52 protein-coding genes (1 of these 52 running past the window's edge) are annotated in these 56,590 nt (G+C 66.5%); 21 read left to right on the top strand and 31 right to left on the bottom strand.

Going from position 1 to position 56,590, the window contains the following annotated elements; translation table 11 throughout:
• The first annotated feature begins 273 nt into the window (after window positions 1-273).
• On the top strand, window positions 274-807 hold the full coding sequence (locus FBY30_RS05975; RefSeq protein WP_142131919.1) for a MarR family winged helix-turn-helix transcriptional regulator: 534 nt from the start codon (window positions 274-276) through the stop codon (window positions 805-807).
• Between the two features lie 68 nt (window positions 808-875).
• Here FBY30_RS05975 and FBY30_RS05970 read toward each other — a convergent pair whose 3' ends face one another.
• The 13 genes from FBY30_RS05970 to FBY30_RS05910 all read right to left on the bottom strand — a co-directional run bounded on the left by FBY30_RS05970 (window position 876) and on the right by FBY30_RS05910 (window position 13,197).
• Window positions 876-1,163: a hypothetical protein gene (locus FBY30_RS05970; protein ID WP_142131917.1), complete on the bottom strand. Its 288-nt coding sequence runs from the start codon at window positions 1,161-1,163 to the stop codon at window positions 876-878.
• A 45-nt stretch (window positions 1,164-1,208) separates the two neighbouring features.
• Window positions 1,209-2,345, bottom strand: a complete 1,137-nt coding sequence (locus FBY30_RS05965; protein WP_142131915.1) for a baeRF2 domain-containing protein — start codon at window positions 2,343-2,345, stop codon at window positions 1,209-1,211.
• Entirely contained in the window at window positions 2,342-2,557 is a 216-nt protein-coding gene (locus FBY30_RS05960) for a hypothetical protein (protein WP_142131913.1), read from the bottom strand. The genes FBY30_RS05965 and FBY30_RS05960 overlap by 4 nt, the downstream gene beginning before the upstream one ends.
• A 105-nt stretch (window positions 2,558-2,662) precedes the next feature.
• Window positions 2,663-3,007 (bottom strand): hypothetical protein, encoded by a 345-nt coding sequence (locus tag FBY30_RS05955; protein ID WP_142131912.1) that lies wholly within the window; start codon window positions 3,005-3,007, stop codon window positions 2,663-2,665.
• A 61-nt stretch (window positions 3,008-3,068) separates the two neighbouring features.
• Window positions 3,069-4,319 (bottom strand): D-arabinono-1,4-lactone oxidase, encoded by a 1,251-nt coding sequence (locus tag FBY30_RS05950; protein WP_142134958.1) that lies wholly within the window; start codon window positions 4,317-4,319, stop codon window positions 3,069-3,071.
• A gap of 143 nt (window positions 4,320-4,462) precedes the next feature.
• Window positions 4,463-5,296 carry a pentapeptide repeat-containing protein gene (locus FBY30_RS05945; protein WP_142131910.1) on the bottom strand — a complete coding sequence of 278 codons (834 nt, stop codon included), beginning with the start codon at window positions 5,294-5,296 and terminating at the stop codon, window positions 4,463-4,465.
• 27 nt (window positions 5,297-5,323) lie between these two features.
• Window positions 5,324-7,099, bottom strand: coding sequence for an amidase (locus FBY30_RS05940; protein ID WP_200830640.1), 1,776 nt, complete (start codon window positions 7,097-7,099; stop codon window positions 5,324-5,326).
• Window positions 7,096-8,199, bottom strand: a complete 1,104-nt coding sequence (locus tag FBY30_RS05935) for an agmatine deiminase family protein (RefSeq protein ID WP_142131908.1) — start codon at window positions 8,197-8,199, stop codon at window positions 7,096-7,098. The genes FBY30_RS05940 and FBY30_RS05935 overlap by 4 nt, the downstream gene beginning before the upstream one ends.
• A 42-nt stretch (window positions 8,200-8,241) precedes the next feature.
• Window positions 8,242-8,958 carry an alpha/beta fold hydrolase gene (locus tag FBY30_RS05930; protein WP_142131906.1) on the bottom strand — a complete coding sequence of 239 codons (717 nt, stop codon included), beginning with the start codon at window positions 8,956-8,958 and terminating at the stop codon, window positions 8,242-8,244.
• A 43-nt stretch (window positions 8,959-9,001) separates the two neighbouring features.
• Window positions 9,002-10,147, bottom strand: a complete 1,146-nt coding sequence (rsgA, locus tag FBY30_RS05925; RefSeq protein WP_442858270.1) for a ribosome small subunit-dependent GTPase A — start codon at window positions 10,145-10,147, stop codon at window positions 9,002-9,004.
• A gap of 290 nt (window positions 10,148-10,437) precedes the next feature.
• Window positions 10,438-11,478 carry a hemolysin family protein gene (locus FBY30_RS05920; RefSeq protein WP_142131903.1) on the bottom strand — a complete coding sequence of 347 codons (1,041 nt, stop codon included), beginning with the start codon at window positions 11,476-11,478 and terminating at the stop codon, window positions 10,438-10,440.
• Window positions 11,471-12,832, bottom strand: coding sequence for a hemolysin family protein (locus tag FBY30_RS05915; protein WP_142131901.1), 1,362 nt, complete (start codon window positions 12,830-12,832; stop codon window positions 11,471-11,473). The genes FBY30_RS05920 and FBY30_RS05915 overlap by 8 nt, the downstream gene beginning before the upstream one ends.
• A 128-nt stretch (window positions 12,833-12,960) precedes the next feature.
• Complete coding sequence (locus tag FBY30_RS05910; protein ID WP_142131899.1) at window positions 12,961-13,197, bottom strand: zinc-ribbon domain-containing protein; 237 nt, start codon at window positions 13,195-13,197, stop codon at window positions 12,961-12,963.
• 146 nt (window positions 13,198-13,343) lie between these two features.
• On the opposite strand from FBY30_RS05910, the gene FBY30_RS05905 reads away from it, so the two are divergent.
• Window positions 13,344-14,495: a GGDEF domain-containing protein gene (locus tag FBY30_RS05905; protein ID WP_142131897.1), complete on the top strand. Its 1,152-nt coding sequence runs from the start codon at window positions 13,344-13,346 to the stop codon at window positions 14,493-14,495.
• 33 nt (window positions 14,496-14,528) lie between these two features.
• Here FBY30_RS05905 and FBY30_RS05900 read toward each other — a convergent pair whose 3' ends face one another.
• The 7 genes from FBY30_RS05900 to FBY30_RS05870 are packed head-to-tail and all read right to left on the bottom strand — an operon-like array spanning window position 14,529 to window position 21,803.
• Window positions 14,529-15,644, bottom strand: coding sequence for a Gfo/Idh/MocA family protein (locus tag FBY30_RS05900; protein ID WP_142131895.1), 1,116 nt, complete (start codon window positions 15,642-15,644; stop codon window positions 14,529-14,531).
• On the bottom strand, window positions 15,629-16,327 hold the full coding sequence (locus FBY30_RS05895) for a ThuA domain-containing protein (protein ID WP_142131894.1): 699 nt from the start codon (window positions 16,325-16,327) through the stop codon (window positions 15,629-15,631). Before FBY30_RS05895 ends, FBY30_RS05900 begins: the two co-directional genes overlap by 16 nt.
• A gap of 48 nt (window positions 16,328-16,375) precedes the next feature.
• Entirely contained in the window at window positions 16,376-17,380 is a 1,005-nt protein-coding gene (locus FBY30_RS05890; RefSeq protein ID WP_142131893.1) for a sugar phosphate isomerase/epimerase family protein, read from the bottom strand.
• Window positions 17,381-17,414: 34 nt separating this feature from the next.
• The gene (locus FBY30_RS05885) at window positions 17,415-18,605 is read right to left on the bottom strand and encodes a Gfo/Idh/MocA family protein (RefSeq protein ID WP_142131891.1); all 1,191 of its coding nucleotides are present in this window, start codon (window positions 18,603-18,605) and stop codon (window positions 17,415-17,417) included.
• A gap of 30 nt (window positions 18,606-18,635) precedes the next feature.
• Window positions 18,636-19,541, bottom strand: coding sequence for a carbohydrate ABC transporter permease (locus FBY30_RS05880; protein ID WP_142131889.1), 906 nt, complete (start codon window positions 19,539-19,541; stop codon window positions 18,636-18,638).
• Between the two features lies 1 nt (window position 19,542).
• Window positions 19,543-20,478 (bottom strand): carbohydrate ABC transporter permease, encoded by a 936-nt coding sequence (locus FBY30_RS05875; RefSeq protein ID WP_142131887.1) that lies wholly within the window; start codon window positions 20,476-20,478, stop codon window positions 19,543-19,545.
• Entirely contained in the window at window positions 20,475-21,803 is a 1,329-nt protein-coding gene (locus FBY30_RS05870) for an extracellular solute-binding protein (protein WP_142131885.1), read from the bottom strand. The genes FBY30_RS05875 and FBY30_RS05870 overlap by 4 nt, the downstream gene beginning before the upstream one ends.
• A 236-nt stretch (window positions 21,804-22,039) precedes the next feature.
• Between FBY30_RS05870 and FBY30_RS05865 the strand changes: the two genes are divergently transcribed.
• A complete protein-coding gene (locus tag FBY30_RS05865) occupies window positions 22,040-23,083 on the top strand; it encodes a LacI family DNA-binding transcriptional regulator (protein WP_142131883.1) in 1,044 nt (347 codons plus the stop codon).
• A gap of 49 nt (window positions 23,084-23,132) precedes the next feature.
• On the top strand, window positions 23,133-24,320 hold the full coding sequence (locus FBY30_RS05860) for a mandelate racemase/muconate lactonizing enzyme family protein (protein WP_142131881.1): 1,188 nt from the start codon (window positions 23,133-23,135) through the stop codon (window positions 24,318-24,320).
• Here the strand turns inward: FBY30_RS05860 and FBY30_RS05855 are convergent.
• Complete coding sequence (locus FBY30_RS05855) at window positions 24,313-25,419, bottom strand: LacI family DNA-binding transcriptional regulator (protein WP_142131879.1); 1,107 nt, start codon at window positions 25,417-25,419, stop codon at window positions 24,313-24,315. The genes FBY30_RS05860 and FBY30_RS05855 overlap by 8 nt on opposite strands.
• A 173-nt stretch (window positions 25,420-25,592) precedes the next feature.
• On the opposite strand from FBY30_RS05855, the gene FBY30_RS05850 reads away from it, so the two are divergent.
• From FBY30_RS05850 to FBY30_RS05830, 5 genes are all read left to right on the top strand, one after another.
• Window positions 25,593-26,456 carry an ABC transporter substrate-binding protein gene (locus FBY30_RS05850; protein WP_142131877.1) on the top strand — a complete coding sequence of 288 codons (864 nt, stop codon included), beginning with the start codon at window positions 25,593-25,595 and terminating at the stop codon, window positions 26,454-26,456.
• Between the two features lie 100 nt (window positions 26,457-26,556).
• Complete coding sequence (locus tag FBY30_RS05845) at window positions 26,557-27,345, top strand: amino acid ABC transporter permease (protein ID WP_142131875.1); 789 nt, start codon at window positions 26,557-26,559, stop codon at window positions 27,343-27,345.
• Window positions 27,342-28,121, top strand: a complete 780-nt coding sequence (locus FBY30_RS05840; protein ID WP_142131873.1) for an amino acid ABC transporter ATP-binding protein — start codon at window positions 27,342-27,344, stop codon at window positions 28,119-28,121. Before FBY30_RS05845 ends, FBY30_RS05840 begins: the two co-directional genes overlap by 4 nt.
• On the top strand, window positions 28,121-29,164 hold the full coding sequence (locus tag FBY30_RS05835; protein WP_142131870.1) for a Gfo/Idh/MocA family protein: 1,044 nt from the start codon (window positions 28,121-28,123) through the stop codon (window positions 29,162-29,164). The genes FBY30_RS05840 and FBY30_RS05835 overlap by 1 nt, the downstream gene beginning before the upstream one ends.
• 79 nt (window positions 29,165-29,243) lie before the next feature.
• Entirely contained in the window at window positions 29,244-30,365 is a 1,122-nt protein-coding gene (locus FBY30_RS05830) for an NAD(P)/FAD-dependent oxidoreductase (RefSeq protein ID WP_142131868.1), read from the top strand.
• Between the two features lie 74 nt (window positions 30,366-30,439).
• On the opposite strand, the gene FBY30_RS05825 is transcribed toward FBY30_RS05830, so the two are convergent.
• On the bottom strand, window positions 30,440-31,939 hold the full coding sequence (locus tag FBY30_RS05825) for a SulP family inorganic anion transporter (RefSeq protein WP_142131866.1): 1,500 nt from the start codon (window positions 31,937-31,939) through the stop codon (window positions 30,440-30,442).
• A 186-nt stretch (window positions 31,940-32,125) separates the two neighbouring features.
• Here FBY30_RS05825 and FBY30_RS05820 point away from each other — a divergent pair, with 186 nt between their 5' ends.
• Together FBY30_RS05820 and mptB are read left to right on the top strand one after the other, a co-directional pair.
• Window positions 32,126-32,527: a MerR family transcriptional regulator gene (locus FBY30_RS05820; protein WP_142134951.1), complete on the top strand. Its 402-nt coding sequence runs from the start codon at window positions 32,126-32,128 to the stop codon at window positions 32,525-32,527.
• Between the two features lie 150 nt (window positions 32,528-32,677).
• Window positions 32,678-34,309 (top strand): polyprenol phosphomannose-dependent alpha 1,6 mannosyltransferase MptB, encoded by a 1,632-nt coding sequence (gene mptB, locus FBY30_RS05815; protein ID WP_142131864.1) that lies wholly within the window; start codon window positions 32,678-32,680, stop codon window positions 34,307-34,309.
• Here mptB and FBY30_RS05810 read toward each other — a convergent pair.
• On the bottom strand, window positions 34,306-35,562 hold the full coding sequence (locus FBY30_RS05810) for a DUF2029 domain-containing protein (protein ID WP_142131861.1): 1,257 nt from the start codon (window positions 35,560-35,562) through the stop codon (window positions 34,306-34,308). The genes mptB and FBY30_RS05810 overlap by 4 nt on opposite strands.
• A 28-nt stretch (window positions 35,563-35,590) precedes the next feature.
• On the bottom strand, window positions 35,591-36,934 hold the full coding sequence (locus tag FBY30_RS05805) for a glycosyltransferase 87 family protein (protein WP_442858269.1): 1,344 nt from the start codon (window positions 36,932-36,934) through the stop codon (window positions 35,591-35,593).
• A gap of 303 nt (window positions 36,935-37,237) precedes the next feature.
• On the opposite strand from FBY30_RS05805, the gene FBY30_RS05800 reads away from it, so the two are divergent.
• Complete coding sequence (locus FBY30_RS05800) at window positions 37,238-37,441, top strand: hypothetical protein (protein ID WP_142131859.1); 204 nt, start codon at window positions 37,238-37,240, stop codon at window positions 37,439-37,441.
• A 128-nt stretch (window positions 37,442-37,569) separates the two neighbouring features.
• Here FBY30_RS05800 and FBY30_RS05795 read toward each other — a convergent pair whose 3' ends face one another.
• A complete protein-coding gene (locus tag FBY30_RS05795; protein WP_142131857.1) occupies window positions 37,570-37,830 on the bottom strand; it encodes a DUF3072 domain-containing protein in 261 nt (86 codons plus the stop codon).
• Between the two features lie 119 nt (window positions 37,831-37,949).
• Between FBY30_RS05795 and FBY30_RS05790 the strand changes: the two genes are divergently transcribed.
• The 4 genes from FBY30_RS05790 (at window position 37,950) to FBY30_RS05775 (ending at window position 42,409) form a co-directional block, all read left to right on the top strand.
• Complete coding sequence (locus tag FBY30_RS05790; protein WP_142131855.1) at window positions 37,950-38,822, top strand: NAD(P)-dependent oxidoreductase; 873 nt, start codon at window positions 37,950-37,952, stop codon at window positions 38,820-38,822.
• Between the two features lie 220 nt (window positions 38,823-39,042).
• Window positions 39,043-40,422, top strand: coding sequence for an MFS transporter (locus FBY30_RS05785; RefSeq protein WP_142131853.1), 1,380 nt, complete (start codon window positions 39,043-39,045; stop codon window positions 40,420-40,422).
• Window positions 40,423-40,574: 152 nt separating this feature from the next.
• Window positions 40,575-41,240 (top strand): GntR family transcriptional regulator, encoded by a 666-nt coding sequence (locus FBY30_RS05780; RefSeq protein ID WP_142131851.1) that lies wholly within the window; start codon window positions 40,575-40,577, stop codon window positions 41,238-41,240.
• The gene (locus FBY30_RS05775; RefSeq protein ID WP_142131849.1) at window positions 41,237-42,409 is read left to right on the top strand and encodes an MFS transporter; all 1,173 of its coding nucleotides are present in this window, start codon (window positions 41,237-41,239) and stop codon (window positions 42,407-42,409) included. The genes FBY30_RS05780 and FBY30_RS05775 overlap by 4 nt, the downstream gene beginning before the upstream one ends.
• Before the next feature lie 139 nt (window positions 42,410-42,548).
• On the opposite strand, the gene FBY30_RS05770 is transcribed toward FBY30_RS05775, so the two are convergent.
• A complete protein-coding gene (locus FBY30_RS05770; protein ID WP_142131847.1) occupies window positions 42,549-43,121 on the bottom strand; it encodes an MOSC domain-containing protein in 573 nt (190 codons plus the stop codon).
• 62 nt (window positions 43,122-43,183) lie between these two features.
• Here FBY30_RS05770 and FBY30_RS05765 point away from each other — a divergent pair, with 62 nt between their 5' ends.
• Window positions 43,184-44,146: an alpha/beta hydrolase gene (locus tag FBY30_RS05765; protein WP_142131845.1), complete on the top strand. Its 963-nt coding sequence runs from the start codon at window positions 43,184-43,186 to the stop codon at window positions 44,144-44,146.
• Here FBY30_RS05765 and FBY30_RS05760 read toward each other — a convergent pair.
• The 3 genes from FBY30_RS05760 to FBY30_RS05750 all read right to left on the bottom strand — a co-directional run bounded on the left by FBY30_RS05760 (window position 44,143) and on the right by FBY30_RS05750 (window position 47,490).
• Complete coding sequence (locus tag FBY30_RS05760; RefSeq protein ID WP_142134947.1) at window positions 44,143-46,512, bottom strand: ATP-binding cassette domain-containing protein; 2,370 nt, start codon at window positions 46,510-46,512, stop codon at window positions 44,143-44,145. The genes FBY30_RS05765 and FBY30_RS05760 overlap by 4 nt on opposite strands.
• Before the next feature lie 112 nt (window positions 46,513-46,624).
• Window positions 46,625-47,044 (bottom strand): VOC family protein, encoded by a 420-nt coding sequence (locus tag FBY30_RS05755; RefSeq protein WP_142131843.1) that lies wholly within the window; start codon window positions 47,042-47,044, stop codon window positions 46,625-46,627.
• On the bottom strand, window positions 47,041-47,490 hold the full coding sequence (locus tag FBY30_RS05750) for a helix-turn-helix transcriptional regulator (RefSeq protein ID WP_142131840.1): 450 nt from the start codon (window positions 47,488-47,490) through the stop codon (window positions 47,041-47,043). The genes FBY30_RS05755 and FBY30_RS05750 overlap by 4 nt, the downstream gene beginning before the upstream one ends.
• Before the next feature lie 221 nt (window positions 47,491-47,711).
• Here FBY30_RS05750 and FBY30_RS05745 point away from each other — a divergent pair, with 221 nt between their 5' ends.
• On the top strand, window positions 47,712-48,101 hold the full coding sequence (locus FBY30_RS05745) for a CBU_0592 family membrane protein (RefSeq protein WP_142131839.1): 390 nt from the start codon (window positions 47,712-47,714) through the stop codon (window positions 48,099-48,101).
• On the opposite strand, the gene FBY30_RS05740 is transcribed toward FBY30_RS05745, so the two are convergent.
• Entirely contained in the window at window positions 48,098-49,207 is a 1,110-nt protein-coding gene (locus tag FBY30_RS05740) for a zinc-binding dehydrogenase (protein ID WP_235009351.1), read from the bottom strand. The two genes, FBY30_RS05745 and FBY30_RS05740, sit on opposite strands and share 4 nt — an antisense overlap.
• A gap of 112 nt (window positions 49,208-49,319) precedes the next feature.
• Window positions 49,320-50,096: an IclR family transcriptional regulator gene (locus FBY30_RS05735; RefSeq protein ID WP_160141448.1), complete on the bottom strand. Its 777-nt coding sequence runs from the start codon at window positions 50,094-50,096 to the stop codon at window positions 49,320-49,322.
• 140 nt (window positions 50,097-50,236) lie between these two features.
• Between FBY30_RS05735 and FBY30_RS05730 the strand changes: the two genes are divergently transcribed.
• The 3 genes in view from FBY30_RS05730 to FBY30_RS05720 are tightly spaced (at most 13 nt apart) and all read left to right on the top strand, a layout consistent with a single transcriptional unit that may run on beyond the window.
• Entirely contained in the window at window positions 50,237-53,566 is a 3,330-nt protein-coding gene (locus FBY30_RS05730) for a DUF5107 domain-containing protein (RefSeq protein ID WP_142131835.1), read from the top strand.
• Window positions 53,563-54,882 (top strand): cellulase-like family protein, encoded by a 1,320-nt coding sequence (locus FBY30_RS05725; RefSeq protein WP_142131832.1) that lies wholly within the window; start codon window positions 53,563-53,565, stop codon window positions 54,880-54,882. The genes FBY30_RS05730 and FBY30_RS05725 overlap by 4 nt, the downstream gene beginning before the upstream one ends.
• A gap of 13 nt (window positions 54,883-54,895) precedes the next feature.
• Window positions 54,896-56,590 carry the 5' portion of a beta-galactosidase gene (locus FBY30_RS05720; protein ID WP_142131830.1) on the top strand. 645 nt of this gene lie beyond the right edge of the window, so the window shows 1,695 of its 2,340 coding nt (coding positions 1-1,695); its start codon is at window positions 54,896-54,898; its stop codon lies off the right edge, out of view.

The following is a 56,590-nucleotide window of genomic DNA, read 5'->3' as shown; positions in this document are numbered from 1 at the left end:
TTCGCTCTCTTTCAGAAAGGGTTAGCTGGCGATCAAGAACCAGCAGTGCTGGCGACTTAGTAAGCAAGGTTACTAATTAGATACTAAGCACACTTCCCATTTCGATTGCAAGGGGTAGTGCATGCGTTTTCGGGTTCGGAGAGGCGGGTGCAGGTGCTGCCGGGTTGCCGGATAGTAAGCCTACTTGCGAATATGTTGCTAAGCATGCTTATTGTAGGGGTGTAGCGACGCAGGGTGACCAGCACTTCGCCACCTACAGGAAGGCCGCGGCCGATGACCAGCAATCTCGATCCGGACGCCCGGAGCAGCTACCGCCTGATCACTTTGGCGGCCCGGCTGATCCAGCGGCGGCAGGACGATGCACTGGCCCCCCTTGGCCTCACCCGTGCGGCAGTTATTGCATTGGAAGGCCTGACGGGGGGCCCACTGAACCAGGAACAGCTCGCAGATGCGATCAGGGTCCAAAGCCAGACGCTGGGGCGGGTCCTTACCCGGCTCGAAACTACGGGACTCATTACCAGGACCCGCCATGCCTCGGACCGCCGGCAGCTGAAAGTTGAGCTGACGGATGCCGGGGTTGCGGCTGTTGAAGCGGCGCGGCAGGCCGAGATCAATGCCTACCCGGATGATCCGGACATCGAGTGGAAGGTGCTCCGGGATGAACTGACGAAGTTCGTCCGTGCGGTGCCGCTCAGCCGCGATGCCGGCGTTGTCCCTTTTGCTCCACCGGAACACAGGGCCGGACATCGTCCCCAGACCGGGCGGGCAGCGGGCATGCGGGGCTGGGAACAGCCCCGCCAGAACTGAGCTGTCCCGAAGTTCCTGACTGAGGGAAAAGCAGTGGCCGGCCCTAATGGGCCGGCCACTGCTTTTCTTTAACCTCTGTCCTCCGGTTCCTCCTCCAGCAGGCCGCGCTGTGCAAGGTCAGCCGCATCGGCCGCCTCCGGCGGCAATGGATCCGTAGCCGGCGGAACGTCGCTGGGGGCATAATCAGCCAGCCCCGCCGCCACCCGCTCCTGCTCCGCGGCCCTCTGGTAATCGTCGTCGTCCACGTCTTCCGGCATCTTGCCGTGGCCCGTGCGGGTGGGAGCGGGAAGTGCGTCCTCCTCAGGGACCATTACGCTGTCGAGGACATCATCCGGGTTTTCATCTGCAGTGCTCATGGTGCACCTTCCAATCGATGGTTCGGCGAAAAGATCAGCAGGGATTTACGACGACGGGACGTGCGGTCCCGAGGACCAGCGCAGCAGTGCCGCGACGTGGACGCCCTCCGGCAGTACCGGCCCCGGGACCAGGAGGACGCGGGCGTCGGTCAGCGCTGCGGCCCGAAGCAGCGCCGCCGGGGCGGGAACTTCGCCAAGGACTTCCGCACCCAGGGCCTGCTCCTTGGCCGTGGCGATCCATGGTTCAGCGGCCAGGGCCAGCATGGTCCGTTCGGACAGGGCTGCGTCATCCAGGATCAGGGTGTCCACCTGCGCCTGCTGCAGGGCATGCACCACTGCTCCCACCCCATGGGCCGCCTCCGGGTTGGCCTGGCCTTCCTGGACCGCCAGCCTGTCCATCACGGTCTGCTGTTCCTCAGCCCACAATTCGGCGACGCGCTGGTTGACCTGGTCCTCCAGGTTGGCGCTGTCCGCACCGCCGGTATGGGTGTGGGAATCCACCTCGGACACGAGGGCCTGGCTCGCCTCGGAGAGGTTGTCCTTGACCAGGCCGCGGGCCCGGATATCGCCGGCGAGGACGATGAGCCGTGCACCGCTGGCGCGGGCCACCCTGTCAATCTCGCCCGCCACCTCATCCGCATTGCGGCGCCAGACGTCCTCGGTGTGGTGCTGGAACCGCAGTTCCGACCATCCTCCGCCGTGGAACTTGTGGATGTTTTCGGACTCGCCTTCCACTTCCCGCACGCTGCTGGGAGCCCCGGCACCGGCCCGGTACAACCGGATCTCGCCGTGTTCCCGGCTGACTTCCGCCACAACATACGGGAGTTCTTCCGGCCGGTGCTTGACCAAGGGCAGCAGGTCAGGGACAGGCTCCATGGCCACCCGTTCGGGAAGGACCAGGTCACCGGGGAGTACCTCGTTGACCTCAGCTTTACCGCTGTGGACCAGGACAAACCTCGAGACGGGGCCGGGCAGCCCTGTTGCCGGCTGGAGTGCCTGCTCCATTGCCTCAATGTCAGCGGCGGCCGCCCCCTGTGCCTCCAGTTGGGCCTGCGCGTTCCCAGGCCTGACGTCGCCGGCTTCCAGGGAGTCCACCGTTCCGGTTCCGGCTGGAACATAGGCGGTGCACCAAGGGCCGGGGCGACGGTACAGGTCGGCATATTTCTGCAGGCTGGTGGTCACTGTTCCCCCTCCTCGGTGGCGAGGGGATTCGGCGAGGCGACCGGATTCAGTGCCTCCCGTACCTCTGCAGGGTCCGTGTCATCCGGAAAAGGCTCTGTTTCGCGCCATTCCTCGGCATGGGCGGGCTGGTTTCCGTGCACCACCCCCTGCGCTTCATGCTTCATCTGGTCGTCCAGATTCTGGCCGTGGGTGGTGTTGCCGCGTTCTGCCATGACGATCTCCTTCGCGAGCGATTTAGTATCACAGGCTTACTAGTTCGTCACTTCACCGTAGCACCAACGGGCAGGCGGCTAAAGGGGTTCGGCGGGCCTTCCCGCTCAGGCGTGGCAGGCGTCCTTCAAGGCCCGGACGGAGTCTTCCGGCACCTGGTCTCCGGCCTCGGCGATCCGGTTCAACGGCGTCGTTATTTCCACTGGGACTCCTGCCGTCCGAGCTGCCGATGCCAGGCCGGCCAAAGCCTGCCGGTCCGAAGGGCTGACCAGGCCGTTATCCACCACGGCGCAAATTTGCCGTGTGACTTCCTGGGCGGCGCTGGAGGCGGCTTTGGACGCGGCTTCGCTGACGGCGGTGCCGGCAGCCTCCCCGACAGTGCCGCAGCCGGTCAGCAGCAACAAGGCGGTGGACAAGGCAGCGGCGCTGGCGACGGCGGGACGAAAGGTCATGCCTCCAGCCTACCGGCGGGCGTATTCGCTCCCGCCGGCGGCTTCCGGAAAGCGGCAGCGGCTACCGGCGGGCCGGGACGCCCAGGATGCCGTCCAGCAGCGCGTTCCGGAACTTGCCCTCAGGATCGTGCCCTGCGGCGAAGGAGCGGAAGTCGGCGAAGCGCGGGTACAGGCTTTCCCAGTCGTGCCCGCCGGGGGTGAACAGCTTGCCCCAGTGCGGTCGGGCCCCGAAAGGCCGCAGGGCGTCCTCCAGGACCGGGAGGAACGCCTCAACCTCCGGCTGCAGCGGCTTCCAGGTGAAGTGCAGCGCCACGCTCTGCTGCCGGTAGAACGGGCTGAGCCAGAACTCGTCAGCGGCGCCGGTGCGTACTTCGGAGACGAAAAGCAGGGGTGACAGCTGTCCGGCCAGCCCGCGGACTGCCTGGAGGGCGGCGGGGGCGTGCTCCAGGGGAAGAATGAACTCGCTCTGGAGCTCATCTCCGTTGCTGGGCGTGAATTCGTGCCGGAAGTGCGGCAGCCGGTCCAGCCACAACCCGGGTTCGTCCAGCTGTGCCGTGCAGTTCTCCGCGGACATGTCGGGCAGGGGATGCCGCGGCCGCAGGGCTGCGGTTGCCCCAAACAGGCTGGGAAGCGCCGGCTCCTCATCCAGGGCCTTGAGCCAGACCTGGTTGACGGTGTCGCCTGCGTAGTCGGTAAACAGGCTCACGCTGTAGGCGGACGAGACGATGTGGTTGAAGTCCGCAAGGGCATTGTCCCAAGGGAGGTCCTCCAGGACGCGCTGCCGCATCCGGAAAGAGGGGCGCACTGCAAGCTCCAGGCCGGTGACAATGCCGAGGGCCCCGATACCCACCACGCTGGCCAGGAACTCATCCCCGTCCGCCCTGGTCAGCGTGACCTGCTCGCCGGAGGCGCGGACCAGGTCGATGGACTCCACGGCGCCGGCGAGTGAAGGGTTGTTCACCCCTGAGCCGTGCGTTCCGGTCTGCACCGCCCCTGCCACCGAGATGTGCGGCAGCGAGGCGAGGTTATGGATGGCAACGCCGGATTCCTCCAGGGTCCGGCAGAGGGCCCCGTAGCTCACCCCGCCGCTTACGCGCACCGTGCCACGGCTGGAATCCAGCTCCACCTGCTGCGGAAGGGCATCGAGGAGTACGTGGACGCCGTCCGTGTCGCCCACCCGGTTGAACGAGTGCCGGGACCCCAGGGCCTTGACGCGCGGCGACTCAGCCACGATGGCGGCCAGCTCCGCTACGGATTCCGGCCGTCGGACATCCGCGGAGGAGTATTCGAGGTTTCCTGCCCAGTTCTTCATCGAGTGGCTTTCACTTGGCATCGGTTTCCTCCCACTGTCAGCGCTAACAATCACGGCTGTCAAGGCGCTTCCGCTGAGTGGGCTGAACATGGTGGGCGGAACTGGGTTGGGCCTGGTGCCGGCGCGCCGGGGCCGGGCGGTGCCTAAGCGATCCAGTGGGTGGGCGGTTCAAGCCCGCCGGGGAGGCGTGTTGACCCGCTGCCGCGGGCTGCGGCGATTTGTGCCTGGGTGAGGAAGAGGGAATGGCTGAGGTCGGCGTCGTCGAGCCTTGCATCGCGCAGGTCTGAGCCCAGGAGGTCCACCGCCGCCAGGTCCGCGCCGCGGAGGTCGGCGGCGATCAGGCATGCGCCGCGAAGATCGGCACCGCACAGCACGGACCCGCGCAGGTCCGCGCCGGCCAGGTCGGCCCCCGCCGCCAGGTCGTCGCGTTGCGGGCCATCGGCGAAGTACCCGGCGCGGACCTCCTCGCTGACCCACCGCAGCGCTTCGCCCACCTGCAGGTGGAGGCTCCCGACGTCGGCAGTGAGGACCTGCCCAAGGTTGCCGTCCGCCACCTCCCGGACCTTCGCCTGCAGGTGGCGCACCTCGTCCGCGGCGTCCGGGCTGTACGCCGCTGCCTCCGCCTGCGCCAGGTGCCACAGCATTTCGTGCAGCTGGCGCAGGACCCTGAAGGCGGCGAACATGTCCGGCGCTGAACCCGGGTTGTCCCGCCAGCTGCTGCCGTGGAACAGCCCCTGGCTGACGGCCTGTCCGGCGCCGAAGCAGTCGAACGCCGTGCAACCGGCAAAGCCCCGCGGCCGGAGCCTGTCATGGATGGTGCAGGAAAAGTCCCCGGCCAGGTTGGGGCAGGGGCTGGCCGGCGGCTTGTCGATGGCGAAGTCCGCCGAACGGGTGAACCCAAACGCCGTGCAGCACAGGGCAAAGCACCGTGAGCAGTCAGGCCGCAGGGCGGCCGGGGTGGCAAGGGGCCGTGCCATGCGTCCAGACTACCCACTACGGGCCGCTCAGTCAGTCGATTTTTCAGCTCCCGGCGGCGTGGTGCGCGGCGGCGGAACGCGCCGCCGGCCCGTTGCTTCGAATGCCGCTGCCAATCGGAGCAGCTCCGTATCGCTGTACGCCTTGCCCGCAATGGTGAGGCCCACCGGCATCGCGATGTCCGCCGCGAGGCCCATGGGAACGGTGACCGTAGGAATGCCCAGATGCCGGGGGACCAGATTCCCGTTGGCCACCCACACGCCGTTGCGCCAGGCGATGTCCGCCGATCGTTCATTGGTGTCCGCGTCTGCCGGGCCGATGTCGGCTGCCGCCGGGAACACCACGGCGTCCAGTCCCAGCCGCTCCATCCACTCCTCCAGGTCCACGCGGCGGGTTTCCTCGAGTCCCGCCAGGCCCTCGGCCAGGTGCGGGATGTCGGTGAGGGCCGGAACGCCGTGCTCCCGGATCCAGGCGGGATAGTCCGCGATGTCGTCGTCGAATCCGTCGTAGCGGTCCGGCAGCGCGCCTTCCGGAGCGGGGAAGATGGCGGAACCGTTGACGTCGGCGAGGTTGTTCAGCTGTGGGTCGCCGTTGGCAGCCAGGAAGTCATTCCAGGCCCAGACCGACAGGTCCACAATCTCGTGCCGCAGATACTCCGGGGACACCAGGCCGCGGGTGGCAAGGGTGGGCGCACCGGGACGGTCGCCTTCGTAGTTGGACACCACCGGGAAGTCCACCTCCACCACCTCGGCGCCGGCCGCCTCCAGGTCACGGCGGGCCGCAGCCCACAGCTCCAGGATGGAGGCGCGCGTTTCGATCCGTTGGCCGGTGGGGCCGCCGATGCCTGGAGCCTCAGCTGTTCCGGCGTCGGGGTCGGCATTGATGTACATCCGGGGAATGCCCAGCCGTTTGCCCGCGAGGACGGCCGCAGCCTCGGTCGGGTCCGGCACGGCCAGGTCAAGGTACGACGGCGGGCGGACGGCAGATGCCTTGGGCACGGGGATCCAGGGCTGGACACGCCAGAAGTCACCGCGGGTTTGGGGGTCGTCCGCCACGACGGCGTCCAGGACTTCCAGCAGGTCCGCCATGGTCCGCGTGTGCGGAACCACCACGTCCATGGTGGGGACCAGGGGCCAGTTGCCCCGGACCGAGATGATGCCGCGCGATGGCGTGTAGGCGCACAGTGCATTGTTCGACGCCGGGGCACGTCCCGAGGACCAGGTCTCCTCCGCCAGGCCAAAGGCAGCGAAGCTGGCCGCGGTTGCGGTTCCCGAGCCGTTGGACGAACCCGAGGCGAACGCGGCGGTGAGGAAATCGGCATTGTAGGGGCTTTCCGCGCGACCGTATACCCCGCGCTGCATACCTCCATTTGCCATGGGCGGCATGTTGGTCAATCCGATCAGGACCGCACCGCCGGCCCGCAGGCGCTCGATGGTGAAGGCGTCCCGCTGCGCCACCAGGTCCTTGAAGGCCGGCGAGCCGGCAGCAACGGTAAGGCCTTTGACCTGATAGCTGTCCTTTGCCGTGTAGGGGATGCCATCCAGCGGACCAAGTGTGAACCCGGCCGCGCGCCGCCGGTCCGAGGCCCGCGCCTCCGCAATGGCGTCCGGGTTCATCACCACCAGTGCATTAAGGCATATGCCTGATGAGTCATACTTCTCGATGCGCTCGAGGTAGAGGCGCACCAACTCCTCGCTGGTGACTTCACCCGCCTGCAGGGCTGCCCGGAGCCGGCTGATGCCGGCTTCAACTACGTCGAACGTTTCCACCACCTCCGGCTTCCGCGCCTGCTCTACGAGCTTCATGCCGCACCGCCTTCCCGCGGGGCCGGCTGCTGCTGCGTGATGCAGTGGATGCCGCCGCCAAAGGCGAAGATGTCCCGGGCATCCACCAGTTCCACGGTGCGGCCGGGGTAGGCGCGTTCCAGGATGCCGGCCGCGATGGTGTCGTTGGGATCATCGAAACTGCAGAGCACCACCACGTTGTTGGCCACGTAGTGGTTGATGTAGGACCAGTCCACCCAGCCCTCATCATCCTTGAGCGTGGTGGGTGCGGGGACGTCGATGATGCGCAGCGGCCGCCCCTTGGCGTCCAGTTGCCCGGCAAGGACCGTCTTCAGTTGGAGGTAGACCGCGTGGTCCGGGTGCGCGGGGTTGTCCTGGCGGTGCAGCAGGATGGTGCCCGGTCCGGCAAAGGCCGCAACAATGTCCACGTGGCCGCGGGTTCCGAATTCGTCGTAGTCCCGGGTGAGTCCGCGCGGCAGCCAGATTGCCTTGGTGGTGCCCAAGGCTGCGTGGATTTCCGCCTCGACTGATTCTTTGGTGGCGCCGGGGTTGCGCCCCGTGTCGAGCTGCACCGTTTCGGTCAGCAGCACGGTCCCTTCGCCGTCCACATGGAAGCCGCCACCCTCATTGACCAGGGCTGACGGACGGACCGGTGCGTCCACTCCTGCCGCTACTGCGCGTGCCACCGTCTGGTCCTTGCCCCAGGCCGCCCAGTGCTGGGCGCCCCAACCGTTGAAGATCCAGTGCACCGCCGCCAGCGTCCCGTCCGGGGCGTGAACGAACGTGGGGCCGCTGTCCCGCAGCCAGGCGTCGTCAAGCGGCACCTCCACCACGTCGATGCCGCTGCCGAGCCATTCCCTTGCAGCGGTGGCGTCCCGGGGGTCTGCGATGACGGTAACGGGTTCGTAGCGGGCAACGGTGCGGGCCACCTTGGTCCAGGCTGCCCGTGCCCTGTCCAGGGTGGAGCTTCCAACGGCGCCAAAGGTGTCATTGGGCGGCGGGAAGGCCATCCAGGTGCGCTGGTGCGCCTCCCACTCTGCGGGCATGTGGGTTGCGGTATCGGTTACAGCGCGGTCAGGGGCGGCGTTGCCTGGGACCACGGTCGAATAAATGAATGCCATTCATTTATTATGGGGACGGCTTTGGCCGCACGCAAGAGTGTTTCAGGCTTCGCCCGTCCCCGTTCGGCCAACAGCCGCCAGGATGGCCCTGGCCAGTTCCTTCGGCTTGGTGAACTGCGGCCAGTGCCCCGTGGGCAGGTCGATGTACTCCACGTCCCGGACCCGGGCCAGCTCTGCGACGAAGGGATGGCCGGCGGCGATCCACTCCCGGAGCATGGCGGACGGGAATTCGCAGGTGATCACGGTGGCGGCCACGTCGAAGCGCCGCTCGTCATGCAAATGCTGCTTGCCGTAGGCCACGCCTCGGGGCTCCGCGACTGCCCGGGCCCGGAATGCCTGGCGGATCCCATCGTCGAGGTCCACCAGGTCGGCGTTGTCAAAATCCTCCCAGGGCGGCAAGGGCACGTCGTCCCCGACAGCCTGCAACTCGTCATTGATCACGCCGCCTTCACCCAGGGGTCCGCTGTCCACATAGATGGCGCGCTCCACCTTCTGCGGCCTGGCGTCCACGGCTCCATGGATGATGGCTCCGCCGCCGGAGTGCCCCACCAGGACCATCTTGCCGGGCAGGCCGTCCATGACCTCCACCACCGCATCGATGTGGTCCTGCAGGTTGATGCCCGACCGGCTGGCGTCCACTGACTCCTTGCCGGGAAGGGTAAGGGGGTGGGTCCGGTGTCCCGCCGCTTCCAGGGCCGGCACCACCTCCTCCCACGACGAAGCGTCCAGCCAAAAACCGGGAACCAGGATGATGTCCATGACCGAACCCTACTCCCCACCCCCGACGCGGAATAAGGCATTCCTACCGCTTCCGCTTCCGGTCCTTCCCTCCGTTCCGGCTCCCGCGTTCAGAGGCCTCCCGCTCCGCCCAGCGCTGCGACTTTCCCGCCGTCACCACTTTCTGGCGCCACTCGCGGTGGTACGCGCGCTGGGCCGCGACATCGGAGCGCCGCGCCAGCGCTGCCAGCTCCCGCTGCATCTTCAGGTAGGAGTTCCAGCGGCGCTCGGGCAGGGCTCCACTGTCGATCGCCTCCCGGACCGCGCAGCCCGGCTCACTCCCGTGGGCACAGTCGGCGAACCGGCAGCCGGCGGCCAGTTCCTCCACATCGCCGAACATCCCGCCCAGGCCTTCCCCGGCGTCGAACAACCCGAAGCCACGCACCCCGGGAGTGTCCATCAGCACGGTGCCGTTGGACAGCGGCACCAGCTCGCGGGAGGTGGTGGTGTGCTTGCCTTTGAAGTCGCCGGACCGCACCTCCCCGGTCTGCTGCACCTTCCTGCCCACCAGCGCGTTGATCAGGGTGGATTTGCCGGCGCCGGACGGGCCCAGGAGCACAATGGTGCCGCCGGGCGGGATGCGGGACATCAGTTCGTCGATCCCGTCGCCGCTTTCTGCGGACGTGGTGACCACCTCCACGCCCGCCGCCTGCAGGATGACTTTCCCGACGACGTCGTCCGCCACCTGTGCCAGGTCCGCCTTGGTGATGATCACCAAGGGGGTGGCACCGGAGTCCCACGCGGCAACGAGGGTGCGTTCGAGCCTGTTGTGCGTGAGCGGCCGGTCCACGGGCACCACGACGCCGACGGTGTCCATGTTCGCGGCCAGGACCTGCTCCCCGGAGGAGTCCTCGAACGCGCGCTTGCGGCTGAGCTCGGAACGCCGGGGGAGCACTGCCAGGATCTGGCGTTCTCCGGCGCGGTTGGGACCGGTCCAGACCCAGTCCCCGGTGACGGCCGGCTCGCCGGACAAGGGGTAGGGAAGGTGGAGCAGCCCGTCATCGACGGCAACCAGCAGGAGGGTGCGGTCGACGCGGACCACGCGTCCGCGTCCCGTGGCCCCGGGGCAGGGGTGCTGATCGAAGTGGCGGGCGACGGCGGGGGTGCAGCCGTACGCGGTGAGGGTGCCGGTCAGTTGGGTGGTGCTTGAGGCGTTGCCTGAATTGTGCACGATGGTTTCCTTGCGGGGGTCCCCGGTGCGGCGACGCGACGGCGGGCAGCGGTCAGGCGCGTGCAGCCGGGAGGATGGTTGATGGAGTGGGTGCGGGGCGCTCACGGCGCGCGGCAACAGCAGTCATCAAAACCACCTCCCTTCCCTCGTGCGGGTGGTCCTCCTGCCGGGGACGGCAGGGTGGAACCGGTCCCCACTTTAGTTCCCGCCGCCGTCGGGGGCCAGGGTGCCCGCGCAAAAAAAGGTGCGGCCCCCCAAAGGTAACCGCACCCAATTCCACGAAGCACCGGCTACGCGCTGGTGGCGTCCTGCACCTCGCCCACCAGTTCCTCGATGATGTCCTCGAGGAAGAGCATCCCGGTGGTCCTGCCATGGGCATCGAACACGCGGGCCACGTGGGCCCCGGTTCGCCGCATCGACGCCAGTGCATCCTCAAGGTCGGCTCCCGCAAATGCCGACGCCAGGCGCCGGACCCGCTTGGCCGGCACCGGCCGGTGGAATTTCTCAGCCGCGGTGAGGTCCATGACGTCCTTGAGGTGCAGGTAGCCGCCGGGCTCCCCGGCACCGTTGGTCAGGATGTAGCGGGAGTAGCCGTGCCCTGCCACGGCCTGCTGGATGTCGGCAGGCGTGGCGGCTTCCGGCAGCAGCACCATGTCCGCCATGGGCACCTGGACGTCCGCCACGGTCTTGGCGGTGAATTCGAACGCGTTGGTCAGGGTGCCCGTGGTGTCCGTCAGCATGCCGTCGCGGGTGGACTGTTCCACGATGGTGGCCACTTCATCCAGCGTGTACGCACTGGTGGCCTCGTCCTTGGGCTCCACCCGGAAGAGCCGCAGGATGGAGTTGGCAATCCCGTTCAGGGTCCAGATCACCGGCTTGAACACCTTGGCCACCATGACCAACGGCGGGGCGAGCAGGAGGGCTGCACGGGTGGGGACCGAGAAGGAGATGTTCTTGGGCACCATCTCGCCCACCACTACGTGGAGGAAGGTCACCAGCAGCAGCGCCACGATGAACGCGATGATGCTGATCGCCTCGTAGGACAAGGACGTCAGGCCCAGCGGGATCTCCAGAAGGTGGTGGATGGCCGGTTCGGAGACGTTCAGGATGACCAGTGAGCAGACCGTGATGCCCAACTGGCTGGTGGCCAGCATGAGCGTGGCGTGTTCCATGGCCCAGAGCGTGGTTTTTGCCGCCTTGCTGCCGGCCTCGGCCCGGGGCTCGATCTGGGAGCGGCGGGCGGAGATGACGGCGAATTCGGCGCCCACGAAGAAGCCGTTGACCACCAGGAGCACCGCCAGCCAGATGATGCCGGGAAGGTATTCACTCATGGGTCAGCTCCTGGGTCAGGCTGTCGATGATCCGGTCGTGCGGGCTCCGCGGCGGCTCGCCGGATGCGGCGGGCGTGAAGCGCAGCCGCTCCACGTGCATGCCTGCCACGCGCTCCACGCGGAGGGTGCCGCCGTCGACCTCCACCTCGTCGCCCAGTTCGGGCAGGCGGTCCAGCCGATCAGTGACGAAACCGCCAACGGTGTCGTACTCGTCCCCGTCAGGCACTTCGATCCCGGTGCGGTCCAGCAGCTCGTCCGGCCGGAGTGCGGCGTCGAACGTGATGGACCGGCCCACGCGGACAACGCCGGCACGCGCCCGGTCGTGTTCGTCCTCCAGTTCGCCCACGATCTCTTCCACCAGGTCCTCCAGGGTGACGATCCCGGCGGTGCCGCCATGCTCGTCGGAAACGATGGCCACCTGGAGCCCCTGGCGCCGCAGCAGGCCCAGGAGGGTGTCCACGCCCATGGATTCGGGCACCCGCAGCGGCTCGATCATGAGCTCCGCCGCTGTGGTGCCGGCCCGCTGGTCCAGGGCGACGGCGAACGCCTGCTTCACGTGCAGGAGGCCAAGGACATCGTCCCGGTCGCGTCCGATCACGGGAAACCGGGAGTAGCCGGTGGCGGTGGCCAGGGAAACGATGTCCGCGGCGGTGTCGGAGAGGCCGACGGCGGCCATCCTGACGCGGGGCGTCATGACGTCAGCGGCGCTGTACTCGGAGAAGCGGAGCGTGCGGTGCAGCAGGGTGGCGTGGTCCAGGTCCAGGACGCCTTCGACGGCGGAGCGGCGCACCAGGGAGCTCAGTTCCTCCGCGCTGCGGGCACCGGAAAGCTCCTCCTTGGGCTCGATGCCGAAGCCCCGGATGATCTTGTTGGCAGTGTTGTTAAAGAGCAGGATCACGGGCTTGAACACGGCCGTGAAGAGGGCCTGGAACGGCACCACCACCTTGGCCGTGGCCAGCGGCAGGGCCAGGGCGAAGTTCTTTGGGACAAGCTCGCCCACCACCATCGAAAAGATCGTGGCCAGGAATATGCCGGCAACGGAGCCGACGGCAGGCACCAAGGCCTCCGGGACGCCGACGGACTGCAGCGGGCCGCTCAGCATGCGGCTGATGGCGGGTTCAAAGGTGTAGCCGGTCAGCAACGTGGTCAGGGTGATGCCCAGTTGGGCACCCGAGAGGTGGGTGGAGGTGATGCGAAGGGCTTTGATGGTGGGGCCCAGGCGTTTCTCGCCGCGGGCTTGGCGTGCTTCGAGATCGTGCCGGTCCAGGTTCACCAGCGCGAACTCCGAGGCGACGAAGAAGCCGGTGCCGACGGTCAGGACCAGGCCGATGCCCAGCATGATCCATTCATACATTGGGGCGCCCCTCTCCTGTGGTGGCCGGTGTTCCGGTCAGGTGGCAGAGGGGCCAGGGCATGTGTGAAGGAGGGTCGTCCATGTCCGGTTCAACTCCCCGGCCGGGGGAGAAGTTCCGGAAGCGCCGCTTACCGGCGCAACTCCAGGGCCCGTTTCTGCCGTCCGCTGATGGACGAAACGTAGCCGCAATTGGTGCAGGTGATCCGGAACTTCCGGGACACCGTGAGCACCGGGATGAAGAACAGGGTGAACTTGGTGGCCTGTTCCTCAAGTAGGTGGTGGATGAACGCGCCGCAGTGCGGGCACGTTGCCGTCCTGCCCGGCAGCGCCTTGAGCACGGTCTTGAACCCGAAGAGGAGAAGCATTGCCGGCCTTCCTTGTTTGAACGGTTAACCTCCCACCCTAGGCGAGTTTGGCTGGCACCCATCCGGGGTAGGGATACTTTGCGTCATGTGGGTGGATGCGATACTGGCGTGGGCAGCATTCGGGCTTTTGGGGGGACTCCTGGCACATGGTTCTGGATACGGTGACCCTGCGCATCGCTTTTGGCCTGATGGCCCTGGTGCTGGTGGTCCTCTTCTACTTTTCCGCCTTCCGGGTGACGCGCTCGCCGTACAGTGCGTGGTGGTGCGGGGCCTTGCTGTTCTTCCTTTCCGGATCCGGCTGCTTCCTGCTGGACGGCACGCCGCACCAGTGGTGGGCCAACCCGCTGGGCAATACGCTACTGGTGCACGGCGGGGTTGCTGTGTGGGCGGGAGCGCGCTCGCTGCGGACCGTGCAACCACCCAAGTGGGCCTTTACCGGAATCCCCCTTGCCACCCTGGTGGCGTCCCTGCTGGACCACCCGGCGACCAACACCTGGTCCGGCGGTCCCGTTTTCCTCGCCGCGATGAGCCTGACCGTCGGGCTCGCGTCGCGTGAGCTGTGGCGGCTTGAACCTGGCTATTCGCGGGTGCGCATCCCCATGGCGGTGGCTGCAGGCGGGCTGTCCGCTTACTATTTCTTCCGCTGGCTGGCGTTCCTGGTAGAGGGCCCGGACAGTCCGGTTTTCGTTACCGTTTTTGGATCGGCCGTAACCACCATGGTGACCATGGTGCTGTTGGTGGTGGTGTCATTCAGCATGGCCGGGTTGAGCACCGAACAGCAGACCCGGGCCCTGCGGGTGGTTGCCAGCCGGGACGACCTCACCGGACTGCTGAACCGCAAGGCCTTCCTGGACCTCGCTGCCGAACAGCTGGCTGACCGGACCATCACCGGGGGCTCCGGCGCGCTGATCCTGGCCGACCTTGACCATTTCAAAGTGGTCAACGATACCCACGGCCACGCCGCCGGCGACCTGGCGCTTCAAGCCTTCGCCGATGCCTGCGTTGCCACCGTCCGCTCCACCGACCTGGCCGGCAGGTACGGCGGGGAAGAGTTCGTGATCCTGGTCCCTGGGGCCAGCGCTGAACGGGCCGAGACGATTGCGGAGGAAATCAGCAGTCGCCTGGCAGGCGCCGCAGCACCGGACGGCATGGAGATGCCCACCGTCAGTTATGGCATATCGACCTATGACGGCCGGACCTCCGACGTGGAACGCCTCATCGCCGCAGCGGATGCGGCCCTTTACAGGGCCAAGTCCTTGGGGAGGAACCGCGCCGCCCGCAGCGACGAGCTGCACTAGCTCCGCTGCGGCGGGCGGCGCGGTTCCGGGTGGCTACTTGGACTGGAGGGCGTCTGCCTGTTCGGCGAGGACGGTCAGTGCCACGCTTTCCGGCCGCTCCACAGTGCTCTGGATGCTGACCGTCATGCCGCTGTGAGCGGCCTTGAGGACAGATTCCATGACCTCCAGGGCGTGGTAGGCCAGGGCCCCGCCCGCGCGGGGTTCCTTGCCCTGCGGGGTGGAAGCGAGATCCGCGATGCCAAACCCGCGCCCGGCGTCGACATATCCTGCCGAGGCGGGGAGGGTTTCCCAGTCCTCGGCGCCCAGGGAGAACAGCTGGACGTCGCCGTCGAAGTGGTTGGGGTCCGGCACCACCAGGGAGCCGCGCTCGCCGTGGATCTCGATGTTCGGCGACTTGGACTTCACCGCGTCGAAGCTCATGAAAAGGGTGGAAAGTGCCCCGGAGGCATGTACAAGGATGCCCGTCACGTGGGAATCGATGGTTACGGGAACCTTTTCACCCTGGCGCGGTCCTGAGCCGATGGTCCGCTCGTTGCGGGTATGGCTGGCCGCGCCGAGCACAGACACCACGGGACCCAGCAGCGTCACCAGGGCGGTGACATAGTAGGGACCCATGTCCAGGAGCGGACCGCCGCCCGGCTGGTAGTAGAAGTCCGGGTTGGGGTGCCAGCGCTCGTGGCCCGGGGTCACCATGGTGGCCGATGCCGAGATGGGGGCGCCGATGAGGCCGTCGTCAATGGCTTTGCGGGCGGTCTGGATCCCGGTGCCCAGCACAGTGTCAGGGGCACAGCCGACGACGACGCCTGCCTGGCGTGCCGCGTCCAGCACCTTGCGTGCCTCTTCAGTGGTGGCCGCCAGCGGCTTTTCGCCGTAGACGCTCTTGCCGGCCTCGATCGCCTTCAGTGCAACGTCGGCGTGCGCGGCGGGGATGGTCAGGTTCAGGACCAGGTCGACGTCGTCAGCGGCGAGCAGTTCCTCCACGGAGACGGCGCGGACGCCGGCGTAATCATCCGCCACCGCCTGGGCCCGTGCAGGATCCAGGTCCGCCACGGCTACCAGACGGACCTGGTCCAGCCGCCGGAAGTTGGTGAGGTACTGGGCGATGATGGCTCCACAGCCAATGATTCCGACGTTTAACGGCTTGCCCACAACAGGCCCCTTTCGATGATGGTGCGTACGTTCTGGTCCTGCAGGATTTCCACGCGGTGGCCGGGCGTGCAGACAAAGATCCGGCCCTTGCCCCACTGGCGCGTCCAGATGGCAGGGGAGGTCACTTCGCGGTGCCAGGGATCCCACTCGCGGACTTTCTGCGTGGTGGTGGCCAGGACATCGATGTAGTCATCTGCGAGGACCCAGTACTGTTCGGTGACCAGGTCGAAGTCCTTGATGCCCTTGGTGATGGGGTGTTCCGCGGCTTCGGGCAGCATGTTCACTGTGTAGGGAACGTAGTTGTCCGACTGTTCGCCGATGCACTCGTCCGGGTGCTTTCCGGGGTGGCAGGCGAACTGGCCCCCGATCAGGTGCAGGTAGTCGGAGGTGTTCCGGTACGAATCGGCGATTCCGCCGTGCCAGCCGGCCAGGCCGGTGCCGTTCTCCACGGCCGCCCGCAGTCCGGCAAATTCGTCCTTCTCGATGGTGCTCATGGTCATGCACTGCATGATCAGGTCAACCCCGGCCATGTATTCGGCGTCGGCATAGACCTTGGGGGATTCCTCCACCCGGACGTCATAGCCGTTGTCCTTGAGGTAGGGAATGAAGAGCTCGGTGGCCTCGTAGGGCTGGTGGCCGTCCCAGCCGCCACGGACGACCAGCGCGTTCTTGCGATCTGTCATTGAAGTTTCCTTTGTTTGGCTGCCGGCGTGTACCGGCAAGGCGAGGGGTCAGCGGCTGGCGAAGGCGGCGTCGAAGGCAGCTGCCGGCGGGGCGATCCGGGCCAGTTCCTGGACCATGGCCAGCGCCTGCGGGGCGCCGATCAGGCGGTCCATGCCGGCGTCCTCCCATTCGATGCTGGTAGGCCCTTCGTAGCCAATGGCGTTCAGGGTACGGAAGATCCGGTTCCACTGGACATCGCCATGCCCTGCCGTGACGAAGTCCCAGCCGCGCCGGGGGTCCGCCCAGGCGAGGTGCGAGCCCAGGCGGCCGTTGCGGCCGTCGAGCTGGCGGACGGATTCCTTGACGTGGACGTGGAAGATTTTGTCCGCGAAGTCCTGCAAGAACATCACGGGGTCCAGGTCCTGCCAGATGAAGTGGGAGGGATCGAAGTTCAGGCCGAAGCTCTCGCGGTGCCCGATGGCTTCGAGCGTGCGCTTGGCTGTCCAGTAGTCGTAGGCGATTTCGGACGGGTGGACTTCCAGGGCGAACCGGACGCCCTCCTCCTCGAAGACATCGAGGATGGGGTTCCAGCGGTCGGCGAAGTCCTGGTAGCCCGCATCGATCATTGCCTGCGAGGCCGGCGGGAACATGGCCACTGCCTTCCAGATGGAGGACCCGGTGAAACCTGTTACGGTCTTCACCCCGAGGCGGGCAGCTGCCCGCGCGGTGTCCTTCATGGCCTCCGCTGCCCGGCCGCGTACCCCTTCGGGCTCGCCGTCGCCCCAGGTCTCCGCTGACAGAATGTCCCGGTGGCGCTCGTCGATGGGGTCGTCGCACACGGCCTGGCCGGTCAGGTGGTTGGCGATGGCGAACACCTTGAGGTTGTTCTTTTCGAGGATGTCCAGGCGGCCCTGGAGGTAGTTGTCGTCCTCGGCGGCCCGGCGTGGGTCAAGGTGGTCTCCCCAGCAGGCGATCTCCAGGCCGTCGAAGCCCCACTCGCCGGCGAGCCGGGCCACCTCCTCGAAGGGCAGGTCGGCCCACTGGCCGGTGAAAAGCGTGATTGGTCGTGTCATGTGCGTTCCTAGATTGATCGAAGCCGTACGGTGCTCAGACTTTTTGCCACTGGCTGGAATTCGCGGCGCTGGACTCCACGGCGGCCAGGACCCGCTGCACCTGGAGGGCGTCCCCGAATGACGGTTCCGGCTGGCGGCCTTCACCGATGGCGGTGACGAGGTCCACCACCTGGTGGGTGAAGCCGTGTTCGTACCCCAGGCCGTGGCCGGTGGGCCACCAGTTCCCCACGTAGGGATGCTCGGGTTCGGTGACGAAGATCCGGCGGAAGCCTGCGTCGGGGGATTCTGCCGCGTCGTAGAAGGACAGGACGTTCATTTCCTCGAAGTCGAAGGCGAGGGAACCCTTGGTCCCGTTGACCTCCAGGCGCATGGCGTTCTTCCGGCCCAGGGCGTAGCGCGTGGCTTCAAAGACGCCGATGGCACCTGCGGACGTGCCGCCGTCGAACTTTGCGCTGAAAATGGCCGCATCATCAACGGTGACCTCCCCGCGTGGGGCATCGCTGCTGAGGTCGCCGTGCCCGCCGAGTCCCACCAGGTCGCCGGCCAGCGGGCGTTCCCGGACGAAGGTTTCCAGCATGGCCGAAACCCCGCTGATGTTCAGGCCCGTGACCCACTGCGCGGCGTCGATGCTGTGCGCTCCGATGTCACCCAGGGAGCCGGAACCTGACTTGCTCTTGTCCAGGCGCCAGGTCATGGGGGCGTTGGCGTCGGAGAGCCAGTCCTGCAGGTACTGGGCGCGGATGTGGCGGATCTCGCCGAGCCTGCCCTGTTCCACGAACCGCTTGGCCAGTGCCAGCGCAGGGGTGCGGCGGTAGCTGAAGCCACACATGGAGAAGACGCCGTTCTTTGCGGCCGTCTCCGCCGCGAGCGTCATCCGTTCGGCCTCCTCCACAGAGTTGGCCAGCGGCTTCTCGCACAATACGTGTTTGCCGGCCTCAAGGGCGGCGATGGCAATCTCGGCGTGGGTGTTTCCGGGCGTGCAGATGTCGATAAGGTCGATGTCATCGCGCTCGATCAGGCGGCGCCAGTCAGTCTCAACCGAGTCCCAGCCGAGCTTGTCCGCCGCGGCACGGACGCCGTCGGCGTTCCTGCCGGCCACCGCGGTGAGCTGTGGCTGCAGCGGCAGGTCGAAGAACCGGGGTGCGGTCCGCCAGGCGTGGGAGTGGGCTGCACCCATGAAGGCGTAACCCACCATGCCGACCCGTAAGGGCTTTGGGGTGGTCATGTTGAAAGTCCTCTCTGTAAGCCTTGGCGTTTACTTGCTGAAGCCGGCTGTCAGGCCTGCCAGCAGCTGGCGCCGGCCGATGACGTACAGCACCAGGATGGGCAGGGTGCTGAGCACCACCGAAGCGAGAACGGCAGGGATGTTGACGCTGAATTCGCCTTGGAAGGTCCACAGGCCCAGGGGCAGGACGCGCAGGCTGGGGCTCTGGGTCAGCACCAGCGGAAGCAGGAATCCGTTCCAGACATGCAGCCCGTTGTAGATGGCAACCGTCACGATGGCCGGCCGGGTCAGGGGCAGGGCCAACCGCCACATGGTCTGCCACTCGCTGCAGCCGTCCAGCCGCATGGACTCAAACAGCTCGTTTGGGACGTCGCGGATGAAGTTGGACAGGATCAGCACCGTCAGCGGGATGGCGAAGGCAATGGACGGCAGCATCAGTGCCAGCAGGCTGTCATAGAGGTTCAGCCGGATGATCATCAGGTAGATGGGGATGATGGTGGCCTGCAGCGGGATGGCCAGTCCCATCAGGAACATGCCGTTGACCAGCTTGAGGAACCTGCCGCCGCCGCGGACGATGGCAAATGATGCCATGAACGAGATCAGCACCGTCGGAATCACGGAACCGAGCGTGACGATGGCGCTGTTCAGGAAGTACTGGGCGAAATCCGCCTCGAGGACAGACTGATAGTTCTCGAGGGTGGGTTCGGTGGGCAGGGACAGCGGATTCTGGCCGAAGTAGCCGGCCTGCGTCTTGAGGCTGGTGACCACCACGTAGTAGACCGGCAGGATGATGACGGCCAGCCAGATCCAGCCGCCCAGGCCGCCGGGGATGTTCAGTCGCCGAAGCCTTGTGCCGAGTCCCCGGTTGGCGGCTGCCGAGCCGCCAACCGATCCGGTGCGGGCCTCCTGGGTATTGCTTTTCAGGACGGTACTCACCCTACAAACCTTCCAATTGGCTGCCCTGCTTGTCCTTGCCTCCAAGGCGCTGGAGGAACAAGGCGAGTGCAAGGCCGATGATGACGAGAATGACGGCGATGACGCTGGCCGGGCCCATCAGGTTGGCCCGGAAGCCCCGGAGGTACATGTCCAGGGCCAGGATCCGGGTGGAGTTTCCCGGTCCGCCGCCGGTGAGGACGAAGATCAGGTCGAAGTAGGTCAGCGAACCCACCACCATCAGGGTGGACGAGGTGATGATCGTGTACTTCAACTGCGGAAGGGTGATGTGGAAGAACTGCTTGATGGTCCCGGCGCCGTCGATCTGGGCCGCCTCGTACAGGGACTTGGGGATCTGCCGCACCCCGCCTTGGTAGATGAGCGTGTGGAACGGCACGAACTGCCAGGCGATGACAAAGATGACAAGGCTGAGCGCCAGGTGCGGGACACCCAGCCAGTCCTGGGCAAGGAACGGCAGGCCCAGGCCGGTTGCCAGGCCGAAGTTGGGGTCCAGCAGGGCCTTGAAAGCGATGGCGACGGCGGCGGAAGACAACAGCAGCGGCAGGAAGTACAGCACCGCCAGGACCGCACGGTAGCGCTGGCTTCCCGCGGTGAAGACGCCGAGCAGGAGGCTGATGGGTGTCTGGACCAGCCAGGAGACGATCATGATCAGGAAGGTCAGGCCCAGGGCGTTGTACAGCCCCGGATCTGCCAACACGGAGAACCAGTTGTCCAGTCCCGCCGCCCCAATGGCACCGATGCCGTCCCAGCTGGTGAAGCTAAGGATAAGCACACCCGCCAGCGGGATGACGGCGAACACCAGGAAGAAGAACAGTGCAGGAATGGTCAGCCAGGCCAGTGCGGCCTTGCGTTGTTCGGTCTGCTTCGAATTCCTGACTCCGGCGGTGGGCCCCGGGGCGGTGGAGACGGCGTTACTCATTTCCCGAGGGTGCCGTTCATGTTCTCGGCGAACTGCTGCGGCGTGATCGACTTCAGGAACAGCTGGTCGATGTTGTTCAGCAGCGCCTCGGCTGCGGTTGGGCTCAGCGCCTGGTCCCAGGACTGCTGGAAGCTGGGGGCGTTCTTTGCAAGGTCGTAGACGAAGTTGAGGAAATCCTTGTCCGGGGAGGTGTTCAGCTTGCTTTCGATGCCGTTGACAATGGGAACGGAGCCGGAGTTGATGTAGGCGTCGATCATGGTGTCGGTCATGATCCCGTCCTTGAGGAACTTCTTGGCGGACTCCTTTTCCTTGTCGCTGGCCTTGGCGGAGATGGACTGGTAGTTCGCCGGGTTGCCCACCCCGTTCTTGGGGTCGCCCTTGCCACCGGGAATGGTGGGGAACTGCACAAAGCCCAGCTTCCCGTCCTGGACGAAGTTCTTGCCGTCCTTCTTCATCGGGCCATACGTCCAGGAACCATGCAGCATCATGGCGGCCTTGCCGGTGTACAGCAGGGCCTGGTCTGCGTTCGAGTCGGCCGTGATGGAGGAGAAGCCCTTGATGAAGCCATCAGCCGAGACCAGTTCCTGGATCTTGGTGCCGGTCTCGATGACGGCCGGGTCCATCCAGGCGTTGGGCTTGCCTTCAAAGATTGCCTTGAACACGTCGGGTCCGCCGATGCGGTCCAACAGGTATTCGAGCCACATCATGGAGGTCCAGCGCGACTGGCCGCCCAGGGAGAAGGGTGCCACCCCCATGCCATTGAACGTCTTGACCAGCGACATGACGTCGTCCCAGGTCTTGGGCGGCTGGACGCCGGCCTTCTGGAAGAGTTCCTTGTTGTAGAACAGGACGATCGGACCGACGTACATGTTGGGCAGGGCGTAGATCTTGCCGTTGACCGTGGCGGCGCTGAAGGTGGACGGGAAGAACTTCTTCTTCAGGTCCGGGTTCTGATCCAGCCAGCTGGTGAGGTCTTCAACCTGGTTTGCCTCGGCGTAGGTCTTCAGCGTGCCGCCGCCCCAGTTGTAGATGATGGTGGGTGCCTGGTTCGCGCCGATCGCGGTCTTGATCTTGGTCTTGTAGGCGTCGTTCTGGAAGAACGTGATCGCGATCTTGTTGTCCGGGTTTGCCTGGTTGAAGGCATCGACAGCCTTCTGCATGTTGGTCTGGTTCGGCTCACCGGACAGGAACCACATGCTGGCGCCACCATTGCCGCTGGAGGCACCCGGACCTGACGTGCCGCAGGCAGAGGTTGCCGCAACGGCAAAGGGAGTAAGGGCAGCGAGGGCGAGGAAATTGCGCCGTGAGGTCTGGGGTTGCTTCATTGCTTCTCCATTGTGAATTTGCTGTCGAGGTACGGGGCGTCAGCTCCGACGTTCGTTCGAAACATTTCGAACGGTGATATAAGTCACGCTGTAAACTAAAGCGCCAAAGATCCCCGTAGTCAAGGGATCGTAGAGGATATTTTCCGAAGTAAAGCCTGTTTTGGCCAAGCCTTGACGGACGAAGTGCCTGTTCTTCAGAATGAATGCACTTCCCACCTTCGAAAGATTGCGAACCCATGACGACCAAATTGCCCGAGCGGACGAAGCCAACGCTCGCAACCGTGGCCAGGCAGGCCGGGGTATCGGCACCGACTGTCTCCAAGGTGGTGAACGGCCGTGACGACGTGGCCCCCGAAACCAGGGCGCGGATCCTTGCGGTGCTGGAGCAGGCGGGTTACCAGTCGCCCGTGCAGCGCAGGGCCGCCGCCGACAGTGCAACAGTCGTCGAAGTGGTGATCGATGTGCTCGACTCTGCTTACACCATCCAGGTGCTGAACGGCATCCTCCAGTTCGCAGCGGGGGCCGACGTCGAAATCCTGGTGAGTGTGACAGGCCAGTCCACGCCTGGCCGGCAGACCCCGGAACGCCGCGCCCAGCGCATGCTTGAAGAGGGCAGGGCGGGGATGATCGTGGTGACTTCGGCCTTCAGCGAGGCACAACTGCATGCGTTCCGCCGCCGCCAGATCCCGGTTGTGGTGATCGACCCGCTCAACCCCCCCTCCGCGGACGTGGTCAGCGTTGGGGCGACCAACTGGGCAGGCGGCAAGGCGGCAACCGAACATCTCCTGGGACTGGGCCACCGGCGCATCGCCTACATTGGCGGGATCGAGGGTGCGGAATGCAACCAGGCGCGGCTTCACGGTTATATGGCTGCCCTAATGGCGCAAGGCATTGAGGTTGACCCCGGATACATCGTGTCCGGCGGCCATTTCCGGACAGAGGGCGGGGTCAAGGGATTCCAGGAGCTGCTGAAGCTGGACCCCCTCCCCACGGCCATCTTCGCCGGCAGCGACTCGATTGCCCTGGGCGTCCTCAGTGAGGCGCGGCATCACGGGATCAGGGTTCCGGAGGACATCAGCCTCATCGGTTTCGACGGGACCAACCAGGGCGAGCAGTCAGTCCCCTCATTGAGTTCGGTGGCCCAGCCCCTTGAAGAGATGGGCAGGGCCGCGCTGAGGTCACTCCTGCGGCAGGCACAGGGCGAGATCCTGGATTCCCACCGCGTGGAGTTGGCCACCCAGGTGATCGTCCGAGAATCCACCGCCCCGCCCGCAGCCTAAGGAGGCCACGCCCGGGGCGTCCTGGACAACTAGTGAAAGACATCAACGCATGAAAATCACCAACCTCGACACCGTTGTGGTGGATTTTTACCGGACCAACCTCATCTTTGTCCGGTTGAGCACCGATGAAGGCCTTACCGGAATAGCGGAAGCCACCCTCGAAGGCCAGGAGCACGCAGTCCGCGGCGCAGTAGCGGTCCTTGCAGACGCTGTACGCGGCAAGGATCCCACCCGGATTGCCCAGACCATCTATAAGGTGAACCGCGACGCGTACTGGCGCGGCGGTCCCGTCTCGATGACCGCCCTGAGCGCCCTTGAAATGGCCATGTGGGATGTCTCCGCACGCTCATTGGGCGTCCCGGTCCACCGGATGCTGGGCGGGCAGGTCCGTGACAGGGTCCGCGCGTACGCCAACGGCTGGTTTTCAGGGGCCAAAACGCCTGAGGAATTCGCCAAGGCCGCCGTCCACACGGTGGGCCAGGGCTTCCGGGGACTCAAGTGGGATCCCTTCGAAGCTGCAGACCTCACCTTGGAACCTGGCGATCTCCGCCGCATGCTCGAGCCCATTGCCGCTGTCCGGGAGGCGGTGGGTGATGACGTTGAGCTGTTCATCGAAGGGCACGGCCGCTTCGACGTGCCCACCGCCATCCGCGTGGCGCGGGAAATTGAACAGTTCCAGCCCGTGTTCTTCGAGGAGCCCTGCCCACCGGACGGCATCGACGCGCTCATCGAGGTACGCAGCAAATCGCCTGTCCCCATAGCGGCGGGGGAGCGGTGGATGGGACGGAACACCTTCATTCCCGCCCTTGGGCGCCGCGCAGTGGACTACATCCAGCCTGACGTCACCCATGCCGGGGGCTTCCTGGAGCTCTCGTTCATTTCCACACTGGCGGCAGCCCACTACGTTCCCTTCGCACCGCACAACCCGAGCGGACCCCTAAGCACCGCAGCAACCTTGCAGCTCGGTGCGGCCCTGCCGAATTTCCGCTACCTGGAGATCATGGCGTCGGACGTGCCATGGCGCAGCGAAATCTCCAACGAGCGCCTCGAACTCACGGAAGAAGGCGACGTCCTGATCCCGGAAGGCGTGGGCCTGGGCGTCGAGTTGGACTTTGACGCCATCGCCGAGCACCCCTTCACGCCGCACCCCATGCGGATTTTCAGCGACGCCGTGGCAGACATCCGGCCGCCGGACGCCCGGTCCTACTTCAACCTGGAGGGCGCCGGCGTCAGCTGAGCTTCGCTGCCACCCGCCCCTGCGACGGGTCAGTCCCCGCGGGGCATGGCCCCACCGACCCCCGCCGCACCAGGGTGGCCGTGAACTGAGCCGGAGCGGCGGGCGGCAAGCCCTCCATCTGCCGGATCAGGGCTTTGGCGGCGGCGACGCCCATGTTGTAGACCGGCTGGGCGATGACGGTCAGGGGAGGGGTTGTCAGCCTGGTCCACGGGAAATCGTCGTACATCAGGAATGAAACATCCGCCGGGATGGACAGGCCAAGTTCCTGGATGGCCTCCACCACGCTAAGGGCGATCAGGCCGTCGGAGGCGACGACGGCAGTGGCGCGGTCCGGGCCCCGGAGCACTCCGCGGGTAATGCTGCGAATGGAGTCCTCGTCTCCTGCATTCAGGCGGACCAGGTCCTCCGGAAAATCCAGCCCGGACTCAAGGAACGCCTCCCGCATGCCCTCAATGCGGTCCGCGATTTGGGAGGACTCGAGAGTCATCCCGGGCGTGTAGGGGGCGTCGGTGGTCAGTGTGGAAATGAAGGCGATCCGCCGGTGCCCCGCATCGAGCAGGTACTGCGTGGCCTCCCTCGAAATCCTCGCCATGTCCACGGCCATGGTCTCCACCGGCATATCTCCGGCCGTGCGGTCGATGAAGACCATCGGCCGCCCGGACCCGTGCACCTCCTGGAGATGTCCGGTTTCAACCGATGACGCAGGGGCAACAATCAGGCCGTCCACGCGCTTGTCCAGCAGGACCCGCACTGCGTCCACTTCCGACGCCCGGTCCTCATCGGTATTGACCAGGATGACGTTGTAGCCGGCCTTTTTTGCAGCGTCCGTGATTCCCCGTGTGGCCAGGCCAAAGTGTGGGTTTTCGATATCGCCCACCACTACGCCGATGGTGTGTGACTTCCCCGTATTCATGCTGCGGGCCAGCTCGTTGGGCCGGTAGGAAAGCGCCTCGGCGGCAGCGAGGACGCGCTCGCGGACTTCGTCACTGACGGCCCCGTAATTTCCCAGCGCCCGCGCGGCCTGCGCTTTGGAAACCTGGGCAGCCTTGGCGACGTCGGCAACCGTTACGTCCCGCCGTCGTACTCCTTCGCCGTTCATCTTCACCTTCCGAAAGGGTTGTTGACGCCCCTTGTGACTTCGGCTACATTTCTATCCATCGATGTGAGTCCGGTCTCAATCCTATGGTGTGAGACCGGACTCAACAAGAGCATCGGCGACTTTCTTCGGCGGCCCTGACAGCACCGCCTCCCTCCCAACGATTGGACAACGCTGTGAAGAAAAAGAATCTCCGCCCGGCCGGAATTGCCGCCGCCGCACTCGCCGCGGTGCTTGCGCTCTCCGGCTGCAGCTCCACCTCCGCCGCCTCCACCACGGAGAACAACCCCTACGGCCTGATCCAGCCCGGCACCATCCGCGTGGCCAGCCTGGGCGACTCCAAGCCCTATACCTTCGCCGATGCCTCCGGTAACTTCACCGGCTTCGACGTCGAACTCTTCAAGGATGTGGCCCACCGGGCCGGTGTGGACAACGTGGTCTTCACCGGCCAGGACTTCTCCGGCCTCCTTGCCGCAGTGGCCAACGGGCAGTTCGATGCCGGTGTTGCCGCCATCGGCATCACGGACAAGCGCAAGGAAACCGTGGATTTCTCGGATGGTTACCTGGCCGGCTACCTGACGGTGGTCACCACCAAGACCTCCGGCATCAACGGTGTAGACGGCCTGTCCGGAAAGCGGCTGGGCGTGGTGCAGGGCACCCTGCAGGAAGCCTATGCGGTGAAGAACTTCACCTCTGCCAGCCTGGTCCGCTTCCCGGACAACAACACCGCCATTGCGGCGCTGAACAGCGGAACCGTTGACGCCCACTTCCTGGACTACGAGGCTGCGAAGGCGTACGAGGACCAGCACGGACTGGTCAGCGCCGCGGACATCCCGTCCTTCGACGCCCCGGCCGGATTTGCCGTCGCCAAAGGCAAGACCGCGTTCAAGGAAGCGCTGAACAAAGGCCTGGCCGCTGCGATGGAGGACGGGACCTGGAAGAAGCTCTACCAGAAGTGGTTCCCGGGTTCCCCGATGCCCGAGCAGTACCTGCCCAAGGCCGAGCAGACCGCTTCTGCCTCACCGGCCCCGAGCAAGTAACCGGGGCACGTAAGCACGTAAGCCTTCGGGCGCATCGCCGGGCGGGCTGCCACCCGCGGCCTGCCCGGCATCCTCACTCAATCTACGTCTGAGAGCAATCATGGACTGGTTCAACACCATCATCCGTACCTTTTTCGACTTCGGCGCTATGGCCGAGGTCCTGCCCCAACTGCTGGCTGTTGGCCTGCTGAACACGCTGATCATCTCGGTTGCTGCCACCGTCCTTGGCACGGTCCTGGGAATGGTGGTGGCCGTCATGGGCATCTCACCATCCAAGTGGCTCCGGGTCCCGGCCCGGATCTACACCGACCTGTTCCGGGGCCTGCCGGCCATCCTGACCATCCTGCTGATCGGCCAAGGGTTTGCCCGCCTGAGCCAGTCGGTCTTCGGGCCCTCGCCCTACCCGCTGGGCATCATCGCGCTGAGCCTGATCGCCAGCGCCTACATCGGGGAAATCTTCCGCGCCGGCATCCTCAGCGTGGACAAGGGCCAGGGGGAGGCCTGCCGGGCCCTGGGAATGAGCTACGCCAAATCCATGGCCCTGGTGGTGATCCCGCAGGGTGTCCGCCGGGTCCTGCCGGCCCTGGTGAACCAGTTCATCGCCATCGTCAAGGACTCCTCCCTGGTCTACTTCCTGGGCCTGCTGGTTTCCGAACGCGAACTCTTCCGCGTGGGCCAGGACGCCGCCGTGCTCTCCGGCAACCTCTCACCCCTGGTCGCCGCCGGCGTCTTCTACCTGGTGATCACCGTCCCGCTGACCCACCTGGTCAACCACATCGACAACAAATTCCGCACCGGCCGCCGCCGACCCGCACCGCCCACCAGCGGCCTGAACGAAGTCAAGGAACTCGCCTCGGCCTCACCGCTGACCACCGGGAGCAACACATGAACACCCCCACCCCCACCAAAAACACCACCAGCCAGGAAGCCCCCACGTTCCACGGCTCGTCCCTGGAACTGCGCAACCTGACCATGGCCTATGGCGAGATCGAGGTCCTGCGCAACGTCAGCCTCACCGTCGCCCCCGGCACCACCACCTGCATCATCGGCCCCTCCGGCTCGGGCAAATCCACCCTGCTGCGCGGCATCAACCGGCTCCACGAACCCAAAAGCGGGGACGTACTCCTGGCCGGGGACAGCATCCTGGGCGCCAACCCGGACACCCTTCGCACCCGCATCGGCATGGTCTTCCAGCACTTCAACCTCTTCCCCGACCACACCGCGGAGGAAAACGTCGCCCTGGCACTCTGGGCCGTCAAGGGCATGCCCAAAAACCAGGCCATGGCCAAAGCCCGCCAGCGCCTGGCCGAAGTAGGCCTCGCCGAACGCGCCGACCACCGCCCCCGCGACCTCTCCGGCGGCCAGCAGCAACGTGTCGCCATCGCCCGGGCCCTGGCCATGGAACCCGAAGTCATGCTCTTCGATGAAGCCACCAGCGCCCTGGACCCCGAACTCGTCAAAGGCGTCCTCAACCTCATGGCCGGCCTGGGCAGGCGCGGCATGACCATGCTGGTGGTCACCCACGAGATGGGCTTCGCCCGCAAGGTCGCGGACCAAGTGGTCTTCATGGACGAAGGCGAAGTCGTCGAAGCAGGAACCCCCACCCAACTCTTCGACAACCCCCGCAGCGAACGCCTCCAGCGCTTCCTCTCCGAGGTGCTCTGATGGGTACTGTTGCAGCTGAACCCATCAGGACCGCCGTCGTCGGGTTTGGGATCTCCGGCAAGGTCTTCCACGCGCCGCTGATTGCGGCCAACCCGGATTACTCGCTCGACGTGATCGTTACGGCCCAACCGGAACGTGCTGCCGAGGCGGCACGCCTCTACCCCCAGGCACGGATTGTTGGAACGCCGGAAGACCTCTTCTCCCTCTCGGCAGACCTGGACCTGGTGATCCTGGGCACCCCGCCGCACACCCACTTTGAGCTGGCGGCAGCGGCCATCGCCCACGGCCTGCACGTGGTGGTGGACAAGCCTTTCGTGCCCACCTCCGCCCTGGGTGAGGAGCTGATCAGCAGGGCTGACGACGGCGGGGTGCGGCTTACGGTGTTCCAGAACCGCCGGTGGGATGCCGACTTCCTGACCCTAGGGAGGGTCCTGGCGTCAGGTGCGTTGGGCCAGGTCAGCAGCTTCGAGTCACGGTTCGAGTGGTGGCGGCCCGAAGGGTTCGGGAACTGGCGGGACACTGTGTCCCTCGCCGAAGGCGGCGGGATCCTGCATGACCTGGGTGCCCACCTGATCGACCAGGCAATCCAGCTGTTCGGCCCCGTGGAGCGGAGCTACGGCGAGACAGCCAACCGCGGCGGACATCCGGACGCGGCCGACACGGAGGCCTTCGTGTCACTGCTGCACGCCTCCGGCGTCCGCTCACGGCTGTGGATGAACGGCATGGCGGCCCAGGCGGGCGCCCGCTTCCACGTCCTCGGCTCAAAGGCCGGGTACACCAAGTGGGGGCTGGACGGGCAGGAACCGGCGCTCGCAGCCGGGATGCCGCCGTCGGATCCTGCCTACGGCCTCGATCCCCAGGAGTCATGGGGGCTCCTGGGAGTCGACGGAGCAATGTCTCCCGTTCCCGCCGAACGCGGCGACTACCCGCAGTTCTACGTCCAACTGGCCGCGGCCCTCCGCGGAAACGGACCGCTGCCGGTGGATCCCGCCGGTCCGCTCGAAGTTCTGAAAGTCATCGAAGGCATCCACGCCCTGGCTTGATTGCCCTCCCTCAACTCTTCCTTCCTTGACGCGCTGTTCGCGTCCTTCCCAACCACGAATTCCACAGAAAGGGACACCAATGTCCTCTGTTCCAGCTCCCAAGCGCGTCGCGATCATCGGCGGCGGCATCCTGGGCGTTTCCACCGCCGTGCACCTGCTGCGTGAAGGCGCCTCCGTGATCCTGCTGACCGAGCGCGGCCTGGCCAGCGAAGCCAGCGGCCGTTCGCTGTCCTGGCTCAACTCCGCGGGCGAACGGTCCACCCCCTACCACCAGTTGCGGGTTGCCGGCGTGGACCGCTACCGCACCCTCTTTGCCTCCGATCCCAAGCGGGAATGGCTCCAGTTCGGCGGCGGCCTCATGTGGAACGAGGCCGGCCAGGCGGAGGCCACGGAGGCGCGGCATGCCTACGAGAAATCCATTGGCTACGATTCCAGGCTGCTCGCTCCGGACGAGATTGCGTCAGCCACCCCCGGCATTGATTCCAGTGCCGTGCCGGACAACGCCATCTTCAACCCCGGCGAAGGCTGGGTCAGCCTGCCGGACCTGATCGACTTCCTGATGGAGGAGTTCCACGCCCGCGGCGGCGAACTGGTCCTCAACGCCGGCAAGGCCTCGGTCACGGTGGAGGGCGGCCGCACCGCCGGCGTGGAGACCGCGGCGGGCGGGACCTACCCAGCCGACGCCGTCCTGGTGGCGTGCGGCGCAGCGACTCCCGCCGTCGTCGAACCCCTGGGTGTGCACATCCCCAATGGTTCCCCCGTGTCCATGCTGGTGGTGACCAAGCAGGTGCAGCACGAGGTCACCGCGGTGATGAACACCCCGCGCGCCGCGCTGCGGCCCAACCCGGGCGGCACGTTCGCCCTGGACCACGACTGGTACGAGGAGCACATCACCGAGCACGCGGACGGATCGTTCACCATCCCGGATGACGTGGTGCAGGAACTGGCGGACGAAGCGTCCAAGCTGGTGGCCGGCAACCCGGAACTCAAGCCGGCCTCCTGGAAGATGGGCTACAAGCCGATTCCTGGCGACGGCGAACCGGTCCTGGGCGAACTGGGCCAGGTGCCGGGATGCTTCGTCGCGTTCACACACTCCGGAGCCACCCTGGGCCTCATCGCAGGTGAACTTCTTGCCGGCGAGATCCTGACCGGCAGGAAGCACCCCATGCTGGCAACGTTCCGTCCCGGCCGCTTCTCCTAGGACCGCGGATGGAAGAGGCGGGGCCGCATCTGCGCCCCCGCCTCTCTTGCGTGTTGAGGGGCCGAAGTCGCGGCTTACGCGCCCAGATGCCCCGTAAGGCGCCGGTGAAAGCCGGTGCTGCGTTCATCCAGGCCTTCGATTGCCACCGTTGCACCATGGTCCGCGTACTTCGTTTCGATGGAGTCGAGCGCGGCGACGGTTGAGGCGTCCCAGATCTGGGCACGGGTGAGGTCAATGCTGACCGAGGCGGGATCATCTGCGTAGGCGAACTGCTCCACCAGGTCATTGCTGCTTCCGAAAAACAGCGGACCCACTACGTCGTAGCGGACGGTTTCGCCGTCCTCCGCAAGGTGCCGCTCCACGGTGATGACGTGGGCCACCCGGCGCGCGAACAGCACCATCGCCAGGATGACGCCCACCAGCACGCCGTAGGCCAGGTTGCCGGTGAAGACCACGACGGCGACGGTGACTGCCATGACCAGCGTTTCCGGTACGGGCATCCGTTTCAGGGTGGACGGCTTCACGCTGTGCCAGTCGACGGTGGTCACTGCGACCACCATCATGACCGCGGCGAGGGCCACCATGGGGATCTGGCCCATGATCGAGCTGAGCCCCGTCACCAGTGCCAGCAGGAACAGCCCGGCCACGAATGTCGAAATCCTGGTGCGGGCCTGGCCGGTCTTCACGTTGAGGACGGTCTGGCCGATCATGGCGCAGCCTGCAATGCCCCCATAGAAGCCGGCAAGGATGTTCGAGACGCCCAGTCCCCAGGACTCGCGGCCCTTGTGCGAAGGGGTTTCCGTGATGTCGTCCACGAGCTTTGCCGTGAGGAGGGTTTCCATGAGCCCGACGAACGCCACGCTTAGCGCCGTGGGCAGGACCAGCTGGAAGGTCTCAAGGTTCACCGGGAAGAGGAACGGCGTGATGCCTGGGAGCTTGCCCGTGAGCGGTCCCTCGTCCGCAACGTTCGGAACGGTGAGGCCCGCAATGATCACGACTGCCGTGACGACGACGATGGCCACCAGCGGCGACGGCACCACCTTGGTGAACCGGGGCAGGATGAAAATGATGGCGAACGTCAGGGCGAACAGCAGGTAGGCGAGCCAGGGAACATTCAGGACATGGGGCACCTGCGCCATGAAGATCAGCACGCCCAGCGCGTTGACGAAGCCGATCATCACCGAGCGCGGAATGAACCGCATCAGCCGCGCCAGCCCGGCCAGGCCAAAGACAACCTGGATGACGCCGGCAAGGAGCACGGTGGGCAGGACGTATTCGACGCCGTGCTCATGGACCAGTGGGGCGATCACCAGGGCAACGGAACCGGCAGCCGCGGTCACCACTCCTGGTCGGCCTCCGAGGATGGACATGGCCAGGGCCAGCACGATGGAGGCGACAAGGCTCACCATGGGATCGACGCCCGCCACGATCGAAAACGAGATCACTTCCGGGACCAGTGCCAGCGTGGTGACCATCCCGGCCAGGACCTCCCGGCTGAGCTGCCGCGGGGAGCGCAGGGCGCTGAGGACGGTGGTTGGTTGCCGGATTGGGCGGGTGCGGTCGGCGACGGCCAAGGAGCGGCTCCAGGGGACTTGGCTCCCTCTTGGGAGAGCGGTGTGCAACGTTCTGCGCGCCACGGTGCGCACGGGTCCAGCCCGGCCATGAAAGACAATGGGGGTGGACAAAAGAATGCGACGGTGACTTCCGGCTGCGTATGCAACACTACCCTAACGTGAGGGTTGGCCCGGATTGGTGACGTGATGGTGAAAGAAATGACCGCCGAAGAAGTGGTGGCGACAATGCACATTGGCGAACTGGCGGACCGTTCGCAGATGTCCCTCCGGACCATCCGACATTACGACGAGGTGGGCCTGCTCAAACCCTCGGGCCGTACTGAAGGCGGGTTCCGTCTTTACACCGAACGCGACTTCACGCGGCTGCTGCTGATCCGGAGGATGAAACCGCTCGGGTTCACACTCGAAGCCATGGCAGGACTTCTTCGGGTTATCGACGCCCTGGAGGCGGCCAAGCCAGGCCAGGATGTTGCCGGCATCCGGGAGGAGCTGAACGGCTTTATCGAAGAGGCGGCGCGGCGCCGGGCCAAACTGGAGGAGCAACTGGGCATGGCCGACGAATTCCTGGCACTGCTGCGCGCCCGCTAGCTTTCCTGCCGGGTGTTGCCAAACTGTGGCGTTCCCGCCGGCCGCGGCCCGGGGCAGCCGTAAGTACGGCTGATAAAATGACCAGGTTGCAGGGCGGCCTTGTGAAGCTGGGGCGAGCAGTGCCGTAACGAAGTAGGGGACCACACAATCATGACGGCAGGCGGGTCGCACCTCAGGACATCGGAAAGCAGGCCGGACACTTCGGCCGAGGCCTCCGTGCCTGCGAAAGGCCGTGCCTACCTGGCAACCCTCGAAGGTTTCATCGGCGCCCTCATGATGTTCGTCGGCTCCATCGGAACAGGCTGGATCGCCAATGGTTCCCCCATGATCCGGCAACCCGTGGTGATCGCGCTTCGCACCGAAGGCTGGGGCGTGGCGGTGTCCACGGTGCTGCTGACGGCCGGTGCCATGCTGCTGATGCGCTCGTGGCTGCGCCTGGGCCAGCGGCTGGGGGACTGGGGACAGTCGTCCCTGCGCTCCGTGGTGGTGGCCATCTCCGCCTGGTCCCTCCCCCTGCTGTTCTGCGTGCCGGTCTTTTCCCGCGACGTCTATGCGTACACCGGGCAGGGCCGGCTGGTGATGGAAGGCCAGAACCCGTACGAGGTGGGCATTTCCACGCTCAACAACTGGTTCGCCTTGGGCGCCGACCCCGCTTGGGCCGAAAACCGGACCCCCTACGGCCCCTACTTCCTGTGGCTGGCGCGGGCGGTGGTGGGACTGACCGGAGCCCAGCCGGACGCGTCCGTCCTGCTGTTCCGCCTGCTGGCCGGCGTCGGCGTGCTGCTGTGCGTCATCTACGTGCCCAAACTGGCCGAATTGCACGGCATCAACGGTGCGCGGGCACTCTGGATTTCCGTGGCCAACCCGTTGTTCCTGATCAGTTTCATTGCCAGCGCCCATAATGACGCGCTGATGGTGGGGCTCGCCGTCGCGGGCGTGTACTTCGCCGCTACCCGCCGCTACGTACTCGGCATCCTGCTGGTCACCGCCTCCATCGGCATCAAACCCATTACCGTGCTACTGCTGCCGTTCATCGGCCTCATGTGGGCGGGCCCCTCCGCCACCTGGCCGCGGAAGTTCCTGATGTGGGCCGCGACCGCGGGCATCAGTTTCGGCGTCCTGGTCCTCAGCGGCATCCCGTTCAACCTTGGCATTGGGTGGACCTGGGCCATCATGGACCCAACGCCCGGCTACACCGGCTACTCACCGTCGGGCTTCCTGGGGCAACAGGTGGAGATGCTCGCCAACGCGCTGGGACTGCCCGGCGGAACCCTGGCCACCTGGCTGCGGACTGCCATGAAGTGGGCAGCCATCGCCCTGGTCCTGCTGCTGATGTTCCGCGGCGACTACTCGCGGGCCGTGCGCCGGATGGCGTTGGCGTTCACCGCCGTCGTGATGCTGTCGCCCATCATCCAGCCCTGGTACATCCTGTGGTTCCTGCCGTTCCTGGCCGTCACCGGGATCCGGGACGACTGGCAGATCCGGTCGCTGTACGTGGGCGTGACGTTCTTCGTGGTGTTCGGCGCCCAGGACCAGCTTTCGGTCTGGTCCTTCGTGGAGCTGCCCATCGACGCCTCGTCCCTGGCGTTCTTCACAGCCCTGGCCTTCACGTTCTACCTGCTGGTCCTGGACGTCCACACGCGCAAGCTGCTCATTGAAGGAAAGCCCCTGGACCTGGCCCGGCGCGGCTGGGAGTGGGCGATGGAACGCCGCGCAGCACGCCAGGCTGCCGCCGCGGACGCCAAGGCCCCTGCCGCCGTCGAACGCCGCGAAACCCCTTAGGCTCCCGCGGGAACCGTCGCTGAAGCCTTCCGGCCCAGCTCGGCCGTGCGCTTCACGGACCACCACAGCAGCACCACCAGGAGCACGTTGCGGGTGGTGAGGATGGCGGCCATGACCGGGTGGGCGTGGATGAGCGGGGTGTAGAACAGCGGGTAGATCACGAACGTCGTCATGGCGATGCCCATAAGCAGGGCCGCGGGGACTTTCCAGCGCTCCCAGTCGTGCGCCAGGCCCGCGATGATCACGGGCGCCAGCCAGATGATGAACTGCGGCGAGCCAACCTTGTTGAACACGATGAACGCGGTGACCATCATGAGCGAACCCTCGAGGAACAGCTCCTCCCGCTCCGCGCCCCGGCGCATGGCCCGCACCAGCAGGATGGCTGCGGTGACAGCGGCCAGGATCAGCAGGGGCTGCATCAGGAACGCGGCGGTGCTTGCCCCCGGGCCATAGACCTCCGTGGAGTTGATGGCTGTGTTGTCCGCCATTTTCGAGCCGGCGATGTGGAACACGCTCAGCCACACCCAGGGCGTGGAGAACGTGGCTTCGAGCTGCATGCCGCGTTCGCCCTGGTTCAGGAGGAAGTCCATGATATGCGGCAGGCCGCCGGACAGCCACGTCCCCAGGCCCACGACGGCCGTGACGGCAGCACCTGCCAGCACCACCTGGACCCGCTTGTGGCTGGCGATGACGATGGGCACCAGCACGGCTGCCGGCCAGACCTTGATCCACGTGGCAACGCTGAGCAGGATGCCCGCCACCACGGGCCGTTCGGCGGCGTAAAGCAGGGCGATCAGCACGATCGGAGCCGTGATGCCTTCCACCCGGGCGAAACTCAGGTACCCCATGAACACTGTGAAGAACAGCCACCACCAGGCCGGCGCAATGCCCGTTACAGTCCGGGGCCCGCGGGTGAGGTACAGCAGGCCGACGGCGTTCAGCGCCGTGATGATCAGGAACCAGACCAGCAGGTAGAGGCTGGGCCCGGCGATGTTGGCCAGGAAGATGGGGATCTGCGCCAGCACCGGGTAGACCCAGGGGCTGATCTTGTCGGCCAGGTCCGCCGGGTTGTAGCCGGCCGTGGCCCACTGCCGGTACTGCTCGGTATCGCTGAAGGTGTCGCCGTTCAGGAAGAAGGACGCCATCCAGCCCAGGAAGTAGAGGTGGACGACGGCGAAGCCCCACCAGACGCTGGACGGGCGGGCGAACCAGTCCACCACCTTTGCGGGGAGCAGTTTGGTGCGGAGCGTCACCAGGCGGTCAAAGAACCTCGTGGAAATCTTAGGACTCCTTGAGCGCGGGGGAGGGCACGGCGGTCTTCTTGCCCAACGAGTACAGGCGACGGACGCTCCACAGGAACAGGACCACCAGCAGGACGTTGCGGATGGTGAGCACCAGCGCCATCCAGGGGTTGTTGTGGCTGAGGGCGTCATAGAAGAGGGGGTAGATGAAGTACGTGGCCACGGCGATGGCGATCAGCATCAGCGCCGGGACGCGCCACTCACGCCAGCTGTGCGCCAGCCCGACGGCGACGGCGGGGCCCAGCCACACCATGAACTGGGGCGAGCCCACCTTGTTGAACACCACGAACGCGGTGGCGAGGGTGAGCGCGCCGGCCAGGAGCAGTTCGGTGCGGTCCACGCCGCCGGCCACCTTGTGCTGCTTGCCGTTGTGCAGGGCCCAGAAGGTCAGTCCGGCCACCAGCACGGCGGCCAGGACCAGGAGCGGCTGCATGAGGACGGACATGATGGCGGTGCCGGGCCCGTCCACCTGCATGGAGTTGATGTCCGTGTTCATGTACATGCGGGAGCCGCCCACGTTCAGGACGGAAAGCCAGAGCCAGGGGGTGGTGAAGGTGGCCTCGAGCTGCATTCCGCGGTCGCCTTGCTGCGTGAGGAAGTTCAGCAACTTGGGAACGCTGCCCAGCACGGCTGCCAGTGCCACAACGCCGGCGGTCACCGAGATCCCTGCCAGCACCACCAGCAGGCGGTTCTTTACGACGGCGAAGAGGGCCAGCATGATGGCCGCCGGCCAGACCTTTACCCAGGTGCCGATGGCCAGCAGGACGGAGGCGATGAACGGGCGGTTGACGCCGTAGGCCAGGGCCACCAGGACCAGCGGGGCGGTGAGGCCGTCCACCCGGGCGAAGCCGAGCCAGCCCATCAGGAACGTGAAGGCCAGCCACCACCATCCCGCGGGGATGGCACTGGTGTTGCGGCCGCGGCCGGTGAGCTTCAGCAGTGCCCAGCCGTTGAGGATGGTGGTCATGAGGACCCACAGGAAAAAGAAGGGAGCGGGTCCTGCCACGCCCGCGATGGCCATGGGGATCAGCGCAAGGATGGGGTAGACCCAGGGGCTGGGGCCGCCGCGGAGGTTGGCGTCATTGAACCCCGCCATGGCCCAGTCGCGGTAGATGAAGGTGTCGCTGAACGCCTCGCCGCGCAGGGAGAGCGATGCCGCGAAGATAAGGAAGACCAGGTGCACCACGATGAAGCCGCCCAGCAGGCCGCGCCCGGTGTTCAGCCCACTCCGCACCGGGGTGGGAAGGATGACGTTGCGGATCCTGGTCAGATTGCCGAAGAGAGCGTCGGTGGAAATGGCGGAATCCTTGTCAGGTCGTTGCACAGTCAGCGGTCGCGCAAAATGGCTCGGGTCAGGCCGCGGAGCGGGGTCTCAGGGGGCAGACGGAAGCCGTGAAAATCAGCCTCCACTCCTGTTCAACTCTAATTGACGGTGCCCCGCGCCCAGTAATTGTCAGGACAAAGCAAGGCGCGCAGGGCGCTGACCTGCGTCATTTATCTAAAGTTGCTGGCCCTTATCTCCTCCGGCACCATAGTGCGAGGCACGAAAGTGCCCACCGCCTATGCAGCCAGGGGGAGCGCTGGGCGGCGCCTGCCCACCGGCCCCCGAAAGACATAAGGCAACAGCATGAACTTCCCCCTGACCCTCACCGTATCCGACCGCCAAAGCATGGACCGCGAACTCGACGCCGCCGTCGCAGCCGCAAAGGCCCACGCATTGAACGGCAAGCGCCACGGCATCCTGGTGACCCGCCACGGCGTGGACAGGTTCACGGTGGACCTCAGCGACGCCGTTCCCTTCGGCCTCACCCGCGAGTGCCAGGCCTGGTAGCGCTTCTTTTCAGCAGGCTTTCGCCAGCCAACCTCCGGTAGCCACCGCACGGCAGCCGCCTTCCGCAAAGGTTCCTTTAGCGCCGTCCTTTGCTGCCGCCGTCATCAGCGTATTGCTGCCCGGGCAGCCTAGTTGCCGGCCCCGTTGCCGCCGTCGCCGGCCACGCGGTTGCTGTGCTGCTGCAGCCGGTCGATGTGCTTTGACGCCTCCGCCTTGCTCAGGTCCGCGGGCAGTTCCTCCCCAGCCTCGCGTGCCAGCGTGTCGAGGTAGCTTCGCTGTGCCGCCGTCATGGGTTCGTCTCCCGTTACCCAGTCTTCCGGATCCCTGTTGAGGCCTGCATTGGGTTCGGGTTCCGGGCTGCCAATGGTTTCCTGGTTGCTGTCGCTCATGGGTACGAGTCTAGGTGGGGCCACCGACAATCCACAGGAACCCCGGTTGCATAAGTCCCTGAATCCTGGAGACGTTGAGTTGGTAGGGAACGCCAAACCTGGACCAGGAGGATGACTCAATGGATACGAAACTTAAAGTGGCCGTACTGGGGACCGGAATCATGGGAGCGGCCATGGCCCGGAACCTCCTGCGTGCCGGGCACGATGTCTCGGTGTGGAACCGGGATGCGGCGAAAACCGAACCGCTGGCCGCGGACGGGGCACACAGCGCCGCCAACCCCGCAGAGGCCGTGGAGTCGGCCGATGTGGTCCTGACCATGCTGTACGACGCCGCCGCCGTGGAGCAGGTCATGCGTTCCGCCGCTCCGGGGTTAAAGCCCGGTACGGCCTGGGTCCAGTCCACCACCGTGGGCGTGCGGGATGTACCCGTCCTGGCTGGCCTGGCGGCCGAGCTTGGCCTGGACCTGGTGGAGGCGCCCGTCTCCGGTACCCGGGCCCCTGCCGAAGCGGGCCAGCTGCTGGTGCTCGCCGCTGCCCCCGAAGCTGTGCGCCAGCGCGTGGCACCGGTCCTCGACGCCATCGGCGCCCGCACCATCTGGACCGGTGAAGACCCCTCGCAGGGATCGGCGGCCCGCCTCAAGCTCGTGGTCAACAGCTGGGTCATCGCCGCCTCCAACGCCGCCGGGGAAGTGGTGGCGCTCGCCGAAGCCCTGGGCGTCGACCCGCAGCAGTTCCTCGGCGTGATCGAAGGCGGTGGCCTGGATCTTCCCTACCTGCGGACCAAGATGGGCCTGATCATGGATGACGGCCTGGAGCCTGCCTCCTTCGCCGTGGACACCGCGTGCAAGGATGTCCATCTCATTGTGGACGCGGCGGCTGAGCAGGGCGTGAAGCTCGACGGTGCCGAAGCGTTCGCCGCCAGGCTGGACAGGGTGTCGGGGCAGGGCCGCGCCAAGCAGGATATGGCTGCCGCCTACTACGCCAGCCGTTAGCCGGAAGGGCGTTTCCAAGGGCCGGTTGGGACCCGGGAGGTAACCGGGATAGCGCTTGCCCATTGACGTAACGGAGGTCACCTTCTATATTGGATGAATCGATTCAAGAGCTGCCGCTTTAGGTCCGGTGGGACCGTTCCCGGCGCAGACACAGCCACGAACATCTGCTGAATCCAGCGGTTCCGGTTCCTTGCCAATGAAGACGAAGGACACACAGCACATGAGCACCACCACCCCCACCCGAGCCGCCCTCCCCAACCAGGGTGTTGACTCGGGCTCCCGGGATCCGCGGAAAGCTGCGCTGAGCGGCTGGATCGGAAGCGCCCTTGAGTACTACGACTTCGCGCTGTACTCGCTTGCCGCAACGCTGATCTTTCCCACTGTCTTCTTCCCTGCGGAGAACCCCACCGTTGGAATCATTGCTTCCCTCGCAACCTATGCGGTGGGCTACGTCTCCCGCCCGGTTGGTGCCGTCATTCTGGGGGCCTACGGGGACCGGCACGGGCGCAAGAAAGTGCTAGTCTTCGCCATGCTGCTCATGGGCTGTGCGACCTTCGCTGTCGGACTCCTGCCAACGTACGGGCAGGTGGGCCTCCTCGCCCCCGCCCTGCTGGTGATCCTCCGCCTGATCCAGGGCTTCGCGGTGGCCGGCGAACTGGGCGGCGCCAGCGCCATGATCGTCGAGCACTCGCCGGACGCCCGGCGCGGATTCTTCGCCAGCTTCAGCCTCCAGGGCACGCAGGTGGGGTCCATCCTGGCCACCGCCGTCCTGCTGCCGCTCGCCGCCCTCCTCCCGGCTGACCAGTTCGGCTCCTGGGGCTGGCGTATCCCGTTCCTGCTCAGCGCCGTCGTCATCTTCGCCGGGTACCTCATCCGCCGCAGGGTGACCGAACCCCCTGTGTACGCCGCGCAGTCCGGAGCGGCCCCGGCCCAGCAGCGCTTCCCGCTCATTGAGCTCCTCCGGACCCGCCCCGGCGTCCTGGTCCGCTGCATCCTCATGACCTTCACCAACGTGATCGGCATGGCCACACTGATCTTCGGCGTCTCCTACGCGACGCAGAAGGGCTACGGCAACGGCTTCTCCAGCAGCGAGTTCCTGTGGGTGACGCTGGTGGCCAACGTCGCAGCCGTGGTGACCATCCCGGTCTTCGGCGCACTCTCGGACAGGATCGGCCGGCGAATGCTGATGGCGGCCGGCGGCATAGTGGGCGGCGTCCTGGTAACCGGATACCTCTGGGCGATCGAGCAGGGGAGCCTGCCGCTGGTATTCGTCTGCGTGGTGATCGTGCAGGGTATCTTCTTCCAGATGTGGAACGCCACGTTCGCCACGTTCTTCCAGGAGCAGTTCCCCATGCGGATCCGGGTGACCGGCTTCGCGGTGTCCCAGAACATCGGGCTCATGATCGCGTCGTTCTTCCCGAGTATCTTCACGGCGATCGCCCCTCCGGGTTCCGCCAACATCCCGCTGACCATCGGACTGGCCACGCTCGGCATCTGCCTCGTCTCGGCCGTGGCCACCCTGATGTCGTCGGACACCAGGGGCACGTCGCTCGAGGACCTCGAGGCGCACAGGGCCGGACGAGCCGCAGGCCGCGCTTAGGTCCGCCGTTCGGCCACGAGGAAGGGAGAGGCAGTTCAGTGCTGCCCCTCCCTTCTTTGTGCGCTGGGCCCGTGGGCAGGGGTGGGCGGAACCACCTCTGCGTCGGGATGTATAGATGTATACAAGTATGATTTCGGGTGGAGGTACAAACGATGCCAGAATCGCCCACCCGAAACACGGGAGCCCACTTTGTCTACGCCGAACTGAAGCGCCGCATCCTGAGCCTTGAGCTGAAGCCGGGGGAGCGCATCTACGAACCGGCGATGGCGTCCGCGCTGCAGGTGAGCCGCACCCCGCTGCGCGAGGCCATCCGGCGGCTCATCTCCGAAGGCCTCCTGGAGCAGCAGCCCACCGGCGGGGTACTGGTGCCGGCATTGGACGAAGGCGCCATCTCGGAACTCTATGAGGTCCGCGCGGCCATGGAATCGCTGATGGCACGCAACGCCTGCCTGAAAGCGACACCGGGCGACATTGAGGACCTCAAGGGCATCCTGGAACGCAATGCCGCCATGGTGACGTTCGCTGACGACGCCATGCAGCAGGGCATGGCACTGCATGCAAGAATTGCCGCGATTGCCGGAAACTCCTGGGCCCGCCGCTTCCACAGCCAGATCTCCAGCCATATGGAGCGGTACCGGCACTTCACCAACAGCACCCAGGAGCGCCGGGACCAGGCCTTGGCGCAGCACCGGACCCTGGTGGATGCGGTGGCCGGCGGCGACCCGGAGAAGGCTGCCGCCATCGCGTTCGAGCATGTGATGGGTGCCCGGGACGCTGCGGTGCGGGCCATCTCCGGCGCCACCGCGGCCGGCGCATGATCGGTGAACTCGGCCGCCGATCGGCCACTGCCCTGCTGGTCCATTCCGCGCTGATCCAGGCCGTCACGTTCCTGGTCCGCCCGGCCGCCACCTACCGTGCGCTTGAGCTCGATGTCCCCGGCTTCGCCCTGGGCCTCCTCGCCGCCAGCTACGCGGTCTTTCCGCTGCTGCTCGCCGTGCCCACGGGCGGTCTGGTGGACCGCCTGGGTGAGCGCCGGCTCATGGCGATCGGGTCCGCCGTCGTACTTTCCTGCTCAGCCTTCCTGCTGCTCTGGGGCTCCTCGATCGTGGCCCTGGTTATCGGAACCGCGCTGCTGGGCGCCGGACAACTTGCCTGCGTGGTGGGGCAGCAGGCGGTGGTGGCCAACAATGCCGCCTCGTCCCGGATGGACTCCGCGTTCGGATACCTCACGTTCGCTGCGTCCCTGGGCCAGGCGGTGGGGCCGTTGGCGATTTCCCTCGTAGGCGGCGCCTCCATCCGCCCGGACACGCAGGCCATCTTCCTGCTTTCCGTCATCATGAGCCTGGTGTTGTTCGCAAGCACCTTCCTCATTTCGGTCCATGTCAGCAGCAGGAAGAAGAAGGCGTCTGCGGCGGGCGGCAGCGGAAACGCCCTCTCGCTGCTGAAGGCTCCCGGGGTGGCCCGGGCCCTTGCCACCAGCGCCACCGTCCTGGCTGTGGTGGACCTGACCGTGGTCTACCTGCCGGCCCTCGGAGCGGACCGTGGACTCACCGCGGCAACCGTGGGCGCCATGCTGACCGTCCGGGCCGTCTTCTCCATGGTGTCGCGGCTCCTGTTGGGCCGGGTATCCCGGAGGATCGGCCGGATGAAGCTGCTGGTGGTGAGCCTTTCACTGTCCACCGCGGCGCTGGCAGTCGCGGCCATTCCCATGCCGGCATGGCTGCTCTTTGTGGTGATGGCCGTGCTGGGGCTGGGCCTGGGCATCGGCCAGCCGCTGACCATGTCCTGGCTTTCCGCGCAGGCGCCCGCGGGTCAGCGGGGGCGGGCGCTGGCGCTGCGGCTCGCCGGCAACCGGGTGGGGCAGGTAGTCCTGCCCAGCGCCATCGGCGTGGTTGCCGCCGGACTCGGCGCGGGCGGCGTGTTCCTGGCGTCAGCCGTCGTGGTGGGCGGGACGCTCCTGCTGCTCCGCGGGGTACAGCTGGACTAGCGCGTCCCCGCGTCACGCCGGGCACGGTTTCAGGCAGCGGACGACGGCGGCGGCCCGGGTTTCCGGGGCTTCCCCGCCCCAGGCGGGCCGAAAGCGTGCCGTGCGTGACGCCGTCGTACGCCCCACTGGGGGAGCTTCGCTAGGGCAGCCGGGACGGCCGGAGCAGGCTCGCTTCCCCGGCCTGCGCCGGATCAAGCGGCACCGGGCTGACCAGCACGGCAGGTCCGCGGTGCAGGAGGCCGCTGGAGATGGCCCGGCAGCGGATGCCGCCGCGGCCGCGCATGGCCGGATGTGCGCCGGGAGCGAGAACTTCGTTCATCCACGCGCAGGGCTGGGCGTGCCGGCCGCCGTGCAGCGACACCGAAGACCCTCCGGACTCCAGCACGAAGTCCTGCCCCAGCAGCGGCGCCAGCTGGGCGCCGCGGAGCACCACGTTCCGCCTGGTCAGCAGGGGATCGAACGGCGGGGCGCCCAGCTCGGCGGCGATGGCTTCGAGGGATTCGACGGCGAACAGGGTCACGGCCGCGTCCATGTGTGCGGCCTTGCCGAAGAACCGGTCGCCTACGATCCCCTTACCGGCCACCACCTCAGCTTGTTCGGCATCAGTGGTGGGAACGTCGGCGGCCCCGTCCCGGGCGCGGCCGAAATAAGCGTGTGCGGGGGAGACCAGCAGGTGCAGGATCTCGACCTCGTACCGGAACTTTTCGGGCATAGGTCCAGCGTAGGGCAGGCCGGGCATTGAAATCCCGCCGTCCGGTGGAAGGATCAGGAACCATGGACACCTCACCCGGCACCAAAACCAGCGCCCCGCCCAGGAAACGGACGGTACTCTTCTGGGTGTCCACGGCCTGCGCCGCCGCCCTTGCAGGCGTTGCGTTGTGGATGCTGGCCGGCAATCCCGCCGTCCTGGCCGGGCATCCGCTGCTCCCGGGCATCCTGCTGGCCGCCGGCGCGGCGGGTCTGGCCTGGGCGTTGCTGCTGTGGCTCCGCCGGGACGTTCCCCGGCCCCGCTCCCGGCTCAGGCTTGTTGGCGCCTGGCTGGGCCGGTTGGCCGTTCTGGCGCTCGCTGCCGGGCTTGCCTGGCTCAACCCCTTCGCCTACCAGGCGGGGGCGACGGCGGAGGCGGGCCCGACGTCGGACCTCACCGTCACCGAAACCAACACCGCCCTCACCATGTCACCCGACGGGACCAAACCCACCAAGGGGCTGGTCTTCTACCCGGGAGCACGCGTGGATGCCCGGGCCTACCAGGACATCCTGGCACCCGTGGTGGGAGCCGGGTGCCGGGTGGTCATTCTGAAGGAGCCGCTGGGGCTCAGCCTGCTGGATGGCAACCAGGCCCGCGGCGCCATCGAGGACAACCCGGACATCACCACATGGGCGGTGGGCGGCCACTCCCTGGGCGGGGTGTCTGCGTCATCGTTCGCGCTCAACAACAGTGACGTCAGCGGGCTGGTCCTGTACGCCTCCTACCCCGTGGAATCGCTGCGTGGCCGGGCCGGCCTGTCAGTCCTGTCCGTCTCCGGCAGCAGCGATGGACTCAGCACCCCGGCCAAGATCGAGTCGTCGCGCCAGCTGCTGCCCGCCGACACCGAGTTTGCGGCTGTTCGCGGGGGAGTGCACGCCTTCTTCGGCGACTACGGGGAACAGCCGGGCGACGGCGAACCGGGCGTCAGCCGCCAGGCCGCCCAACAGCAAATCGCCGCCGCCACGGTTGCCTTCCTGGGGCGGCTCTAAGCACCCACGTACGTTGCCAGGTGCCGCCCGGTGAGCGTGGCCCGCCCGGCCACCAGCTCAGCCGGCGTGCCCTCAAAAACGATCCTGCCGCCGTCGTGCCCTGCCCCCGGTCCGATGTCGATGATCCAGTCCGCGTGAGCCATCACCGCCTGGTGGTGCTCAATCACGATCACCGACTTCCCGGAGTCCACCAGCCGGTCCAGCAGGCCCAGCAGCTGCTCCACGTCGGCCAGGTGCAGACCCACGGTGGGCTCGTCCAGGATGTACACGTCGCCGGTCTCTGCCATCTGGGTGGCCAGCTTGAGCCGCTGCCGCTCGCCGCCGGACAGGGTGGTGAGCGGCTGGCCCAGGGTGATGTAGCCCAGGCCCACGTCCGCCAGGCGCTCCAGGACCTTGTGCGCTGCGGGCGTCTTCGCCTCACCCTCGGCAAAATAGGCCAGTGCCGCGTCCACGGACATGTCCAGCACGTCCGCGATGTTCCGGCCGCCCAGCATGTACTCCAGGACAGCGGGCTGGAAGCGGCGCCCCTCGCAGTCCTCGCAGGTTGACTCCACGGTGGCCATGACGCCCAGCTCGGTGAAGATCACGCCGGCGCCGTTGCAGGTGGGGCACGCACCCTCGGAGTTGGAGCTGAACAAGGCAGGCTTTACGCCGTTGGCCTTGGCGAAGGCCTTGCGGATGGGCTCCAGCAGGCCGGTGTAGGTGGCCGGGTTGCTGCGTCGGGAGCCTTTGATGGCGCCCTGGTCGATCACCACCACGCCCTCCCGCTTGGCCAGCGAACCGTGGATCAGCGAGCTTTTGCCGGATCCGGCTACGCCGGTGACCACGCACAGGACGCCGAGCGGCACGTCGACGTCCACGTTCTGCAGGTTGTTCGTGGACGCCCCTCGGACCTCCAGCGCCCCGCGCGCCGACCGGAACGCGTCCTTCAGCCGCGCGCGATCGTCCAGGTGCCGGCCGGTGATGGTGCCGCTCGAACGCAGCCCCTCGACGTCGCCCTCGTAGACGATCTGGCCGCCGCCGGTGCCGGCCTTGGGTCCGAGGTCGACGACGTGATCGGCGATGGCGATCATCTCGGGTTTGTGCTCCACCACCAGGACGGTGTTGCCTTTGTCCCGCAGCTGCAGCAGGAGCGTGTTCATCCGCTCGATGTCGTGGGGGTGCAGCCCGATGCTGGGCTCATCGAAGACGTAGGTGACATCCGTGAGGGAGGAGCCCAGGTGCCGGATCATCTTGGTCCGCTGCGCCTCGCCGCCGGAGAGGGTGCCCGCCGGGCGGTCCAGGGAGAGGTAGCCGAGGCCGATCTCGGCGAAGGAGTCCAGGAGGTCCCGCAGCCCGGCCAGCAGCGGCCGGACCGAGGGCTCGTCCAGCTCGCGGATCCACTGCGCCAGGTCGCTGATCTGCATGGTGCACAGGTCGGCGATGTTCTTGCCGTTGATTTTCGAGTTGAGGACTTCCGGGGTGAGCCGGGTTCCGCCGCAGTCCGGGCAGGTGGCGAAGGTGACGGCGCGCTCCACGAACCGTTTCACGTGCGGCTGCATGGCCTCCACGTCCTTGGAGAGCATGGACTTCTGGATTTTGGGGATCACGCCTTCGAAGGTGAGGTTGACGCCTTCCACCTTGATCTTGGTGGGTTCGGCGTACAGCATCGTGTCCAGCTGCTTGGCCGTGAACTTGGCGATCGGTTTGTCCATGGGCAGGCCCATGCCCTCGAACAGGCGTCCGTACCAGCCGTCCATCGAGTAGCCGGGCACGGTGAGCGCGCCTTCGTTCAGGGATTTGGAGTCGTCGTACAGCGCCGTCCGGTCGATGTCGCTGATGTTCCCCATGCCCTCGCAGCGCGGGCACATGCCGCCGAGGTAGGTCACCTGGCGGACCACGTTCTTCTCCACCCTGCCGCCCTTTTCGGTGCTCATGATGCCGCTGGCCTTGCGGGTGGGAACGTTGAAGGAGAAAGCGGTGGGCGGTCCCACGTACGGCTTGCCCAGGCGGCTGAACAGGATCCGCAGCATGGCGTTGGCGTCGGTGGCGGTGCCGACGGTGGAACGGGGGTTGGCGCCCATCCGCTCCTGGTCCACGATGATGGCGGTGGTCAGCCCTTCCAGCCGGTCCACATCGGGCCTGGCCAGGCTGGGCATGAACCCCTGCACGAACGCGCTGTAGGTTTCGTTGATCATCCGCTGCGACTCGGCGGCGATAGTGGCGAACACCAGCGAGCTCTTGCCGGAACCGGATACGCCCGTGAAGGCGGTGAGGCGGCGCTTGGGCAGCTCCAGGCTGACGTCCTTGAGGTTGTTCTCGCGCGCTCCCTGTACGCGGATCAGGTCGTGGCTGTCCGCGATGTGCAGCGCCTGCCTGGTCTCCATGTCTGCGTCCGTGCTCAAGGTGTCCCCCTTCTTCCCGGAGCGGCACCGGACGAAAGCTGCGTCCGCAACCCTCGTCCGGCGTCGTCCTTTATATACGTTTTTGGTTATATGCCTATGGCTGCTGGTTGATCCGGACGGTGTTGCCGGCCGGGTCTCGGAAGGCGCAGTCGCGGATGCCATACGGCTGGTCGATGGGTTCCTGGACCACGTCGGCGCCGGTCGCCGCCACCTTGGCGAACGCGGCATCCACGTCGGGGGAGGAGAGCACGATGGTGGCGTAGGTGCCCTTGGCCATCATTTCGGCGATGGTGCGGCGTTCGTCCTCGGTGATTCCGGGATCGACCGCCGGCGGGTGCAGGACGATGGAGACGTCCTTCTGGCCGGCGGGGCCCACGGTGATCCAGCGCATGGTTCCCCGGCCCACGTCGTTGCGGATTTCGAAGCCCAGGGCGTCGCGGTAGAAGGCCAGGGATGCGTCTGGATCGGTGGCGGGAAGGAAGGCTGAGGAAATGTTGATGTCCATGGCAGTCATGCTAGTAACGCTTCAACGGCGGGCGCTTCTCGATTCCTGACCGGTCTGGTGACCTGCTTTTCGACGCATGCGGGGATGCCCGCCGTCGAGCCTTCCGCTTCCTGCTTATAGACGCTCGGTGGCATGCCCACCAGTTCGCTGAACCGGGTGCTGAAGGTGCCCAGCGAGGAACAGCCGACGGCGAAGCCCACCTCGGTGACGCTGAGGTCACCTTTGCGGAGCAGGGCCATGGCCCGTTCGATCCGGCGCGTCATGAGGTAGCTGTACGGCGATTCGCCGTAGGCGAGCTTGAAGCGGCGGCTGAAATGGCCTGCCGACATGTGGACGTCCCTGGCGAGGGATTCGACGTCGAGAGGCTGCGCGTATTCGCGGTCCATACGGTCCTTGACCCGCCTCAGCTGGACGAGTTCGCGAAGGTACGGATCGTTGGCGGGTGTGCTGGTCACAGCTCCGATCGTGCTACGTCCAGGAGGGGTTGTCCAGAGTCCGGACAGCGGGGTTCCGTTGTCAAATTGGCGTCCTGCGGCGGGGTATGATTATGCCGCCGACCAGCATGAGGTCCTCGCCCGAACAGGGCTCGAGTAACCCGGCACCGGCAAAACCAACCCCGTTCCACCCCTTCCTAAACCCTGCCCGAATACTGCTCGGGAACCCTTGAAAGGACGCCATGAATCTGCTGTGGGAACTCGCCGGATGGGCAGGCGCTGTTGCGATTCTTAGTGCGTACCTTGCCGTCTCCATGGGCTGGCTGAAGGCGGGGAAGGGATTCCAGACAGCGAACCTCTTCGGTTCCGTTGCCTTCATTATCAACGGCACCCTGCACAGCGCCTGGCCGTCCGTGGTCACCAACGTGGCCTGGTTCCTTATCTCCGCAGTGGCGCTGGTCCGGATGCGTTCAGTGGAGACGCCGGCCGAGCCGGTGGAAGCTGCCCATGTGCAGTACCCGGGCGTTCCGGACTCCACCGGTCAGATGGCCGTCGTCGAGGCCCTCACCGACGCCCTCCCGGTGGTGTCTGCGGCACCGGCCGTGGCGGACGGGCCGCGCCTGGCCCTCTAACCGGGGTTGCTGCCCATGAGGACCACCGAACGGCCGATGTTTCCGTTGGTCAGGGATTCGAACGCTTCGTTGATCCGGTCCAGGCTGAACTTCTCCCCGATAAGGGCATCAAGCGGCAAACGGCCTGCCAGGTACATGTCCAGGATCTGTGGGATCTGCACTGAAAGGTTGGAAGAGCCGTACAGGCTTCCGCGCACCGACTTTTCCTGCTGTACCACTTGGTTCAGCGGCACGTTGATTTCGGCTTCGGCGTTGGACAGACCCACCACGAACGCCGTGCCGCGGGGACGAAGAGCCACCACCGCCTCGCGTATGGTCTGCGGCCGGCCGATGGCCTCGACAGCCCAGTGCGCGCCTCCGCCCGTGATCTCGTGAACGCTCGCTGCAAGGTCGTGTTCGCGGGTGTTGACCGTGTGGGTTGCTCCGAGCTCCCGTGCCTTCGCGAGCTTGTCGTCGTCGATGTCGGCAACGATCACCGGGTACGCCCCGGCTGCTGCCGCGCCAATGACCGCCGAAAGCCCTATTCCGCCGGCTCCAACGATGAGGACCGATTCCCCTGCCGGAGCGCCCATTCCGTTCAGCACCACGCCCATCCCTGTGATCACTGCGCAACCCATGATGGCTGCGACCTCGACGGGAACCTCCTGCGGGATCTTGATGACCGACTCGCCGGATACGACGCATTCCTCCGCGTAGCAGGACACCCCCATCAGGTGATAGACGGGCTGTCCATCACGTGCCAGCCGCGTCCCGCCGCGCAGCAGCTCGTTGTGCGTAGCGTGCACCGCGCCGAGGCGGCAGAGCGCTGGCGAGCCGCTGGTGCAGTACTCGCACCTGCCACAACTTGGCCGCCAGGTCATAATGACTTTGTCCCCTGGCTGGACATGGGTGACCCCCGCTCCAACTTCCTGGACGATGCCCGCGCCCTCGTGGCCAAGCACGATTGGTGTCCGGCACGCGAGGTCCTGGACCATGTAGTGGTAATCGCTGTGGCAGATCCCGGCCGCGTCAACGCGCACGCGGACTTCGCCGGGGCCGGGTGCCTGAAGATCAAGCTCGACGACTGCAAGCGGCGCACCTGCGTGGTTCATGATTGCGGCTTTCACCGGTACTCCTTATTGCTTGGCTCACACCCCGGTGCTTTGAATCACGGGACTGGCATAAGCATCAGGCGCACGCCGGGGTCGTCAAAATCTCCCTCTCACTGAGTGAGAGGGTCTAAAGCTTGGCCCAGTGGGGCGCTGCGGCCATTTGGCGGTTCAATCCCAGTGTGGCTGCATGGACAGCAGGACCAACCAGCCTCATCTCCACCGCTCCTGCCGGAGCGGTGATGGAGATGGCTGCCACTGCCGTACCGTCACCGCGCAGAATGGGACTCGCGGCGCACGCCAGGCCGGCATGGGATTCTTCCCGCTCGTAGGCAATACCCTCACGCCGGGCCAGGTCCAGTTCGGCGCGAAGCTCATGGGGATCGGTGATGGTGCTTGGCCCAATTTTCTCCAACTGGCCCTTCAGGAGATCTTCGACCAGATGGTCAGGAGCGTGGGCAAGCAGGGCCTTGCCGCCGGCGGTCGCATAGGACGGGACGCGTCCGCCAACCCGGGAAGGGATGGTCAGGTCCCGGTACTTGCCGCGCAAAATCTCGATATAGACCACGTCGTTACCTTCCAGGACGCCCAACTGGACCGTCAGGCCGGTGGCACGCCGCAGGTCGAACATTGTTGCCAAGGCCAGGTGCCGCAGGTCTTTGGGCTGCTGCGCCATCTGTCCCAATTCAAAACACCGGATGCCAATCTGGTAACCGGACGGTACCCGGGCGACGAAATCGTGCCTGGCCAGCCCTGCGAGTATCCGGGCTGTGGTGGCCCGGGAAAGACCGGCCCTGCGCGCGATCTCCCCTCCCGTCAGCACCGGTTCTTCGGGGGTGAACACCTCGAGGATTAGGGAAACCCGTTCGATCATGCTGGCCGCGGGCGCCGGTTTCGGTAGTGTCACACGGAAAATTCTTGTCTCAGTGGGTGGGACATGTCCAACTGCCGGGGGCGCAGGGCACCGGGCGGCTGTGTACACGATCGTCCATATAGCTGATCGTTTTTGCCATGGGAACCGCTTCCTGCCCTTCATAGCCTTATGGGGTGACCAAAGAATCCAAAGGCCCCAGCAGGATCGTTCTGCCCCACGTCCCCGCTGACCAGCAGGACATCTTGGCGGCAGGCGGCGTGGCCTGCTGGAGTGAACCGGTGTCGATCGACACTTACGCACCCGACAGGCCGGACAAGTATCCGCTGTTCCTGGACCGCCGCGTCTACCAGGGATCCAGCGGCAAGGTGTATCCCATGCCGTTCATCGACAGCATCACGGCGGTGAAAAAGCCCAGGCTGTGGCAGGCCATCCACCTGGAGAATGAGTACGTACGCCTCATGCTGCTCCCGGAAATCGGGGGACGCATCCACATTGGCTACGACAAGGCCGCCGGGTACGACTTTTTCTACCGGAACAACGTCATCAAGCCCGGGCTGGTGGGCCTGGCCGGGCCGTGGATCTCCGGCGGGGTGGAGTTCAACTGGCCGCAGCACCACCGGCCCGCCACCTTCCTGCCGGTGGACACCGCCGTCGAACGCTCCGGCAACGGGGATGTCACCGTCTGGCACAGCGACCTTGATCCGCTGCAGCGGATGCGCGGCACCCACGGTGTCCGGCTCCGGCCGGGCAGTTCGCTCATCGAGGTCGAAGCCCGGCTCCACAACCGGACGGATGAGCCGCAGACCTTTCTCTGGTGGGCCAACGTGGCCGCCCGCGCGCACGACAACTACCAGTCCTTCTTTCCCACCGATGTCCGGTACGTCGCGGACCATGCCCGCCGGGCCATCAGCGCTTTCCCGCGCGCTGACCGCCCCTATTACGGGGTGGACTATCCCACGCTGTCCACCGGAAGCGGCCGTGCGGAGGGCCGGCCGGACGCGGACAGGCTCGACTTTTACGCCAACATCCCCGTCCCTACGTCCTACATGATCACGGACACGGCGGACAGCTTCTTCGGCGGTTACGACCACCAGGCACGTGCCGGGTTCGTCCACTGGGCGGACCGCCGCATCGCGCCGGGCAAGAAGCAATGGACGTGGGGCAACGGTCCGGTGGGCAAGGCCTGGGACAGGCATTTAACTGACGACGGCGGCCCGTACGTCGAACTGATGGCGGGAGTCTTCACGGACAACCAGCCGGACTTCAGCTACCTCGCCCCGGGTGAGACGCGCACCTTCAGCCAGTACTGGTACCCCATCCGGGAGATGGGACCGGCGCACCAGGCGAACCTCGACGCCGCCGTCGCGCTTTCCCTGGACGGGGCCGGCAGGACCGTCACCATCGGCGTCTCCGGGACCACCCGCAGGGAGAATACCGAAGTTGTCCTCACGCACCGCGGCGAAACGGCCCGGACATGGAATGTCCTCCTCTCCCCAGCCCATCCGTTTACCGCGACCGTTGACTTGCCGTCGCCGGCCAAGGCGACGGACTTGACGCTCCAGGTCCTCGATGCCGGGCGGGAGCTCATCGTCTGGACGCCCCGGAAGCCCGTCGACAACGCCCCCGAGCCCTGGGTGGCCACCGAGCCGGCCCAGCCGCAGGACGTGGAGAGCCAGGACGAGCTGTTTGTCACCGCAACGCACCTCGCCCAGAACCGGCACCCCACCCGGTCGCCGCTGCCCTACTTCGAGGAGATGCTCCACCGGGACCCGCTGGACTCCCGGGTGTCCATCGCGCTGGGAGCGGCCAGGTACCGGGAAGGCCGCTACGGGCAGGCGCGGGACAGGCTGGAAAACGCGTTGGCACGCCTGACCCGGCGAAACCTCAACCCGCCCAGCGGGGAGGCAAGCTACCGGCTGGGCCTCGTCCTGGAACGCCTTGGCCTCACTGAAGAGGCCGGGGAACGGTTTGGAAAGGCAGCCTGGGACAGGGCGTGGGCACATCCGGCGCAGTTGGCGCTGGCCCGGCTGGCGCTGCGTTCCAAGGACCCAGCCCAGGCCCTGCAGCACGCCGAGGCCGCACAGTCACTGGAGATCACCAGCCCCGAAGCGCGGCACCTCCGGTACCTGGCGCTGGAAGCGCTGGGGCACCAGGACCAGAGCGGACAGTTGTTGCAGGACATGGTGGCCGCCGACCCGCTGGATCCCGTGGCCCTGGCGCTCGCCGGAACCCTGGAGGTGGCCGATCCAAAAACCGGCCTGGCCGTTGCCTGCTGGCTGGCCCGTGCGGGGCAGTGGCAGCGTGCCCTGGACCTGACTGAAGTTGAAGCGAGGCGGGAGGCGTACCCGGCGTTCGGCAATCCAGGGCCGCTCCGTCATTACCTGCACGCCGGCTGGCTGGAGGAGCTCCTCGATCCGCAGGCTGCGGCTGCCGAGCGCGCCAAGGCCCGGCGCGCCGACACCCGTTACTCCTTCCCCTACGGGCTGGACGACTACGACGCGCTGCTCCGCGCACTCGAAGCTGATCCCCGGGACCACATGGCCCACGGACTCCTGGGCTGCTGGCTGCTTGACAGCGGGCGGACCGCCGACGCGCTGGACCACCTGGAGAAGGCCCTCGCCCACGGAAGCAAAGACCCCGTTGTGTTGCGGAACGCCGCCCTGGCTGCGGTCAACACCGGCGGCGACCCTGCTGCTGCAGACGCGTACCTCGACCGCGCCCAGGAGCTGAGCCCCGGGGACGCCCGTCTCGTTTTTGAACGGGCCCTGCTGGCGGGACTACGGGGTGTGCCTGCGGAGCAGCGGCTCGCGGACATCAGGAAGCATGGCCCCGCCGTCCTGGCCCGGGACGATCTTGCCGTCCTCTACGCAAACCTGTTGACCGACGTGGGGCGGCCGGAGGAGGCCCTGGCACTGCTGGCCTCGCGCACCTTCCAGCCCTTTGAAGGCGGTGAGGGGCAGGCGCTCGCCGCGTACGACCGGGCCGCGGTCAAGCAGGCGCGGACGTTGATGGAGCAGGAGCCGACGGCGGCCATCACCCTGCTGCGCGGGGGTATGGAGGCGCCGGCGAACCTGGGCGAGGGGCGGCATCCCGGGGACAGCATGGCTGAGCGGCTGGTGGTGCTGGGCGATGCGCTGGACCGGTCGGGTGACGGGGTTGCTGCCCGGGAGGCGTGGGCCAGGGCTTGCGGCCGGGGGAGCGCGTTGGCCGTGGATCCGGGCCCGGTTGGGCTGGCCGACTACTGGCGGGGTGTGGCTTGCGTGCGGCTGGGGCGGCGGCAGGAAGCGGACCTGATTTGGGACCACCTGGAAGGCCGGGCTGCCGAACTGGAAGCTGCTCCCTCCGCACCCGACTATTTCGCCACCTCGCTGCCGGAGCTGTTGCTGTTCAATACTGACACCGCAGCGTCCCGCGATGCAGCCGCGGCCACCCTCCGGGACCTTGCCGAACGCGGCCGCCGGCTGGGCCTACCGGCGGAAGAAAAGGAAGAGGTCTCCCTGTGACTGAAGAAGCCCGGTACCTTGGGTCCGGAACCCTGGAAGGTGACACCCGCACCCTGACCGGAGCGCCGCCGTCGCACCTTCCACCCCGGCTGGCCATCACCCTGTGGGACTTCTCCTGGTACACCCGTGCCGAGGTCGGCGGGCCGTACGCGGACCTGGATAAGGCCTGCGCCAAAGCCGCGGAGCTCGGGTACAACGCGATACGCATCTGCGCGGCCCCGCTGCTGCTTTTCGGCAGGCTCGGTCTCGAGGCGCTCGCGGAGGACCTGGAGATTGAGGGGCTGGGCACCGCGCCGGACGGCGGGATCTACGGCCGGGGCACGCGCTGGTACGACGCGCCGGGCGGCTACCGGCTCAACCTGCGGCAGCGGCTGCTGGAACTGTTTGGTGCAGCCGAACGGCACGGGCTGGTGGTGGTACTGGCCAGCTGGGAATACCAGCAGTCACCAGTGTTTGCGGCGTCGCCGAAGTGGTTCGAGGCCATCGACGCCGTCCCGCTGGCGGACCGGTACCGTGTCCTTGCCGATGCGTGGGACCGGCTGATCCGGGTGGTCTCCGACGCCGGGCACCGGGACCGCATCGCCCTGGTGGAGCTGCACAACGAGGTGGATTTTTCCATCCTGCCGGCGCTGGCCGACGGCGGCAGTGGGCAGGTGCAGCGGCTGCGGCGGCTGCATCCGGACCTGCTGGTGACGGCCAGCTACGGCAAGCCACCACACTTGGCCATGCACACGCTCCCCGATGGCCTGGCTGCGGCGCAGTTCCACGTGTACAGCTACGGTGTGCTGGACGCGCTGCAGCGGGAGATTGACATCCGCTCCGAGGGGACGGCGGGCTTCCCCAACCCGGCCCTGCGTGCGCTGCTACGGAAGGACGCGCCGTCTTTTTCGGACCATGGCCGCCTCGCTGAGTGGAAATACCGGGCCACCGTGGTCACCGACCAAATGTTCTACGGCTACGACTGGATCGACCCCGTCGCGTGGGATACGTGGCTCTACAACCACTACGGGCACTACCGCGAGGTGATGCTGCGTGAGATCGAGTCCCGCGTTATCGCCATTTCCGCCTGGGCGCGCTGGAAGAACATTCCAGCCCTGGTGGGCGAGGGCTGGATTGGATACACCCCGCTTCTGGGAACGTTCGAGGAGGGGCCGGTGGGTCAGGAGCTGGCCGAGCACGGGATCCGCACAGCTCTGGACCACGGTGCGTGGGGCATGGTGGCCTGCTCCAACGCCGCCCCACACCACCCGATGTGGGCCGATGAAGCGTGGCAGCGCCGCGTCAACAACCTGATACTTACGGCCCCCGCGAACTGAAGGACTCCTGCCAATGACTGCCCAAGAGACAGCCCTTGAGCTGCTGACCGCCGTCCACCGGTCTTTTGCCGCGCCGCTGCGGCTGCCTGCCATGAGCAACAGCGGGGACGTGCACAACCGGTGGCGGCTCACCAGCCACTACCTGGAATGTGACGGCCGGCCGGCGATCCCGGTGTCCGGCGAAATCCACTTCAGCAGGCTTCCCCGGAGCCGATGGGAGGACCGGCTTCGGCTGATGAAGGCCGGCGGTATCACCGTGGTGGCCTGCTACGTCTTCTGGATCCACCACGAGCCGGTGCAGGGGAAGCCACGCTTCGATGGCAACCTGGATGTGGCCGCCTTTGTCCGGCTGTGCGCGTCCCTGGGGCTGGACGTGGTCCTGCGCATCGGGCCGTGGGCCCACGGGGAGGTCCGCAACGGCGGCTTTCCGGACTGGGTCCAGGCGGCGGACGTCGGGCACCGTACCAACGATCCCGCGTACCTGGCGTTGGTGGAGCGCTGGTTCAACATTATTGGTGTCCAGCTGAAGGGCCTCACCGGGCCGGACAGCAACGTCATCGGTATCCAGCTGGAAAACGAGCTCTACGACCAGCCCCGCCACATCGTGGAGCTGAAGAAGCTGGCCCGGGCGGCAGGGCTCGCTGCCCCGATCTGGACAGCTACGGCGTGGGGCGGCGCCGATCTTCCCTTGGAAGAGGTGCTGCCGGTCTTCGGCGGCTACGGCGACGGCTTCTGGGTGGACGCCGACGCTCCCTGGGACCCCACCTTCCGGCAGCACTACTTCTTCAGCCACCAGTGGGACGATCCCGGGATCGGCGCCGATTTGCGCGAGCACTTTTCCAGTGCGGAGGCCTCCGCTCCACGGTCCCCATCCGATCTCTATCCACCGGCAACCTGCGAGCTGACCGGCGGCATGGCCACGGCCTACCAACGCCGGCCATGGCCCCAGGCCAAGGACGTAGCGGCGGTGGCGAACAACAAGATTGGCAGCGGATCCGGCTGGCAGGGGTACTACATGTTCGCCGGCGGGACGAACCCTGCCCCCAGCCTCCAGGAATCGCAGGCCACGGGTTACCCCAACGATCTTCCCGAATTCGACTACGACTTCCACGCTCCGATCGGTGCTTCCGGCCGGCTGGCGCCGAGCTTCGGGCTGCTGCGCCGGCAGCATGCGTTCCTGGCCGCGTTCGGGGAGCGGCTGGCAGGCATGCCGTCCACGTTTCCGGACCACGTTCCGCCCCGAGTGGAGGATTCGGAGACCCTGCGGTGGGCGCTGCGGTCGGACGGTGAGTCCGGGTTTGTCTTCATCACATGGCATCAGCCGCATATTCCACTTCAGGAATATGCAGGCGCGCAGTTCCAGTTAAAACTGAACGGGGAAACCGTGACGTTTCCTGGCACGCCTGCGGACATTCCCGCCGGCACCATCGGGGCATGGCCGGTGAACCTGGCGGTAGGGGATGCCCGGCTGCTGTGGGCCACGGCGACGCCACTGACCGTTCTTGATGCTGCAGCTTCGCCCATCCTGGTGCTTGCTGCGGAAGAGGGGATCGAATCCCAGCTGTGTTTCCAGGAGGGGACGGTGCTGGAGGGTCCCGCAACTGCGCTCGGCGGCAACGCCTATGGTATTGACACCTCTGCCCCGGTGACGCTGACCGCTGCAACGCCCACAGGCCCGGTGCAAATCCTGGTGCTGCCCGCCGCGCTG

The organism is Arthrobacter sp. SLBN-83, from assembly GCF_006715285.1.
Lineage (GTDB): Bacteria > Actinomycetota > Actinomycetes > Actinomycetales > Micrococcaceae > Arthrobacter.
This window is presented reverse-complemented; position numbering and strand designations above follow the sequence as displayed.

Bases quoted from the DNA above. Each gene is read 5' to 3' on its own strand.
- FBY30_RS05975 (WP_142131919.1), top strand. From the start codon at position 274: ATGACCAGCAATCTCGATCCGGACGCCCGGAGCAGCTACCGCCTGATC.
- FBY30_RS05970 (WP_142131917.1), bottom strand. From the start codon at position 1,163: ATGAGCACTGCAGATGAAAACCCGGATGATGTCCTCGACAGCGTAATG.
- FBY30_RS05960 (WP_142131913.1), bottom strand. From the start codon at position 2,557: ATGGCAGAACGCGGCAACACCACCCACGGCCAGAATCTGGACGACCAG.
- FBY30_RS05955 (WP_142131912.1), bottom strand. From the start codon at position 3,007: ATGACCTTTCGTCCCGCCGTCGCCAGCGCCGCTGCCTTGTCCACCGCC.
- FBY30_RS05950 (WP_142134958.1), bottom strand. From the start codon at position 4,319: ATGAAGAACTGGGCAGGAAACCTCGAATACTCCTCCGCGGATGTCCGA.
- FBY30_RS05945 (WP_142131910.1), bottom strand. From the start codon at position 5,296: ATGGCACGGCCCCTTGCCACCCCGGCCGCCCTGCGGCCTGACTGCTCA.
- FBY30_RS05940 (WP_200830640.1), bottom strand. From the start codon at position 7,099: ATGAAGCTCGTAGAGCAGGCGCGGAAGCCGGAGGTGGTGGAAACGTTC.
- FBY30_RS05935 (WP_142131908.1), bottom strand. From the start codon at position 8,199: ATGGCATTCATTTATTCGACCGTGGTCCCAGGCAACGCCGCCCCTGAC.
- FBY30_RS05930 (WP_142131906.1), bottom strand. From the start codon at position 8,958: ATGGACATCATCCTGGTTCCCGGTTTTTGGCTGGACGCTTCGTCGTGG.
- FBY30_RS05920 (WP_142131903.1), bottom strand. From the start codon at position 11,478: ATGAGTGAATACCTTCCCGGCATCATCTGGCTGGCGGTGCTCCTGGTG.
- FBY30_RS05915 (WP_142131901.1), bottom strand. From the start codon at position 12,832: ATGTATGAATGGATCATGCTGGGCATCGGCCTGGTCCTGACCGTCGGC.
- FBY30_RS05910 (WP_142131899.1), bottom strand. From the start codon at position 13,197: ATGCTTCTCCTCTTCGGGTTCAAGACCGTGCTCAAGGCGCTGCCGGGC.
- FBY30_RS05905 (WP_142131897.1), top strand. From the start codon at position 13,344: ATGGTTCTGGATACGGTGACCCTGCGCATCGCTTTTGGCCTGATGGCC.
- FBY30_RS05895 (WP_142131894.1), bottom strand. From the start codon at position 16,327: ATGACAGATCGCAAGAACGCGCTGGTCGTCCGTGGCGGCTGGGACGGC.
- FBY30_RS05890 (WP_142131893.1), bottom strand. From the start codon at position 17,380: ATGACACGACCAATCACGCTTTTCACCGGCCAGTGGGCCGACCTGCCC.
- FBY30_RS05885 (WP_142131891.1), bottom strand. From the start codon at position 18,605: ATGACCACCCCAAAGCCCTTACGGGTCGGCATGGTGGGTTACGCCTTC.
- FBY30_RS05875 (WP_142131887.1), bottom strand. From the start codon at position 20,478: ATGAGTAACGCCGTCTCCACCGCCCCGGGGCCCACCGCCGGAGTCAGG.
- FBY30_RS05870 (WP_142131885.1), bottom strand. From the start codon at position 21,803: ATGAAGCAACCCCAGACCTCACGGCGCAATTTCCTCGCCCTCGCTGCC.
- FBY30_RS05865 (WP_142131883.1), top strand. From the start codon at position 22,040: ATGACGACCAAATTGCCCGAGCGGACGAAGCCAACGCTCGCAACCGTG.
- FBY30_RS05860 (WP_142131881.1), top strand. From the start codon at position 23,133: ATGAAAATCACCAACCTCGACACCGTTGTGGTGGATTTTTACCGGACC.
- FBY30_RS05855 (WP_142131879.1), bottom strand. From the start codon at position 25,419: ATGAACGGCGAAGGAGTACGACGGCGGGACGTAACGGTTGCCGACGTC.
- FBY30_RS05845 (WP_142131875.1), top strand. From the start codon at position 26,557: ATGGACTGGTTCAACACCATCATCCGTACCTTTTTCGACTTCGGCGCT.
- FBY30_RS05840 (WP_142131873.1), top strand. From the start codon at position 27,342: ATGAACACCCCCACCCCCACCAAAAACACCACCAGCCAGGAAGCCCCC.
- FBY30_RS05835 (WP_142131870.1), top strand. From the start codon at position 28,121: ATGGGTACTGTTGCAGCTGAACCCATCAGGACCGCCGTCGTCGGGTTT.
- FBY30_RS05830 (WP_142131868.1), top strand. From the start codon at position 29,244: ATGTCCTCTGTTCCAGCTCCCAAGCGCGTCGCGATCATCGGCGGCGGC.
- FBY30_RS05820 (WP_142134951.1), top strand. From the start codon at position 32,126: ATGGTGAAAGAAATGACCGCCGAAGAAGTGGTGGCGACAATGCACATT.
- mptB (WP_142131864.1), top strand. From the start codon at position 32,678: ATGACGGCAGGCGGGTCGCACCTCAGGACATCGGAAAGCAGGCCGGAC.
- FBY30_RS05800 (WP_142131859.1), top strand. From the start codon at position 37,238: ATGAACTTCCCCCTGACCCTCACCGTATCCGACCGCCAAAGCATGGAC.
- FBY30_RS05795 (WP_142131857.1), bottom strand. From the start codon at position 37,830: ATGAGCGACAGCAACCAGGAAACCATTGGCAGCCCGGAACCCGAACCC.
- FBY30_RS05790 (WP_142131855.1), top strand. From the start codon at position 37,950: ATGGATACGAAACTTAAAGTGGCCGTACTGGGGACCGGAATCATGGGA.
- FBY30_RS05785 (WP_142131853.1), top strand. From the start codon at position 39,043: ATGAGCACCACCACCCCCACCCGAGCCGCCCTCCCCAACCAGGGTGTT.
- FBY30_RS05780 (WP_142131851.1), top strand. From the start codon at position 40,575: ATGCCAGAATCGCCCACCCGAAACACGGGAGCCCACTTTGTCTACGCC.
- FBY30_RS05775 (WP_142131849.1), top strand. From the start codon at position 41,237: ATGATCGGTGAACTCGGCCGCCGATCGGCCACTGCCCTGCTGGTCCAT.
- FBY30_RS05770 (WP_142131847.1), bottom strand. From the start codon at position 43,121: ATGCCCGAAAAGTTCCGGTACGAGGTCGAGATCCTGCACCTGCTGGTC.
- FBY30_RS05765 (WP_142131845.1), top strand. From the start codon at position 43,184: ATGGACACCTCACCCGGCACCAAAACCAGCGCCCCGCCCAGGAAACGG.
- FBY30_RS05760 (WP_142134947.1), bottom strand. From the start codon at position 46,512: ATGGAGACCAGGCAGGCGCTGCACATCGCGGACAGCCACGACCTGATC.
- FBY30_RS05755 (WP_142131843.1), bottom strand. From the start codon at position 47,044: ATGACTGCCATGGACATCAACATTTCCTCAGCCTTCCTTCCCGCCACC.
- FBY30_RS05745 (WP_142131839.1), top strand. From the start codon at position 47,712: ATGAATCTGCTGTGGGAACTCGCCGGATGGGCAGGCGCTGTTGCGATT.